This window comes from [Rhizobium] kunmingense (assembly GCF_977018605.1).
In genome coordinates, this window is record NZ_CDRNXG010000001.1 from 3506506 (window position 1) to 3564176 (window position 57671).

The 57671-nt window shown below is 61.7% G+C and carries 48 protein-coding genes and 1 tRNA gene (2 of these 49 only partly in view); 25 read left to right on the forward strand and 24 right to left on the reverse strand.

Translation table 11 applies throughout. The annotated features are described in order from the left end of the window. A protein-coding gene (gene katG, locus AC0JZ4_RS16995; RefSeq protein WP_471887495.1) for a catalase/peroxidase HPI crosses the window boundary here: on the reverse strand, positions 1-1460 show its 5' portion. Its footprint begins 730 nt before the window's first position; only the first 1460 of its 2190 coding nucleotides appear in the window; its start codon is at positions 1458-1460; its stop codon lies beyond the left edge, outside the window. Between the two features lie 296 nt (positions 1461-1756). Here katG and AC0JZ4_RS17000 point away from each other — a divergent pair, with 296 nt between their 5' ends. Next, a complete protein-coding gene (locus tag AC0JZ4_RS17000; RefSeq protein WP_471887496.1) occupies positions 1757-2542 on the forward strand; it encodes a metallophosphoesterase family protein in 786 nt (261 codons plus the stop codon). A 12-nt stretch (positions 2543-2554) separates the two neighbouring features. Here AC0JZ4_RS17000 and AC0JZ4_RS17005 read toward each other — a convergent pair whose 3' ends face one another. The 4 genes from AC0JZ4_RS17005 to AC0JZ4_RS17020 form a co-directional block, all read right to left on the reverse strand. After that, the gene (locus tag AC0JZ4_RS17005) at positions 2555-3340 is read right to left on the reverse strand and encodes an SDR family oxidoreductase (protein ID WP_471887497.1); all 786 of its coding nucleotides are present in this window, start codon (positions 3338-3340) and stop codon (positions 2555-2557) included. 12 nt (positions 3341-3352) lie between these two features. Beyond that, positions 3353-4708: an aminotransferase class I/II-fold pyridoxal phosphate-dependent enzyme gene (locus AC0JZ4_RS17010; protein ID WP_471887924.1), complete on the reverse strand. Its 1356-nt coding sequence runs from the start codon at positions 4706-4708 to the stop codon at positions 3353-3355. Between the two features lie 68 nt (positions 4709-4776). Next, positions 4777-12204: a beta-ketoacyl synthase N-terminal-like domain-containing protein gene (locus AC0JZ4_RS17015; RefSeq protein WP_471887498.1), complete on the reverse strand. Its 7428-nt coding sequence runs from the start codon at positions 12202-12204 to the stop codon at positions 4777-4779. Between the two features lie 175 nt (positions 12205-12379). Then, a complete protein-coding gene (locus AC0JZ4_RS17020; RefSeq protein ID WP_471887499.1) occupies positions 12380-13558 on the reverse strand; it encodes a polysaccharide biosynthesis/export family protein in 1179 nt (392 codons plus the stop codon). Between the two features lie 380 nt (positions 13559-13938). Between AC0JZ4_RS17020 and AC0JZ4_RS17025 the strand changes: the two genes are divergently transcribed. Continuing rightward, positions 13939-14811 (forward strand): DUF6030 family protein, encoded by an 873-nt coding sequence (locus AC0JZ4_RS17025; protein ID WP_471887500.1) that lies wholly within the window; start codon positions 13939-13941, stop codon positions 14809-14811. Here the strand turns inward: AC0JZ4_RS17025 and AC0JZ4_RS17030 are convergent. The 7 genes from AC0JZ4_RS17030 to clpP all read right to left on the reverse strand — a co-directional run bounded on the left by AC0JZ4_RS17030 (position 14788) and on the right by clpP (position 27437). Continuing rightward, the gene (locus AC0JZ4_RS17030; protein WP_471887501.1) at positions 14788-18240 is read right to left on the reverse strand and encodes an AAA family ATPase; all 3453 of its coding nucleotides are present in this window, start codon (positions 18238-18240) and stop codon (positions 14788-14790) included. The genes AC0JZ4_RS17025 and AC0JZ4_RS17030 overlap by 24 nt on opposite strands. A 2-nt stretch (positions 18241-18242) precedes the next feature. Continuing rightward, the gene (locus tag AC0JZ4_RS17035; RefSeq protein WP_471887502.1) at positions 18243-19481 is read right to left on the reverse strand and encodes a metallophosphoesterase family protein; all 1239 of its coding nucleotides are present in this window, start codon (positions 19479-19481) and stop codon (positions 18243-18245) included. Positions 19482-19591: 110 nt separating this feature from the next. Then, positions 19592-21781 (reverse strand): esterase-like activity of phytase family protein, encoded by a 2190-nt coding sequence (locus AC0JZ4_RS17040; RefSeq protein ID WP_471887503.1) that lies wholly within the window; start codon positions 21779-21781, stop codon positions 19592-19594. A gap of 172 nt (positions 21782-21953) precedes the next feature. Then, positions 21954-22232, reverse strand: a complete 279-nt coding sequence (gene hupB / locus AC0JZ4_RS17045; protein ID WP_112457241.1) for a DNA-binding protein HupB — start codon at positions 22230-22232, stop codon at positions 21954-21956. A 191-nt stretch (positions 22233-22423) separates the two neighbouring features. Then, on the reverse strand, positions 22424-24844 hold the full coding sequence (gene lon, locus AC0JZ4_RS17050) for an endopeptidase La (RefSeq protein ID WP_471887504.1): 2421 nt from the start codon (positions 24842-24844) through the stop codon (positions 22424-22426). Between the two features lie 403 nt (positions 24845-25247). Further along, a complete protein-coding gene (clpX, locus tag AC0JZ4_RS17055; RefSeq protein ID WP_471887505.1) occupies positions 25248-26525 on the reverse strand; it encodes an ATP-dependent Clp protease ATP-binding subunit ClpX in 1278 nt (425 codons plus the stop codon). A 279-nt stretch (positions 26526-26804) separates the two neighbouring features. Beyond that, positions 26805-27437 (reverse strand): ATP-dependent Clp endopeptidase proteolytic subunit ClpP, encoded by a 633-nt coding sequence (gene clpP, locus AC0JZ4_RS17060; RefSeq protein WP_471887506.1) that lies wholly within the window; start codon positions 27435-27437, stop codon positions 26805-26807. Positions 27438-27800: 363 nt separating this feature from the next. Between clpP and AC0JZ4_RS17065 the strand changes: the two genes are divergently transcribed. From AC0JZ4_RS17065 to AC0JZ4_RS17085, 5 genes are all read left to right on the forward strand, one after another. Continuing rightward, positions 27801-29054 (forward strand): GGDEF domain-containing protein, encoded by a 1254-nt coding sequence (locus tag AC0JZ4_RS17065; RefSeq protein ID WP_471887507.1) that lies wholly within the window; start codon positions 27801-27803, stop codon positions 29052-29054. A gap of 93 nt (positions 29055-29147) precedes the next feature. After that, positions 29148-30902, forward strand: a complete 1755-nt coding sequence (ggt, locus tag AC0JZ4_RS17070) for a gamma-glutamyltransferase (RefSeq protein WP_471887508.1) — start codon at positions 29148-29150, stop codon at positions 30900-30902. Between the two features lie 55 nt (positions 30903-30957). Continuing rightward, entirely contained in the window at positions 30958-32205 is a 1248-nt protein-coding gene (locus AC0JZ4_RS17075) for a cytochrome P450 (protein ID WP_471887509.1), read from the forward strand. 147 nt (positions 32206-32352) lie between these two features. After that, on the forward strand, positions 32353-32772 hold the full coding sequence (locus AC0JZ4_RS17080) for a CidA/LrgA family protein (protein WP_471887510.1): 420 nt from the start codon (positions 32353-32355) through the stop codon (positions 32770-32772). Continuing rightward, a complete protein-coding gene (locus AC0JZ4_RS17085; protein WP_471887511.1) occupies positions 32759-33457 on the forward strand; it encodes an LrgB family protein in 699 nt (232 codons plus the stop codon). Before AC0JZ4_RS17080 ends, AC0JZ4_RS17085 begins: the two co-directional genes overlap by 14 nt. 38 nt (positions 33458-33495) lie before the next feature. Here AC0JZ4_RS17085 and AC0JZ4_RS17090 read toward each other — a convergent pair whose 3' ends face one another. From AC0JZ4_RS17090 to AC0JZ4_RS17105, 4 genes are all read right to left on the reverse strand, one after another. Further along, entirely contained in the window at positions 33496-33849 is a 354-nt protein-coding gene (locus AC0JZ4_RS17090; protein ID WP_471887512.1) for a cupin domain-containing protein, read from the reverse strand. Positions 33850-33973: 124 nt separating this feature from the next. Then, positions 33974-34384 carry a response regulator gene (locus AC0JZ4_RS17095; protein WP_471887513.1) on the reverse strand — a complete coding sequence of 137 codons (411 nt, stop codon included), beginning with the start codon at positions 34382-34384 and terminating at the stop codon, positions 33974-33976. A gap of 143 nt (positions 34385-34527) precedes the next feature. After that, a complete protein-coding gene (locus tag AC0JZ4_RS17100) occupies positions 34528-35448 on the reverse strand; it encodes a cation diffusion facilitator family transporter (protein WP_471887514.1) in 921 nt (306 codons plus the stop codon). A gap of 160 nt (positions 35449-35608) precedes the next feature. Next, positions 35609-36895, reverse strand: a complete 1287-nt coding sequence (locus tag AC0JZ4_RS17105) for an O-acetylhomoserine aminocarboxypropyltransferase (protein WP_471887515.1) — start codon at positions 36893-36895, stop codon at positions 35609-35611. 116 nt (positions 36896-37011) lie between these two features. Between AC0JZ4_RS17105 and AC0JZ4_RS17110 the strand changes: the two genes are divergently transcribed. Next, entirely contained in the window at positions 37012-37440 is a 429-nt protein-coding gene (locus AC0JZ4_RS17110; protein WP_471887516.1) for a DUF6455 family protein, read from the forward strand. 32 nt (positions 37441-37472) lie between these two features. Here the strand turns inward: AC0JZ4_RS17110 and AC0JZ4_RS17115 are convergent, their stop codons facing one another. Next, a complete protein-coding gene (locus tag AC0JZ4_RS17115) occupies positions 37473-37901 on the reverse strand; it encodes a CoA-binding protein (protein ID WP_471887517.1) in 429 nt (142 codons plus the stop codon). Positions 37902-38511: 610 nt separating this feature from the next. Here AC0JZ4_RS17115 and rplM point away from each other — a divergent pair. From rplM to argC, 5 genes are all read left to right on the forward strand, one after another. Further along, a complete protein-coding gene (gene rplM / locus AC0JZ4_RS17120; protein ID WP_471887518.1) occupies positions 38512-38976 on the forward strand; it encodes a 50S ribosomal protein L13 in 465 nt (154 codons plus the stop codon). Positions 38977-38978: 2 nt separating this feature from the next. Beyond that, positions 38979-39443, forward strand: a complete 465-nt coding sequence (gene rpsI / locus AC0JZ4_RS17125) for a 30S ribosomal protein S9 (RefSeq protein WP_471887519.1) — start codon at positions 38979-38981, stop codon at positions 39441-39443. Positions 39444-39664: 221 nt separating this feature from the next. Then, the gene (locus tag AC0JZ4_RS17130) at positions 39665-40009 is read left to right on the forward strand and encodes an antibiotic biosynthesis monooxygenase family protein (RefSeq protein WP_471887520.1); all 345 of its coding nucleotides are present in this window, start codon (positions 39665-39667) and stop codon (positions 40007-40009) included. A gap of 25 nt (positions 40010-40034) precedes the next feature. Continuing rightward, complete coding sequence (gene speB / locus AC0JZ4_RS17135; protein ID WP_471887521.1) at positions 40035-41012, forward strand: agmatinase; 978 nt, start codon at positions 40035-40037, stop codon at positions 41010-41012. A 73-nt stretch (positions 41013-41085) separates the two neighbouring features. After that, positions 41086-42018, forward strand: a complete 933-nt coding sequence (gene argC / locus AC0JZ4_RS17140) for an N-acetyl-gamma-glutamyl-phosphate reductase (protein ID WP_471887522.1) — start codon at positions 41086-41088, stop codon at positions 42016-42018. 41 nt (positions 42019-42059) lie between these two features. On the opposite strand, the gene AC0JZ4_RS17145 is transcribed toward argC, so the two are convergent. Continuing rightward, positions 42060-43157, reverse strand: coding sequence for a COX15/CtaA family protein (locus tag AC0JZ4_RS17145; protein ID WP_471887523.1), 1098 nt, complete (start codon positions 43155-43157; stop codon positions 42060-42062). Positions 43158-43371: 214 nt separating this feature from the next. Between AC0JZ4_RS17145 and AC0JZ4_RS17150 the strand changes: the two genes are divergently transcribed. After that, positions 43372-43584 (forward strand): DUF2842 domain-containing protein, encoded by a 213-nt coding sequence (locus AC0JZ4_RS17150; protein ID WP_471887524.1) that lies wholly within the window; start codon positions 43372-43374, stop codon positions 43582-43584. A gap of 94 nt (positions 43585-43678) precedes the next feature. Then, positions 43679-44896 (forward strand): GNAT family N-acetyltransferase, encoded by a 1218-nt coding sequence (locus AC0JZ4_RS17155; protein ID WP_471887525.1) that lies wholly within the window; start codon positions 43679-43681, stop codon positions 44894-44896. 10 nt (positions 44897-44906) lie between these two features. On the opposite strand, the gene AC0JZ4_RS17160 is transcribed toward AC0JZ4_RS17155, so the two are convergent. Then, entirely contained in the window at positions 44907-47306 is a 2400-nt protein-coding gene (locus tag AC0JZ4_RS17160) for an exopolysaccharide transport family protein (RefSeq protein ID WP_471887526.1), read from the reverse strand. Between the two features lie 173 nt (positions 47307-47479). On the opposite strand from AC0JZ4_RS17160, the gene AC0JZ4_RS17165 reads away from it, so the two are divergent. From AC0JZ4_RS17165 to AC0JZ4_RS17205, 9 genes are all read left to right on the forward strand, one after another. Then, a complete protein-coding gene (locus tag AC0JZ4_RS17165; protein ID WP_471887527.1) occupies positions 47480-48067 on the forward strand; it encodes a polysaccharide biosynthesis/export family protein in 588 nt (195 codons plus the stop codon). Positions 48068-48085: 18 nt separating this feature from the next. Next, the gene (locus AC0JZ4_RS17170) at positions 48086-49240 is read left to right on the forward strand and encodes a glycosyltransferase family 4 protein (protein WP_471887925.1); all 1155 of its coding nucleotides are present in this window, start codon (positions 48086-48088) and stop codon (positions 49238-49240) included. Between the two features lie 79 nt (positions 49241-49319). After that, a complete protein-coding gene (locus tag AC0JZ4_RS17175) occupies positions 49320-50876 on the forward strand; it encodes an undecaprenyl-phosphate glucose phosphotransferase (protein WP_471887528.1) in 1557 nt (518 codons plus the stop codon). Positions 50877-50926: 50 nt separating this feature from the next. Then, positions 50927-52114, forward strand: a complete 1188-nt coding sequence (locus tag AC0JZ4_RS17180; RefSeq protein ID WP_471887926.1) for an O-antigen ligase family protein — start codon at positions 50927-50929, stop codon at positions 52112-52114. Positions 52115-52205: 91 nt separating this feature from the next. Further along, the gene (locus tag AC0JZ4_RS17185; RefSeq protein ID WP_471887529.1) at positions 52206-52496 is read left to right on the forward strand and encodes a DNA-binding protein; all 291 of its coding nucleotides are present in this window, start codon (positions 52206-52208) and stop codon (positions 52494-52496) included. A gap of 72 nt (positions 52497-52568) precedes the next feature. Next, entirely contained in the window at positions 52569-52718 is a 150-nt protein-coding gene (locus AC0JZ4_RS17190) for a hypothetical protein (RefSeq protein ID WP_471887530.1), read from the forward strand. A gap of 93 nt (positions 52719-52811) precedes the next feature. Then, positions 52812-53000 carry a hypothetical protein gene (locus AC0JZ4_RS17195; protein ID WP_471887531.1) on the forward strand — a complete coding sequence of 63 codons (189 nt, stop codon included), beginning with the start codon at positions 52812-52814 and terminating at the stop codon, positions 52998-53000. Between the two features lie 149 nt (positions 53001-53149). Beyond that, positions 53150-53488 carry a hypothetical protein gene (locus tag AC0JZ4_RS17200; protein WP_471887532.1) on the forward strand — a complete coding sequence of 113 codons (339 nt, stop codon included), beginning with the start codon at positions 53150-53152 and terminating at the stop codon, positions 53486-53488. 151 nt (positions 53489-53639) lie between these two features. Continuing rightward, a tRNA-Pro gene (locus AC0JZ4_RS17205) sits at positions 53640-53716 on the forward strand. A gap of 43 nt (positions 53717-53759) precedes the next feature. Here the strand turns inward: AC0JZ4_RS17205 and AC0JZ4_RS17210 are convergent. Beyond that, positions 53760-54950, reverse strand: coding sequence for an IS481 family transposase (locus AC0JZ4_RS17210; protein WP_471885655.1), 1191 nt, complete (start codon positions 54948-54950; stop codon positions 53760-53762). A gap of 151 nt (positions 54951-55101) precedes the next feature. Here AC0JZ4_RS17210 and AC0JZ4_RS17215 point away from each other — a divergent pair, with 151 nt between their 5' ends. Then, positions 55102-55470, forward strand: a complete 369-nt coding sequence (locus AC0JZ4_RS17215) for a c-type cytochrome (RefSeq protein ID WP_471887927.1) — start codon at positions 55102-55104, stop codon at positions 55468-55470. A gap of 80 nt (positions 55471-55550) precedes the next feature. Here AC0JZ4_RS17215 and AC0JZ4_RS17220 read toward each other — a convergent pair whose 3' ends face one another. The 4 genes from AC0JZ4_RS17220 to AC0JZ4_RS17235 all read right to left on the reverse strand — a co-directional run. Then, the gene (locus AC0JZ4_RS17220; protein WP_471887533.1) at positions 55551-56015 is read right to left on the reverse strand and encodes a BA14K family protein; all 465 of its coding nucleotides are present in this window, start codon (positions 56013-56015) and stop codon (positions 55551-55553) included. 123 nt (positions 56016-56138) lie between these two features. After that, positions 56139-56675, reverse strand: a complete 537-nt coding sequence (locus tag AC0JZ4_RS17225) for a MerR family transcriptional regulator (protein WP_471887534.1) — start codon at positions 56673-56675, stop codon at positions 56139-56141. Positions 56676-56861: 186 nt separating this feature from the next. Then, positions 56862-57200 carry an integration host factor subunit alpha gene (locus tag AC0JZ4_RS17230; protein WP_471887535.1) on the reverse strand — a complete coding sequence of 113 codons (339 nt, stop codon included), beginning with the start codon at positions 57198-57200 and terminating at the stop codon, positions 56862-56864. Between the two features lie 116 nt (positions 57201-57316). Then, positions 57317-57671, reverse strand: partial view of a beta-ketoacyl-ACP synthase III gene (locus AC0JZ4_RS17235; RefSeq protein WP_471887536.1) — the final stretch only. It continues 617 nt past the right edge of the window; 355 of the gene's 972 nt are visible here — the last part of the coding sequence; its start codon lies off the right edge, out of view — the gene reads right to left on this strand; the stop codon is at positions 57317-57319.

Here is a 57671-nt window from a genome sequence, read left to right on the forward strand (position 1 = left end):
CGGATGCGCGCGCCGTTGGCGCCGCCGCGCTTGTCGGAACCGCGGAAGCTGGAGGCCGAGGCCCATGCAGTGGAGACCAGTTCCTGAACCGAAAGCCCCGTTGCGAGCACCTTCTCTTTCAGCGCGGCTATATCCGCGTCATCGACCAGCGGGTGATCGACGGCGGGCACGACATCCTGCCAAATCAGGTCTTCTGCCGGCACTTCCGGGCCGAGATAACGGACCTTCGGTCCCATGTCGCGGTGGGTCAGCTTGAACCAGGCGCGGGCGAAGGCATCGGCGAATTCAGCCGGATTTTCGAGGAAGCGGCGCGAGATCTTTTCGTAGATCGGATCGAAGCGCAGCGCGAGGTCTGAGGTCAGCATGGTCGGGCGGTGCTTCTTTGCACCGTCGAATGCGTCCGGTACCGAGGCGTCGGCATCCTTGGCGACCCACTGGTGGGCGCCGGCGGGGCTCTTGGTCAGCTCCCATTCGAAACCGAAGAGGTTTTCGAAGAAGTAGTTGCTCCACTGAGTCGGCGTCTGCGACCAGGTGACTTCGAGACCGCTGCCGATTGCATCGCGCCCGACGCCGCTGTTGAACTTGCTCGTCCAGCCAAGCCCCTGGGCTTCAAGCTCGCCGCCTTCCGGGTCGATGCCGACGAAGGACGCGTCGCCTGCGCCATGGGTCTTGCCGAAGGTGTGGCCACCGGCGATCAGGGCAACGGTTTCCTCGTCGTTCATCGCCATTCGAGCGAAGGTGTCGCGGATGTCGCGGGCAGAGGCAAGCGGATCCGGCGTGCCGTTCGGTCCTTCCGGGTTGACGTAGATCAGACCCAGCTGAACGGCGCCAAGCGGTTCGGCCAGCTCGCGTTCTCCACTATAGCGCTCGTCGCCCAACCAGGTGCCTTCCGGGCCCCAGTAGAGTTCTTCCGGTTCCCAGACATCGGCGCGGCCGCCGGCAAAGCCGAAGGTCTTGAAGCCCATCGATTCGAGCGCGACATTGCCGGTCAGGATCATCAGGTCGGCCCAGGAGATCTTGTTGCCGTATTTCTGCTTGATCGGCCACAGCAGACGGCGGGCCTTGTCGAGGTTGACGTTGTCCGGCCAGCTGTTGAGCGGCGCGAACCTCTGCTGGCCCATGCCGGCGCCGCCGCGACCGTCGGTGATGCGATAGGTGCCGGCCGAATGCCAGGCCATGCGGATGAACAGGCCGCCGTAATGGCCGAAGTCGGCCGGCCACCAGTCCTGGCTGTCGGTCATAAGTGCGTGAAGATCCTGCTTTACGGCTGCAAGATCGAGCGACTTGAATTCCTCGGCGTAGTCGAAGGCCTCGCCCATCGGGTCCGCCAGGGTCGAATGCGTGTGGAGGATCTGGACGTTGAGCTGGTTCGGCCACCAGTCGCGGTTAGTGCGGCCACGCGGTGTGGCGCCATGGGCGACGGGACACTTGCCGGCATTCTCGCTAGACTTGGCATCCATGACTATCTCCTTCCAATATATCGATTAAATGAGGGTGAAGCCGTGCAAACCAGCGTGGCTCGCCGCGACTTCCGTGCGGGTGCCTCCGCAGCTTAAGCTGGTGCAGTTCCGCCCTCCTGCAATAGCGAAAAGCAGCAATAATCTTAAGTTCGATTTATTGATGATCGTGATACATAAAAATTATCGATAGCAGCGTTCCAAAATGCCTCGCCGAAATCTCGCCTTACACGTTAAACCTTCATTAGGGCCGCCGATCCAAATGTCGGACATTGTAATGTCGGTGATTGGCGGCCCTTATGCGTAGACTTTTCGGCTGGAGAAAACCGCCCGCGATGCAACCGGTACAGCGCCAGGCCCGACGCCGGATCGACCTCGGCAACGAGCCCCCCTCCTATCCGATCTATGCGATCGGCGATGTGCATGGCTGCCTTGACGAGCTGAAGGGCGCCGAGCAGCGGATCGCAGACGATATAGAGCTGTCCGGTCGAAACGGCCTGGTCGTGCTTCTCGGAGACTATATCGATCGTGGACCGTATTCGGCGCAGGTGATCGAGCATCTTTTGACGCCGAGCGAACGTGGGCTGCGGCGACTGGCGCTGTGCGGCAATCACGACGACATTTTCTCGAAATTTCTCGACGATCCCGGCCGCTACGCAGAGTGGCTCGATCTCGGCGGCCGTCAGACGCTACAGTCCTATGGCATCGATCTCGCCCGTCTTCCGCAACGCAATGACGGCAGCCTTGCGGGCATGAAGGATCTGTTTATCGAGGCGGTGCCTGCCAACCACCGCACCTATCTCGCCAATCTGCCCATCCTTTTGAAAATCGGCAATATCGTCTTCGTCCATGCGGGCATCCGGCCGCGCCTGCCGCTTTCGGAGCAGGAGGACGAGGATCTGATGTGGATACGCGAGCCATTCCTTGGCCAGGGGCCGGGGCAACAGCTTCTCGTCGTGCACGGCCACACGCCGAATGCCAGGCCGGATGTCGGTCCCGGCCGGATCGGCATCGACACCGGTGCCTATTACAGCGGCAAGCTGACGGTGCTGAAGATAGATGGAGACCAGAAGACGCTTGTCTGACGCCACACCCCTTCAGCGGCTGATCCGCAGCCTGTACCAGGCTTCGATGACGGGTCTGGCCAGCCGTCCGAACAGAGCCAGAGCTGCAATCGACAGGGTGAAATACACCGTCGTCCTGCGGCGATCGATGCCGGCCACGATCTTTTCCGCGATCTCGGTTGCCGGACGGGGCCGAATGCGGCCCATCAGGATATCCGCCTCACGCGGCCTGACCTTAAGCTCGTTCGCCAATTGCGGCGTATCCGTATCCGGAGGGAAGCAGATACCGATCGAGACGCCGGAGCCAATTGCCTCAAGCCGCAGCGCATCGGCAAAACCGCAAAGTGCCGCCTTGGAGGCGCAATAGGCCGAATAGGCGGGAATGCCGATAAAGGCCGCGGCCGAGGAGACGACCATGATCCGGCCTTCGCCGCGCGTTCTCATACCGGAATAGATGTGGCGCACGGCGTTGACGGTGCCCGATACATTGGTCTGCCACTGGGCATCGAATGCGTCGCTCGACTGTTCGTGGAACAAGCCCGGCTCGACGATGCCGGCGGAGGCAACGAGAATATCACAGGGGCCGCAGGCTGCCTCGCATGCAGCAAGCGCATCCCGGATCTGTTGCGCGTTGGCCGTGTCGGCTGAAGCGACGAAGACACGCGCCCTGCCCGCTGAAGCCGTTTCGATGATCTCCTTTGCCTCTGCCAGTCGCCCGGCATTGCGGGCGATCAGCGAGACGGATGCGCCACGGGCCGCATATATCTTCGCAACCTCAAGACCGATACCGCTCGATCCACCGGTCACGACGACATGCATGGCCGGCTCCGATCAGCTGTTGGGGGTCTGCAGCAGTGGCGACAGCTGCATCATCTTTTCCATGTCGAGCGAGGCGAGACCGAACTTGCGGTCTTCCAGAGCCTTCAGGCGGCGCGCCGTTGCGGCCACCGCGTGACGGATCTGCTCGTCGGTGTGATTGCAGGTGATGAAGAAGCGCAGACGCGCCTGACCTTCCGGCACAGCCGGATGGATGATCGGCAGCGCGTTGACGCCGTCCTCCAGCAATTCGTTGGACAGCTGCACGGCCCGCAGCGAATCGCCGACCAGAACCGGGACGACGGAAAAGCCGACGCTGAGGCCCGTATCGAGACCGGCCTTCTTCGCCTCTTCCAGAAACAGGGAGCCATTGCGGTGCAGCCGCTCGGTACGTTCTGGCTCGGCGCGCAGGATTTCGAGGCCCGTCTTGGCGGCGGTCGCCAGAACCGGCGCCAGACCGACGCTATAGACGAAGCCGCCGGCCTCGGCCTTGAGGATGTCGGCCAACGCCTGGGAGCCGGCGACATAGCCGCCACAGCTCGACGTCGTCTTCGACAACGTACCCATCCAGATATCGATATCTTGCGGATCGATGCCGAAATGTTCGAACGTACCCCTGCCCGTTTGGCCGAGAACGCCGAGCGCATGGGCCTCATCAACCATCAGCCAGAAACCGTAGCGGTTGCGCAGTTCGAGCAGCTTCGGCAGGTCGGCGATATCGCCGTCCATCGAATAGACGCCTTCGACGATGACCAGCACGCGGCGGAAATCGGACGACAGCGTCTTCAGTACCGTCTCGAGGTTGTCGACGTCGTTGTGACGGAACAGGCGGCGTGTCGCGCCCGATTGCTTGATACCGGCCAGCGCGCTGTTGTGAATGAACTCATCGTGGATGACGAGGTCCTGCGGGCCGACAAGGCAGCTGATCGCCGCGACATTGGTCAGGTAACCGCTGACGAAGCAGACGGCCGCCTCGACGCCATAGACTTCGGCAAGCAACGACTCGAGCTCGGTGTGGACTGGACGTTCACCGGCCACGAGACGGCTGGCGGAGGCAGAGATGCCGTAACGGTCGATGGCTTCCTTGGCTCTGGCGGTGACCAGCGGATCGGTGTTTGTCGCGAGATAGTCGTAGGACGCGAAATTGGCGAAAGTCTTGCCATGCATGACGGTCGTCGCACCTGCCGCCATGTCGTGCGAACGATAGAACGGGTTGTCGACGCCAATCATCTCGCCGATCTTCCGCTGCGCCGAGACGCGCTGATATTCCGGCAGTTCACTGAATTTCTGGACGGCACGCACAGGAGCCTGGGGCTGGCGGTTGAGGCGGGCCTCGCGATTGCGGCCGGAAGCCTCGCTCGTCTGGCGCATCTGTTCCAGGAAGCCACGCTTGGCGCCCCCGGTGGGAGGCGTCGTCGTGTCCGGCTTGTCCTTGTTACTCACTGCGCGGCTGCTTTCTGGGGTTGGGTCGAGTGGCTCTTGACCAGACGGTCGAGCATCTCGTCCTGCGGAGCCTCCTCCTCCCCGCCGCTCTTCTTGGATACCCTCTCCCGCAGGCGTGTGACGACGTCGCTGACGGTCGTATCCTCGCCCACTCCGCTCAGCGGAATATCGAAACCGGTCTTCTGCTGGAAGCTCATGCCGAGTTCCATCGCCATCAGGCTGTCGAGGCCGACATCCTTCAGGATCTTTTCCGGCGTGATGCTGTCTTCGGTGACGCGCAGGATGGTGGCGATCTCGGCCGCGACGATCTTGTGCAGAAGCGCCTGAGCCTCATCGACCGACTTGCCGCGGATCAGGTCTTCCAGATCGATCCGGTCGCCATCGGCGGATGACTGCTGGCTGCCGGCCGCGCGCATGGCGGTCTCGAACAGCGAGGCCGTCGAGATCGGCAGCATGCGCACCGCGCTCCAGTCGACCTCAGCGATCATCACGGCAGCCGACCCGATGGAACCGTTGTCGGCCGCGATATAGCGTTCGACCTGCTCCAGCGCATCGCGCGCCTTCATGGCCGTCTTGCCGATACGCTTCGACAGTATCTCGTTGACCTCGGCATTGCGGGCCAGGAAGCCGGTATCGGCAATTGCACCGAAGCCGACCGCAAGGGCGGAACGACCGGCCGCGCGGCGGGCGCGGGCAAGACCTTCGAGGTAACCGTTGGCGATGACATAGTTCGCCTGGCCCGGATTGCCGAGCATGGTCGTGGCGGACGAGAAGAGCAGGAAGAGATCCAGATCGTCTTCGCGCGTCAGCTTGTCCAAGAGTTCGGCGCCGCGGACCTTGACGTCGACAACCGGGCGGTTGCGCTCGTCCGTCAGGTTCGACAGCAGCGCATCGTCCAGCACCATGGCGGCGTGGATGATGCCCTTGATCGGGGCGGAGCCGCGCAGTTCGGTCAGGAGACCGTTCAAGGACTGTTCGTCGGTGATGTCGCAGGCATGGATAGTCGCAACGACGCCGAGGCGGGTCCACTTTTCCAGCGCGCGGATGGTCGCTTCATCGGCAATGCCGCGACGCGAGCAAAGTGCAATACGACGCGCGCCCTTGGCGACAAGCCAATCCGCAGCCACCAGGCCGAACCCGCCAATACCGCCAGCGACGAGGAATGCCCCCTCACCGTCGAACTGGACCGTCTTGTCATTGGCCACCACGACACGGTCGCGACCGTGAACCGGCGGCTGAATGACGATCTTGCCGATCTGGCCGGCATTCTGCATCAGACGGAAGGCGCTGCCGATCTCGTCGAAGCCGAATGCGCGATATGGCAGAGGCGTCAGCTCGCCCTTCTGGAACAGATCGCCTATCTCGGCAAAGATGCGCTTCGTCACCGCCGGCAGGTTGACTAGCAGCTGGTCTGCATCGATGCCGAAATAGCTGATGTTGCGGCGGAACGGACGCAGACCGATCTTGCGGTCGGAATAGTAGTCACGCTTGCCGAGTTCGAGGAAGCGGCCGAACGGCTTGACCAGTTCAAGGCTGCGCTCCATCGCTTCGGAGAAGAGCGAATTGAGGACGAGATCGACGCCCTCACCCTTCGTCACCGAGCGAACCTGCGAGACAAAGTCCAGCGAACGGCTGTCGAAGATATGATCCGCACCGACCGCTTCGAGGAAGCGGCGCTTCTCGACAGTACCGGCAGTGGCAATGACGGTCGCGCCCTTGAGCTTGGCGATCTGCAAAGCCGCCAGGCCGACACCGCCGGCAGCGCCGTGAATGAGGATCGTTTCGCCCGGCTCGATATGGCCGAGCTGCACCATGGCGTAATAGGCGGTCAGGAAGGCGACAGGCACGGTTGCGGCAGCGGCGTAATCCAGGCGATCCGGGAACTTAGTCACGCCATCGCGGCGAACGCGGACATGGGTGGAGAAGGCTGCGGGGCCGATGCCCATGACGCGGTCGCCCGGCACCAGATCGGTGACGGCAGAGCCGACGCGCTCGACGCGGCCAGCCATTTCCATGCCGATTGTGGCTCCGGCAAAGCCGTCTTCCAGTGCTTCTTCCGGCAGAAGGCCCATGGACCACATCACGTCGCGGAAATTCAGGCCCGCGGCTTCGACGGCGATGATGACCTCGTCATCGCCGGGGACCTGCGGCTCGCAGCTTTCCCAAATAATGCTGTCGACGCGGCCGCTGACCGTCTGGCGGATTGTTGCGGCGGCAAAATCGCTGGTCGTCACATCCCTGCCGGCGAATGGGCCGGATGCGGCGCGGATTTCTACGATACCGGTATCTGCGGCCAGCCATTCGCGATTGGCGCTGCGGGTGACGGCAACGCTGTCGACCAGAGAGGCCACCGCTTGGTTCTCGGCATCGACCATATGGATGTCGATTGCGTCGTATTCGTTCTGCAGTACGCGGGCGAAGGTCCAGAGACCACCGTTCGCCTCGTCACTGCCGGTGCCAGCCAATGGCGAGCCGCCGGGTGCAACGATGATGAGACGTGGGCGACCGGCGGAAGCGGCGGCCTTGCGGGTCATGCCCTCGGCCAGCGCCTTGAACTGCGACAGTCGTTCGACGGCAAGCGTCGCGCCATCCTGACCGGCGCCAAGGGCCGCCAGATAGACGACTGTTGCCTGTGTCTCGCCGGCTTCCTGCAGCGTATCCACAGCCTGCTCGGCGTCAGCGGCAGCCAGCACCAATGCATTGGCGAAGGACGCAGCAAGCGTGTCTTTCATAGAAGGTTCGGCAACGACGATGATCCGGCCACGTTCGGCCGAGATTTCCGCCTCAGACTGGGCAGTGGCCTGGGCCAGCGCCACGACGAGCGCGCCTTCGGCCGTCTGAAGATCTTCCACCGATGGCGCGGCAAAGCCGAGATCGGAGAGAAGCGCCTCGATCTGCGTTACCGTACCAAGCTGACCGACAGGGAAATCGGCCGACTGACTTGCGGCAAACCAGCCATCGGAAAGACCGAAGGCAAAATCGTTGAAGGCGGACGGGGCGCGATCGGCGAAGACGAGAGCCGCTCCGCCTGCCGCAGCATTGCGCGCGGCCTGGCGAACATCATCGTCATTGGTAAGCATCGCCTGGCTCGGCAGGCCACCGGCGACGATCAGGTCGATGCCAGAGAGGCCGACAAGCGCCTTGGGTTCGACAACGCTGACATGCACGGACTGCTCGAAGGCAAGCTCCAGCATGCGGCGAGCATTTTCCTGCGGTTCGGCGATCACGAGCGTGGCGCCCATGGTGGCTGCCAGATCGGCAAGCTTGGTGCTCATCGACTGACTGGTCGTGCCGAGTTCGACGATGAAGCGGATCTTGCCCGCGTTCAGGTCGCAGACGCGCTTTGCGAGATCGAAACCGGCCTCAGCGCGGCCGCGGCCGAGCGGCGAATGAACGAGGACGTGGTCCAAAGTCGCTTCGCTGACATTGCGCAGCGCCACGATGTCGCCATCCGCATGCAGGTTGGCGGCGGAGAGCCGCTCCAGCGCATCGCGATAGACATCGTTGACGAGAACCGCCTCGGCGATGCGTGACGAATCCTCGCGGTAGATTTCCTGGATAAGCTCGTCGACCGTCGGGAAGGAGAATTCCTGCGGCACGGTCCAGCCGTTATCGGTTGCGGTGGCGATGCCGGCATCTTCCAGCGTGAAGAGGCACGATGTCAGGAATGAACGCAGTTGCTTGTCTTCCGGCAGGGCCGCCGAGGTGACATTGCCGGACTGGTCTGCAAGCGACAGGGCGATCTCGTGCGACGCACGATAGACGGCCGCATCGATCATCAGTGCCGCATTGTCCTTGCTCTCGGACGCAGCAGAATCGATCAGGGCCGGCAGCTTGCGGCTCGCGGCGGCGCTCGAAGCGATGAGTGTGCTCGGCACGGCCTCGAAATGGAAGGCGACCGTTTCCAGCGTGTGGTGACGGCGCAGCGAGGTGCGGCGGAAACGGCAATCCGACAGAGAGGCGATCTGCTCGCCATCCGCATCGAACAGGCGGAAGTTCACCTTGATGGAGTAGCTGCTGAAACGCTCGATCGAAATCGTCGCACGAGCGACCGCGCGCCCCTTGCCGCTGACGCGCACGGAGCCGAAACGTACCGGAATGTAAGGAGAACCTGCTTCGCTGCCCGAAAGCTTGTCGAACAGCGCGACGAGACCGTGGAAGACGGCATCGACGGAGAAGGGATTGAGGTTATAGCCGATATAGGGGTGCGCCGGGGCGGCAGCCTGTTTCAGCTCGACTTCAACCAGATCGTTGCCGAAGGCGACCGCCTTATCGAGAAGCTGGAAGCGCGGGCCGTAAGACAAGCCGAAGCGTTCGGCGGTCTCGTAGACTTCCGTCGACGACAGGCTCGATACGTCACCGTCACGAGAGTTCTCTGCGAAGCGGTGGCTCTCCTCCTCCACCGGGCGCCGACAACGGCCGACGGCATGGATCGTCCAGTCGTCGCTGCTCAGGCGTTCGCGCGAGCGGATTTCGATGTTGCCGGTCTCGGGTGACAGAAGCGTCGAGACTTCCAGCATGCGATCCGGGCGCAATTCCAGCGGACGGACGATTTCCATGTTGGAAATCTCGATCTCATCGGTTCCGAAGAAGGCCTGCGCCGCGTTGACCGCGATTTCGAGGAAGCCACTTCCCGGCAGGATGGCGCGGCCGTCGACGACGTGTTCGGCAAGATCGGGAAACAGCAGAGCGTCCATATGGTTCTTCCAGTGAGAACCATTGGGATCGTTGCGCCAGCCGAGCAGCGTATAGCGGCTTTTCAGGTCACGACCGAAGACATCGATCTCGTCGGTCGTCGAAGCGACCCTGAGTGACGTCGGCTCGAAAGGAAGCGGCGGAAGGCTGGCCTTTGCATTGCGCTTGCCGCTGTGGCGCGACTGGGCAGGCACGGCGCCGTGGGCAACGGCGCGAGCGAAGGAACGGGCGACCGGATCGCGCCCTTCAACTGCCGATTCACGCTGCAGCGAGCCGATGACCACGGCAGGCTGCGCCTTGCCCTTGGCGATTTCGGACACGTAGTTGGACAGGATCGTGCGCGGCGAGATCTCGATGAAGAGATTGCATCCTAGATCGAGCGCGGTTTCAGCGGCGGCGCGGAACAGCACCGGCTCGCGGACATTGTGCCACCAGTATTCGGCGTCCAGACCGCTGCCGTCGAAAACGTCGCCAGTCACTGTCGAGATGAAGGTGCAGGAGGCACTCTGCGGCTCGATTGCCGGCAGATCGACCAGGAAACCATCGCGGGCGCTGTCGATGATCGGGTGGTGGAACGGGTAGTTGATATCGAGGACGTGGACGACCGTCTGCGCCTTGCGGGCCGCGTCGCGGAAGGCCTGGATTTCGTCTGCCGGGCCGGAAATGGTGACCGAGTTCGCCGTGTTGACCGCGGCGACGCAGATGTTGGTGAGGCCGTGCTTCTGGGCGAACGCGTTTGCCGCATCCTCGCCCATGACGACCGCGGCCATCTTGCCCTGCCCTGCAAACAGATGCTGGGAGCGCGAGCGCTTGGCGACGATGGCAACGGCTTCGGCCGCCGTCAGCGCCTTGGATGCATAGGCGGCGGCAATCTCGCCCACCGAGTGGCCGAACACGACATCCGGGCGCACGCCATAGGCGGCGAGGCAATCGGACAGGGCCGCCTGAACGGCGAACAGAAGCGGCTGGGCGATCGTCGCATCGGCAAGACGCGCACCGACATCGTCGGCGACGATGAGGTCGGTCAGCTTCTCTCCGAGGTGATATTCGAAAAGCGCGCTGAAAGACTGGAAATACTGGCGGAAATGGCGATTCTCGCGATAGGCGTCGACCCCCATGCCGGCCCACTGGGCGCCGTTACCGGAAAAGACGAAGGCGAGCTTGCCGACGGAAGACGGTGCTTCGCCGCGCTCGCCATCGGATGCCTCACCGGCAAGATGCGCCTCGATGGCATGCAGCACGGCGTCATCACCGCGAGCATCCACCGCAAAGCGGTGCTTGAACGCATCGCGGTTGGTGGTCGAGGCGGCCACGATACGGCGCGCCTTTTCCGGCGTCGCGGATGCCAGACGATCGCGATAGCCTTCGAGCAGCGTCTGCAGCGCCGTGGCGCTGTGAGCGCTGGCCAGAAAGAGGATGTTGTCGTTCTTGGACGGAGCGGCAGCCTCGGTCGAAGGCTCCGGATCGCCGATGACGACGTGGGCGTTGGTGCCGCCGAACCCGAAGGAGTTGATACCGACGAGACGGGCCTCCTTGGCCGGAAGCAGCTTCAAGGCCGAGGTGTTGACGCGGACGTTGAGGCCATCGAAATCGATGTCTTCGTTGGTCTGCTCGATATGCAGGGTCGCAGGCAGATAATCGTTTTCCAAGGCCAGCATGGCCTTGATCAGGCCGAACAGGCCGGACACCGGTTCCGTATGGCCGATATTCGACTTGATCGAACCGATCGGCAGAGGTGCACGGCGCTTGCTCGCGATCACGCTGCCGATCGCCCATACTTCCGCCGGATCGCCGACGCGTGTGCCGGTTCCGTGACCTTCGACGAAGGCGACACGGTTCACATCGATATTGTTGCCCTCATAGATAGACCGTAGCAGGTCCGCCTGAGCTTCCTTCGAGGGAAGGCTGATGCCGTTGGTGCGGCCGGACGAATTGACGCCGGTTGCATGAATGCGCGCATAGCTGCGGTCACCGAGTTCACGCGAGCGGTCGGAGCGGCGCAGCACGATCGCGACACCGCCTTCGGCACGGACATAGCCATGGCCGTTGGTGTCGTAAGCGCGGCAGAGGCCTTCCGGCGACAGCATGCGCGCCTGGGCAAAGCCGACGAAGGACAGCGGATGGACGAGCATGTTGACGCCGCCGACGATCGCAGTGTCGATATCGCCGCGTTCCAGCGCGCGCGCTGCCTGGTCGAGCGCGACCAGCGAGGACGAACAGGCCGTATCGATCGTCATGCTCGGACCATTGAGGCCGAAGACATGCGAGATACGGTTGGAAACGATGGAAAGCGTGTTGCCCGTCATGAAGTACGGGCTGCCGGAGGCCGGATCTTCAACGGAAAGGTTGCCGCTGTCGAGGCTGGACGCGCCGATATAGACACCGACCTTTTCGCCGGAAAGGTCGCTGGCCGGCAGGTTGGCGTCTTCAAGCGCCTTGTAGACGAGTGTCAGGAGAATGCGCTGCTGCGGGTCCATCTGCATGGCTTCGCGCTGCGAAAGGCCGAACACGGCCGGGTCGAAGTCGTAGACCGCATCGATGACGCCGGCTGCAAATGTATAAGTCTTGCCGGATGTGCCGGGTGTCGGATGCCAGAAGCGCGCGAGATCCCAACGGTCGGCAGGGATCTCAGTGACGGTGCACTCCCCCCTGCTCAAAACCTGCTGCAACGCTTCGATCGAATTTGCGCCAGGTGCTACACAGGCTCTGCCAATTACTTCTATCGTCATCGTCACTCTGTGTTTTTCACAGCTAGAAATAGCCAATGCCGATCAACGCCGACATAAACCTAACACCATACTTGCCTGCGGTTGTCACGAGAAAAGGAGCATAAACCACTACTTCGTAACATATCCGCGAGCTTAAAGACTAAACTGTAATAAAAGCGCCAGCGTTATTTCGACGTCAATAGCTCAGATTGCGGGATATTGCGGCACCCTGCGATGCAATCCCAACGGGTGCGCCGACGATCTGGAGGAACTTTGTGATATCCACAGCCGGGTGGCGCGAGGCGTAAATGACGTCGCGGCTCTTGACCGGGAAGGTCTGGCCAACGAGCAGGCTGTCCGGCCGGCTCATGTCGAAGCGATAGACGATCGGGTAACGGCCATCCTTGTTCGCCTGCATGCCCTTGTGGACCAGTTCGTCGAAGCGACGCTGACCGAGCAGGCCGAGAGCGACCTCAGGATCTTCGTAGCGGAACAGGAAATAGCCCTTGGCATCGACGGCGCGATCGTTACCGCCACGGCCAAGCGCGACAGCCTCAAGCAGGTTCAGGTCGTTGGCACCGAAGGGGATGCGTGCATTGGAATTTACCGAGCCGAGCAACGTGAACGTGCGCGGATCCTGGGTGACGAAAATCTGGTCGCCCGGCTGGACGTAGATGTTTTCCGACGGGTTCTCGATGATCGACTTCAGCAGCGCCGTGCCGGTGCGCTTGCCACGCACGAGCGTCACATAGGTCTCGTAAGGCTGCGACGACGGACCGCCTGCCTTGGCGATCACGTCGGAAATCTGCTCGCCGCTGAGGTTGAGCGGGATCTGCGAGGAGCGGTTGACGGCGCCGGCAACGGTCACCGAGCGCGACGGGGTTTCGCCGCTTGCAACGATGACATCCGGTTCGACGGCCTTGGCGCGCAGCGATTCGAGGATCGCCTGACGCGATTCCTCCAGCGTGCGGCCGGCAAAGCGGACAGTGCCGACATACGGGATCGCGGCCGTACCATCCGGCTGAACGACGACGTCGAGTGGCGTCTGCTTGCGTTCGCTGGTTGAGAACAGGCCATCGGCGCCCGCTTCGAAAATCGTGATTCGCAATTGATCGCCGACACCGATGACAGCGCGGCCGGGGCCGCCGCCGATACCGAAGCGGCGCTTCAAGGCGGTGGAGACATAGTCGGAGACAAGGCGAGCGGAGCGGCTGTCGACATCAACAACATCGAAAACGGCGGCATTGGTGCGACCGACTTCGGCGGCCGAGCGGCCTGCATCCTCGTTGATCGCGGAGGCGAGAGGTCCCTCACCCGGTACAGCCTGACAGCCGGCCAGGGCAGCACAGACAACGATCGCAGTTACTCGAACCAAATCTCGACACTCCAAGTCAGAACCGGACGCATGCCATTTGAAGCACCGAGCGGCTTAGAATTCGATGCTCTTGAAAGCACACCGGACGGCGAACAACAAGCACCATGACTTTGGCTCCCCGCAAAATAAAATCCGGTGCGGTTTTAAGGCCATAGTGGCAGGCGGACTGCCGATCACGTTCAACCGTAGAAAAGTTGATTTAAATGCTTGCTAACCGACATGGTTAACATCGCAGGCGCCATAGGGTCGCAGGAGTGATTTCTGGTGATTCGAGCAGGATTTCGATCTGCCTGCGTTCCTCGTGCGCGAATCAATCTTGGACATCCGGCAGACAATTATGGCAAAGCTGTCCGATTATAGCGAATGACGGAACGGAGCATATGTCCCTGGCGGACAAGGCGGGCACATTAACCCCGCTGATGCACTTGCAACGACGAAAGCGGGCGGCAAGGATTTTCGGGCTGCTCCTGACCCTCGGGATGATCGGGCTCGCGGGAACGATCCTGTTTGTCAATGACGGGCGCAATTACAAGCGGCTCGCCGAATGGCTCGGGGTCAGCGCCTATGTGATCGAATGGCCCGTCGCCTCGGCTCCTCCAGCACCCACCAGCCGCTACCGGCGGATCGTGCGGACAACGGTGGCGCCACCCAGGCTTACCGAACCGGCGACAACGACGCATGACGCATTTCGCCCGCAGGCAGAACATACGGCCTATGAACGTTGCACGGATCTCGAAGTGGATGGCGCAGAGGCGCCGACATTCCAGGCCTCGGGCAGCGAGTGGGAGTGCCTTTTCTCGGTGGAAATGGGCGCGCAACCGGAGCCATCCGTGCTGTTCGTCCAGATAAGGGGCCAATCGTCCGGCACGTTTCGAACATTCCGGCTGAAACTCAGCCTTTTGTCACCCGGAACAGAGACGATGATGATCAAGAACACGCTCGGCGTCATCGACCGCTTCGGCCTGCCCCTCAGCCCCGAGAGCCGCGCCTATCTCGACGAGCGATTGAAGGCACGGCAGGATTTTTCCTCGATCCTTGAAAACTACCGCGTCAGCTTCGACCGCGAACGGGATGATGCGCGTCGCTTCAACCTCATCATCACGCCGCGTCTCGCCAGTGGCGACTGCACTCCGGCGCTGGAGCGCAGCGACGGCGCGCGAATGCATTCGACGACCGTCCAAACGCACCTGTCGTGCCAGCCGCTTCGCCCAAGCATACCAAGCCAGCCGTCAAACCCGCTCCAGCCGAATTAGGTCGACGCCGTCGCCGAGTTCCCGCTCGGCCGTTTCGACCAGGCTCAACTGGTGGGTGAAGAGGATCGTCTGGAATTTTTCTCCGGCATCACCAAGCGTCCTCAGGCCGGCCGCGGTGCGTTCGTCGTCGAAGGTCTGGAAGATGTCGTCGAGGATAAGCGGTGCCGGTTCGTTGCGACGGCAATAGTCTTCGAGAAACGCCAGCCGCAGCGCAAGATACAGCTGGTCGCCGGTGCCTTCGCTCAGGCCGCTTAAGGGAAGCTGCCCGCCGCCACTGCGCTCGACGGCAAGGCGCAGCTCGTCGCTTTCGTCATAGACCTGAAGCAAGCGCGCGAATCGACCGCTGGTCAACTCGCTGAACACCTCGCTTGCCCGCTGCATCACCGGGTCGGCCTGCTGTTCGCGATAAGCCTCCATCGAATGCCCCAGCAATGCGCCCGCCAGTTTCAGCACGACCCAGCGGCGTGCCAGCTCGCGCGCCTCTTCCTCGGCGGCACGTTTCTGGAAGACCGCGCGCTCAGCGCCGATGCCCTTTTCAAGATCCCGGCGTCGGCGCTCGTTGTCGGTCTCGGCGGCGCGCAGGTCAGCGAGCCGGTTCACCTGCCGTGCGTCCTCGGCATCCAGACGTTCGATCTCGATGCCTGCGGCAATACGATCCAATCCGATCAGCGCCTCGCGGATGTCGGCCTCATTGGCGCCGTCGGCCTGCTGCTCGAAACGCGCCCTCGCCTCCTGTTCGCGCATCGCCACGCGGCGGCGCTCATGCAGCCGCCCGAGAAAAGCTGGCAGTTCCTCCGGCGGCAGGCCGGCGGTCACCGCCAGCGCGAGGCGATTTTCCTCCAGCGATGCAGCGCGGCCGACAAGCCCGTCATGCTTCTGCTCGGCGCGTGCCAAGCCCGTCGCGAGCGCGGACCGGCGATCGAGTGCCGAGCGTGCATTTGTCAGCCGGTCATTCAGCTCGGCCCCCGCCACGGCGGCGGCGACAGAAACGAGATCGGCGGCGACGGCCTTGCAGAGCCTGCCCACCTCATCTTCGAACGTCTCGATATCACGCACCATGCCACGCACGCGTCTGGCGCGGTTTTCCCGCTCCAACAGCGTGTCGGGAAGCGTGCGCCAAACATCCAGTGCGGCCGAAGCCATCGCCACGGTCGCGACTTCGGCAAGTCCGGCATTGGCGGATGCAGCGGCAAAATCCGAACGCCAGCGCTCGGCCTGACGCGAAAGCTCGGTGCGGCGTTCCTCAAGCCGCTCCAGCGCATCACCTGCCGCTTCGCGCATTTTCTCGTTCGAACGCCCATCGCTCCATTGACGCGACAGCTCTTCAAGCCTGCGGCCGATTTCGCGCGCAAGGCTGCGTGTCGGCAATTTTCCAGCGCCCGCGCCGATGGCATCGGCAAGCGACGCCAGCGCCGGCGTCAGCTTTTCCTCCTTCAGCCGCAGCACCTCGAACTCGTCCTCGGCAACCTTTACGGCGTTCGACAGGGCGGAAAGCCCATCAATCTCACGGCGCCATTCGATCATGCGCTCCGGGCTGCCCGGCTTCACGGGAACCGCGTGGAACAGGTCCTCGAATTCCGTCACCGCGTCGGAGGCGGCTATATCGGCCTCGCGCACGGCACGTTCCGCATCCGCCATCGTATCGGCAAGCTTGCGCTGGCGGAGCGTCATCTGGGCGTGGCGGGAGACGCGCTCGGCATCGGCCAAGGCGGCATCGGCGAGCCTGTCGGCGTGATCGACTGCCGATGTGGCGTGGGCAAGCACGTCACCGACCGGCGACGTCGCAAGTGTTGCGAGCAATTCGTCGCGGGCGGTGCGAGCCGTCTCGATCATACCCCTCGATACGACCTGCCCCGTGCTTTCCAGCAGCGACAACTGCTCGGAAATCTCTGCCATCTCCCGGCGCAATTCGGCCAGTTTATGGGATGCCTGCGCAGCATCCTGGCGCGCGGCCTCGATCTGGCGACGATGGTCCGCGAGCATATCGATGGTCGGCAACGAGAAGGCAGACAGTTGGGCAATATCGGCAACCGGCGGGTTCAGACGGGCTGCCGCCGCACCCAGCTCTCCCCTCGCTCGTGCGAGACGAACCGTTGCCGTTTCCAGATTTGTGAGTTCGTCGATCTCCGGCTTCAAGGCAGCAAGCTGCTCGAGCCAAGACCTCGGATCGACGATGCGCGAGGCCGGCAGCTCGGCATCCAGCGCCCGCAGCCGGTCGCTTTCCTCGTCGATACGTTTCGACAATTGCGCGATCTCGCGGTCAAGTTCCGTGCCCGTGTCCAGGATCTGCCGCAAGCCGGCGAGATCCGCATCGCTCGGCTGGGCCTTTTCCAGATCCGCCACTGTTGCCAATCCGAGACGGCGCGCGGCTTGGGCAAGGCGCTGATCGAATTCGTCCACTTCGCCCCGCACGCGAACGATATCTTCCTGCGCCTTGAGATAGACGCCGCTGCGGGCATGGGCGGAGAGAATGTCCGGCGCTGCAGCAAGCAGGGCCTCGTCGACCTCGATTGCGGCAATATCCTCGCGCAAACCTGCGATCTCGGCTTCGGAACGGCGATGGGCTTCGGCGTTCTGGCCATCCGCCTCAAGCTGGTCGGACAGTCTGGTGTCGAACCCTTCCGGCAGCGCCGGCAAATCACTGAACTGCGCCAGAAGCGCGTGTTCCCGGTCCAATTCACGCAGGAGCGGCTCCAGCGCCATGTGCCGGTTCAACCGTTCGAGCTGCCGCTTGGTGTCCTCACGGGTGGAGAGTGCTTCCTGCATGTCGGCGTCGATCGACGCACGTTCCTTCAACAGCGCCTTCCAGTCGCCGGATTTCAGCTCGCTGTCACGCTCCGACCTGCGGGCATCGTCATGGGCTTCGAGCGCCTGATAGAACAGCCGGTCCTTGGCCTTGCGCGGGCCATAGATGCGGTCGGCCTCGTCTTCCAGCGTGCGGCGAAGGCCGGTCAAACCAGTCAGACCGGAGGCGGCCGAAAACAAGAGACTGCCGATCTCGCCGCCCGACTTCAGCATCGTATCGCCGCCGGCACGCAGAAGGCCGGAATTGAGGCCGAAGGCACGTTCGAAAACATCGCGGGACAGTGTGCCGAGGAACGGGGTCAGTGCGTCATCCGCGAGCGCCTCTTCCGCATCCGTTGCAGACAGCAGCGTGTTCTTGCGCCCCTTGCGCCGGCGAAACGCCAATTGCGCACCGTCGTTCGCGGAAAGCACCGCGCCGACGCGCAAGGCATTTCCATCATGTAGAAAGCCGTAGTCCGTCCGCTCGGGAAAGCCGAAGAGCAGATCGGAGATTGCCGAAAGGGCAGAGGATTTTCCCGCCTCGTTCGGCCCATAGACGACATGCAGCCTGGCGCCCTTTCGGAACTTCAGACTGCGATCGGTCAGTGCGCCATAGCGCAGGATATCGAGACGATCGAAACGCATGGTCAGCCGGCCTCCACTGCGCGTGTCATCAAGAGGTCGCGCGCTTCCGCAAGCAGCGTGTCGATATCGCTGCCGAGAGGCAGGTCCTCGGCGCCGATGCCACCCGGCAGGCGTGCGGTGATCTCGGCAAGCCGGGCTTCGGCTTCCGCCAGCAGTTCTGGAGAAAAGGCATCCATGGCGACGATCCCCGCCAGCCCGAGCCCGCCGCCATCGGCCGATTGCACAGCGTCGTCCGGCAGCGTGACGCGCAGGTCGAGCTTTTCCAGCCAGATATCGGCATGGGCTCGGTGGCACGCGGCCTGCACCTCATCGCGGAAATCGGCAGGCCTTGCGATCAGCGCGTTGCGCACCCCGCTTTTGCCGGAAAGACGGATTCGCAGTGCCAAGGGCCTGCCCTCCATCGGTTCGATCAGCGTCTCGACGGCGGCCTCGATGCGGCGAAGCACGCTGGCAATCGTGTCTTCCTCTTCGACAGAGACTGCAAGTTCGGCAAAGCGGGCGCTGTCGGTGATCAGTCGCTCATGGGTTATGTGGCCATCCTCGACGGTGACGAGGACGGCGCCCTTTGCCCCCTGCTCGCGGATCGAACGTCCCTGCAGATTGCCGGGGAAGACGATGAGCGGATCGCGTGCGACGATTTCGAAATCGTGGACATGGCCGAGCGCCCAGTAGTCATAGCCACGCGAGCGCAGGTCCTCGACCGAGCACGGCGCATAGGGCGCATGCGGCTCGCGGCCGGTGAGCGAGGTGTGCAACACGCCGATATTGAACCAGCCGATTTCCGGCCTTGGATAGGTCAGTGCGAGATTTTCGTTCGCCGCACGCTCGGCAAACCCCTGGCCGTGCAGCGCCACTTTCAGATGATCGAGCTTGAAGGTTCCGGGCTTGGTCGTCGGGAATTCGCTGACATTCTTCGGCAGCGTGATCGTCTTGGTGATGACGCTTTCGGCGTCGTGATTGCCCTTGAGCAGGAAGACGGGAATGCCGGCGCGTTCCAGCCGCGCCACCTCACGGTTGAAGAACAGACCGATCTTGTTGTCCTTCCAGTCACCGTCATAGACGTCGCCTGCGACGATGAAGAAATCGACCTTGCGCTCGACAGCTTCATCGACAAGCGTCGTGAACGCCCTGCGGCTCGCCTCAACGAAAAGCTCGGCAAGATCGGCATCCTTCAGCGCCAGCCCCTGAAAAGGACTGCCGAGATGCAGGTCTGCGGCATGGATGAAGCGGAATGAGGTCATCGAGTCGCCCGTATGGAACACATCAGGAACGCCAGACTTAAGGTACGCTTTCCAAATAGAAAAGGCCGGGCATCGAAACACCCGGCCTTTTCCTCTTTATTTCAAACGGATCAGTTGCTGAGGTTGAGCGTGACCGGCAGGAACAGGGTTTCGCCGGACGAGTCATCAACACCGTCATTGTCGGTGACCATGAAGGCCTTGCCGGACTTGTCGAAGGCGAAACCTTCCAGCTTGTCGACGACATAGCCGTTGGTGGCGCTCTTCAGGTCAGGAAGGAAGTCGTGGACTTCTTCCTTGGTGACGACCGGAAGTTCGCCGCCGAGCTTTGCCGGCTTCAGATCGTTGAGCGAGACGCGGTAGAGCTTCTTCAGCTTGGCGGCGTCGCCGATCAGGTTGTCGCGCTCGACGATGTAGAGGTATTCGCCGCTTGCGGTGATTTCCGACAGTCCGACCCAGCCCTTTTCAGCCTTTTCGAGCGGGTAACGGACGGCTGCCCATTCCTTCGACTTCGGCTTGTAGGAGAGAAGCTTCGTCTGGCCCTTCGGATCGTCCTTCCATTCGCGCTGGACGGCCATCCACAGCGTCAGGTCGTCGCCCTCGCCGGTGGTGGTGATGCCTTCAAGACCGAAGCGGGTTTCGCCGGCCAGAAGTTCTGCCGGAAGGCCGATCTCGGTCTTGATCTCGCCCTTGGCGTTGACGTTATAGATGCCGTGGCCGACGAGCTTGGAGCTGTCACCTTCCGAAGCGAGCCAGAAGCCGCCCTTGCCGTCGAGTGCGATACCCTCGATGTCGAGCTTCTGAGCCGGCTGGCCGTTGCGGGTGATACGCAGGACGTTGGTGATTTCGGCCGGCTTCCTGGTGGCGTCGATGGTGAAGATCGACGGCTGCATGGCGTAGACGGAGTCGGAGACGGCGTAGAACATGCCATCCTTTTCAGCATCGCCGACGAGGCCCGAAAGCGCGCCCCAGCCGACGACCTTGCCGTCCACATCCTTGGAGACGAGAGTCGGATAGGCCTTTTCGCCTTCCGCCAGCTCATAGAGCATCACATGCGAGCGGGCGCCGCCATCTTCGCCGAGATCGGCTTCATTGGCGGTGGCAAGCAGGTTGCGGCCAGGAATGGCGACGGCACCTTCGGGCGAGATGCCCGACGGCAGAAGCTGCACGAGTTCAGGCTCGGCGCCGGTATCCTTGTAGACGGCAACCATAGAGCCGCGCTCGGAGAGCACGAAGAAATACTGCTGGCCGTTGAAGACGGCTGCTTCCATGCCTTCCGGCTCGATGCCCTTGTTCTTCGCGCGCTTTTCCGGGAAGTGACCGTGGCGGGCGATTTCGTGTTCGAGCGTCATGCCGGCGTCGAAAAGAACCTTGCCGGAGCGGTCGAAGATGGTGAAGCCGCGCGAACCGCCCTTGTAGTCGCCTTCGTTGGCGATGACGAGACGGTCGGTACCCAGCCACTTTACGGCGTCCGGCTCGCGCGGGACGGCGGTCAGCTTGCCGGAGAAATTCAGCGAACCGTCGGTCTTGGCATCGACGCCGTCGAGATCGACCGTGCCGGCGGTGAAGTGGCCGGTGACCTTGGCGGTCTTGCTATCGATGATGATGACGTGGTTGTTTTCCTGCAGCGTCAGGGCAATCTCGCCGTTGGCGTTGATGTTGACGAATTCCGGCTCCGGATCTTCCGGCGCGACGGTCGCCAGACCGGTGACGTCGACATGGCGGATGCTGTCGCAGGCGGGAACGCCATTGTTCAGTGTGACGATCAGCAGTTCGCCGGCCGGAAGCTGCGGCAGGGCGCCGTCGTTCAGGTCTTCGTCACGCTGGTTTTCGATGGCGATGGCGGCAAAAGTGCCGTCCGGGGCAACGACAACCGAGTCCGGCTGGCCGCCGAGATCGCAGGTGCTTTCAAGCTTCTTCGAGGCGATGTCGATGACGCCGAGCTGGCCCGCCGGCTTGGTCAGGTCTTCGGTCTTGTCGATGGTGATGAGAACCTTCGGGCCTGCGGCGGCAACCGAGTTCGGCTCGCCGTCGATGGCGATCGAGCCGCCGGCCTTCGGCGCCTTGGCGTCGGTGATGTCGATGAAACCGATCGTGCCGCCCGGTGCGTCGGAATAGATCAGCGTGTTGCCATCGGCCGTCGCGGTGATGATTTCCGACGATGTCGCCTTGTCCTCGCCCTTCGGCAGGTTCGAGGCGACCGGGAAGGACGCGATACGGTTGAATACCTGCTCGGCACTTGCCGGAACGGCAACCGAGGCGAGGAGCGCTGCCGTCAGGGCGGCGCGGAAAGAGAATGTCATGGGAACCCCTCCAAGGATGACAAGAGACAGCCGCTTTTGAGCCGGTTACGTGACAGGCCGATGACAGGAGGCTGTGGAGGGATGCGGTTGCCTGGGGCAAACAGGAAACAAAAAAGGCCCGGCTTGCGCCGGGCCTTCCATATCATGACGGACCAGCCGCCAGATAAAGCTCTTACTTGCCGTTCACGGCGTCCTTCAGGCCCTTGCCGGCCGAGAACTTCGGAACGTTGCGAGCCGGGATATCGACTTCTGCGCCGGTCGACGGGTTACGGCCCTTGGAGGCTTCGCGACGCGATACGGAGAAGCTGCCGAAGCCAGCGAGACGAATGTCGCCGCCGTTCTTCAGTTCGCCCTGGACGGTTTCAAATACTGCGTCCACTGCGGATGCTGCGTCAGCCTTGGAGAGGCCAGCTTTTTCGGCAACTGCGGATACCAGCTCGTTCTTGTTCATGTTTCCATCCCTTTCTACGGTTTTGGAACGACTCGATTAGTCGGCGCCGACAATAGTTTTGCGTCGGTGCTTGGCAACCCAAAAGCTCTTAGATCGCCTGAAAAACAAGGGCTTTCGTGCATTTTTCACAAAAAAAGCCGGCTTTCGCCGGCTTTCTCCACAATTCAAACTCGCTTTACATGAGCGTCTGCTCAATGGGCGATGGTCGTTGCACCATCTTCGGAACCTTCGACGGTTGCGATGACCGGCGTCTCCACCGTGCCGTCCCATTCGATCGGCTCGGGACGACGCACCAGCGCATGCTTGATCACCTCGCCCATGCGGGACACGGGGATGATCTCCATGTTGTTCTTCACGTTGTCCGGAATTTCCGCCAGATCCTTGGCGTTTTCCTCCGGTATCAGCACCTTCTTGATGCCTCCGCGAAGCGCTGCAAGCAGCTTTTCTTTCAGACCGCCGATCGGCAGGACGCGACCACGCAGCGTGATCTCACCGGTCATCGCGACATCCTTGGAAACCGGGATGCCGGTCATGATCGAGACGATCGCGGTTGCCATGGCGACACCGGCAGACGGGCCGTCCTTCGGGGTCGCACCTTCCGGCACGTGGACGTGGATGTCCGACTTGTCGAAACGCGGCGGCTCGATGCCGAAATCGACGGCGCGCGAACGGACATAGGATGCCGCCGCCGAGATCGATTCCTTCATCACGTCCTTCAGGTTGCCGGTCACGGTCATGCGACCCTTGCCCGGCATCATGACGCCTTCGATGGTCAGCAGCTCGCCGCCGACTTCCGTCCAGGCGAGACCCGTGACGACACCGACCTGATCCTCACCCTCGGCTTCACCATGGCGGTAACGCGGAACACCGAGGTAATCCGAGATGTTGGCGGCCGAAACGGCAACCGACTTCGTCTTGCCCTTGATGATCTCGGTCACGGCCTTGCGGGCGAGCTTCATCAGCTCACGCTCGAAGGAACGAACGCCGGCTTCACGGGTGTACTGCTGGCTGATGGCCATCAGGGCGTCGTCCGAAACCGAGAATTCGTTCGGCTGCAGGGCGTGTTCCTTGATCGCCTTCGGCAGAAGGTGACGCTTGGCGATCTCGCGCTTCTCATCTTCCGTGTAACCGGCGATGCGGATGATCTCCATGCGGTCCATCAGCGGACCCGGAATGTTGAGCGTGTTCGCCGTGGTGATGAACATCACGTCGGACAGGTCGTATTCGACTTCCAGGTAGTGGTCCATGAAGGTCGAGTTCTGCGCCGGATCGAGCACTTCGAGCAGGGCCGAAGACGGATCGCCACGGAAATCCGAGCCCATCTTGTCGATCTCGTCGAGCAGGAAGAGCGGGTTGGACTTCTTGGCCTTCTTCATCGACTGGATGATCTTGCCGGGCATCGAGCCGATATAGGTACGGCGGTGACCGCGGATCTCGGCTTCGTCACGAACGCCACCCAGAGCCATGCGCACGTATTCGCGGCCTGTCGCCTTGGCGATCGACTGGGCGAGCGAGGTCTTGCCGACGCCCGGAGGGCCGACGAGGCACAGGATCGGACCCTTGATCTTGGTGGCACGCGCCTGAACGGCCAGATATTCGACGATCCGTTCCTTGACCTTGTCGAGGCCGAAGTGATCCAGTTCGAGGATCTTTTCGGCGTTGTTGAGGTCGGTCTTGATCTTCGACTTCTTGGACCACGGAATACCCAGCAACCAGTCGAGGTAGTTGCGCACGACGGTGGCTTCCGCCGACATCGGGCTCATCTGGCGCAGCTTCTTCAGTTCCGCGTCGGCCTTTTCCTTGGCTTCCTTGGAAAGCTTGGTCTTGGAGATGCGCTCCTCCAGTTCGGCCATCTCGTCGCGGCCTTCCTCGCCGTCGCCGAGCTCCTTCTGGATCGCCTTCATCTGTTCGTTGAGGTAGTACTCGCGCTGGGTCTTCTCCATCTGGCGCTTTACACGCGAGCGGATGCGCTTTTCCACCTGCAGGACCGAGATTTCGCCTTCCATGAAGCCAAGCGCCTTTTCGAGGCGCAGCTTGACGGAAACCGTTTCCAGCATTTCCTGCTTTTCGGTGATCTTGATCGACAGATGCGAGGCAACCGTGTCAGCCAGCTTCGAGTAATCCTCGATCTGGCTGGCGGCGCCGACGACTTCCGGCGAGATCTTCTTGTTCAGCTTGACGTAGTTTTCGAATTCCGAGACGACCGAGCGAGACAGGGCCTCGACTTCGACGGCGTCTTCCTCCGGCTCGTCGAGCACATTGGCGCTCGCTTCGTAGAATTCTTCGCGGTCCGTGTAGGTGTCGATCTTGGCGCGCGCGCGGCCTTCGACGAGCACCTTGACGGTGCCGTCGGGCAGCTTCAGAAGCTGAAGCACGTTGGCGACGGTGCCGACCTTGTAGATCGCTTCCGGCTCCGGATCGTCATCGCTGGCATTGATCTGGGTGACGAGCATGATCTGCTTGTCGGAACCCATGACTTCCTCAAGCGCACGGATGGATTTCTCACGTCCGACAAACAAGGGAACGATCATGTGCGGGAAGACCACAATGTCGCGCAGCGGCAGGACCGGATAGGTCTCGGCGCCTTGTGCAGCAGACTTTGTATCTGTCATCGTATTTCCTTTCCATCGTCCCGTTTCCGGGATGGCCTGAGCAAATACCCAGGCACTTCACTCCCGCTCAAAGTGGAGTTTTCCTGCGCCGTTTTCAAGCCTTGCAGGAGCCCCCGCCCACAGCCGTGTAACAGGGATGTTACAAAGCGCTCACGCAAACACAACACACCACCCGGAGCCGAGTACAATTGCCCACCTTCAAAGATGAAGACAGGCCCCATGCGAAGCAGCCAATTCTGCAATGATCTTTGTGGTTCGTGTCTAAAGCAAGCGGAATATCGCGCAACCGCCTGTCGCGGAAAATTCGCGCAAACAGCGGGTTGAACCACAGTTACCAACGAAAAAAGGCCCCAATGTGGGGCCTTTTCCAATTCACTGCAGTGTGATCGCGATACCGTCTCGTTCAGGCCGAAACATTCGCCTTCTCTTCCTGGCGATCCGCATAGATGTAGAGCGGGCGGGCATTGCCCTTCACGACGTCGTCCGAGATGACGACTTCGCGTACGCCTTCCATCTCCGGAAGTTCGAACATCGTGTCGAGCAGGATCTTTTCCATGATCGAGCGGAGGCCGCGGGCGCCGGTCTTGCGCACGATCGCCTTGCGGGCGATTTCGCGAAGAGCGTCCTCGTGGAAGGTCAGTTCCACATCTTCCATCTCGAACAGGCGCTGATACTGCTTGATCAGTGCGTTCTTCGGCTCCGACAGGATCTGGATCAGGGCGTCCTCATCGAGATCCTCGAGCGTTGCCAATACCGGCAGACGACCGATAAATTCCGGGATCAGGCCGAACTTGACCAGGTCTTCCGGCTCCAGTTCGCGCAGCACTTCGCCGACGCGGCGATCGTCCGGAGACGAGACGCTGGCACCGAAGCCGATCGAGGTCTTTTCGCCACGGGCCGAAATGATCTTGTCGAGGCCGGCAAAAGCGCCGCCGCAGATGAACAGGATGTTCGTCGTGTCGACCTGCAGGAATTCCTGCTGCGGATGCTTGCGGCCGCCCTGCGGCGGAACCGAGGCAACCGTGCCTTCCATGATCTTCAACAGCGCCTGCTGCACGCCTTCGCCCGATACGTCACGGGTGATCGACGGGTTGTCGGACTTGCGCGAGATCTTGTCGACTTCGTCGATATAGACGATGCCGCGCTGGGCGCGCTCAACGTTGTAGTCGGCCGACTGCAGGAGCTTGAGGATGATGTTCTCGACGTCCTCGCCGACGTAACCGGCTTCGGTCAGCGTCGTGGCGTCTGCCATGGTGAACGGCACGTCGATGATGCGGGCGAGCGTCTGGGCAAGATAGGTCTTGCCGCAACCGGTCGGGCCGACGAGCATGATGTTCGACTTGGCAAGCTCGACATCACCGCCCTTGGACGCGTGCGCGAGACGCTTGTAATGGTTGTGAACAGCCACCGACAGAATGCGCTTGGCCTGCTTCTGGCCGATGACGTATTCGTCGAGAACCTTGATGATGTCCTGGGGCGTGGGAACGCCGTCGCGGGACTTGACCATAGAGGTCTTGTTCTCTTCGCGGATGATGTCCATGCACAGTTCGACGCATTCATCGCAGATGAATACGGTCGGCCCGGCAATCAATTTGCGGACCTCGTGCTGGCTCTTTCCGCAGAAGGAGCAGTACAGGGTATTCTTGGAGTCGCCGCCGTTGCCGCTGCTGACTTTGCTCATATCACTTTCCTTCCAGCACTCTGCGCTCACGTGAGATACGGGCGCAGTCCACTCAACCGCCGCCGGCACGTGACACCGACGGGCTTCACGTGCCTGCCCTGCCTCTAGGGTACTCTACCGGACCAGATATTGATCCGGCTGCAACGAAACCCTCAGAGGCGAATGCTATGTCATAAAAGTTCAACACAGCATTAATAGTTACTAATAGCGCTTTCGCGGCGACTTGAAACCCCTTTTTCCTCACATAGGGGTGACAGTCACCAGAAGCCTTTTGCCGCCTTAAGCCGCCGAACCGCCTTCGAGCTCCTCACGCGAGGTGAGGATCTTGTCGATGACGCCCCATTCCTGAGCCTCGTCGGAGGTCATGAAGTGGTCGCGATCGAGCGTCTTTTCGACTTCTTCCAGCGTGCGGCCAGTGTGCTTGACATAGACCTCGTTCAGGCGGCGCTTCATCTTGAGAATGTCGCGGGCGTGACGTTCGATGTCGGATGCCTGGCCCTGGAAGCCGCCGGACGGCTGGTGAACCATGATACGGGCGTTCGGCGTTGCGAACCGCATGCCCTTTTCGCCGGCGCACAACAGCAGGGAACCCATCGATGCAGCCTGACCGACGCAGAGCGTCGAGACGGCCGGCTTGATGAACTGCATCGTGTCATAGATCGCCATGCCGGCGGTGACGACGCCACCCGGCGAATTGATGTAGAGGGCGATTTCCTTCTTCGGGTTTTCCGCTTCGAGGAACAGAAGCTGGGCGCAGACGAGCGACGCCATGTGGTCTTCGACCGGACCCGTCAGAAAGATGATGCGTTCTTTCAAGAGACGCGAATAGATATCGTAGGAGCGTTCACCGCGGTTGGTCTGTTCGACGACCATCGGCACCAGGGCCATTGCGGTATCAACTGGATTTTTCATGTCCGTCCTTTGTCAAATGCCTTGCCGAAGGCAGCTCGCGCCCCGGAATCATTGGAATGGGTCCACCCCTACATAGAGTGTCAATGCCCGGTACTTCAAGACGGAGAGCCCGATATCCTTAACTCGATCGGGATGCATGGCTGACCGCATCCGCGCTTTCGCCAATAAGGGCGCCGATCTCAATCGCACCGGCAGCATAGCCCCAGCCATTTTCGCAGATAGGGTAAAGCGCAAGTAAATCGACATCGCGAATGCCGTGCGAAAGGCAAACACAATGACTAAACAGCGCGTTCACATGAATACGACGTCTTAAACTTTGCCCTTTATATGGCACGTATGCCGAATATGGCGGGGAGTATTGCGTTGGATATTATAACCGGTTTTCTGATCTGGGCTGTGGAAGCCAGCACGCTCGGCGTCCTGTTGTGGTCCCGCTGGTTCTACGAGCGCCGCGCATTCTATCTCAGCTGGGGTGCCGGCTTCATCCTGCACGGCCTCGGCGTCGCGCTGGTCGCCTATCGCGGCAGCATTCCCGATTTCATTTCGATCGAAATCGCCAATGTCATGGCGCTCAGCGGCATCGGCTTCTGGATCGCCGGGATGATGCAGTTCGACAACCGCAAGGTCGAGCCCTTCATCGCCATCCCCGCGCTGATCTTTGTCGCCGGCATGTTCCTCAATCCCGTTCGCGAGACATTCGCCTATCGTGTCGCGCTGTTCCACGGCGCCGCATCTGTCGGCTACCTGATCCTGATCGGTGCGACGCTGTGGGGCGAGAACGGCAAGTCGCAGACGCGCCGTCTTTTCGCCGCAGCGGTCAGCGTGCAGATCCTGTCGGGCGTGCTGGTTGCGACATCGGCGCTGATCAACGGGCCGCAATCCTTCAGTTCCGGCAGCAATGTAACGTCCATGTGGCTGCTGCTCGTCGCAGCGCTCTGCTTCGTCGCCGCCATCATGAGCGGTGCGCGGCTGATTACCGAGCGCTCCGAAAGCCGGTTGAGGCTGCTGGCCGTCACCGACCCGTTGACCGACGTGCTGAATCGCCGCGGACTGATCGACGAATTCCACAAGCTGAAGCGCAACCACGCCAATGACAGCGGGCTTTTGGCGATCATCCATCTCGACCTCGACGGCTTCAAGCAGATCAACGACATCTACGGCCATCAGGCGGGTGACGAGGTTCTCGTCGCCTTTGCCAGGATCGGCGTCGCCGCCCAGCGCGGACGCGGCTCGTTCGGCCGGATGGGCGGTGAGGAATTCGCCTCGATCATGCATGTCGCCAACATGATCGAGGCGGCAAGCGTCGCCGAAGCGATCAGGACGACGCTGAAGCGCCAACCGATCATCGTTGCCGAGCATCGTATTGCGGTCACGGTCAGCATCGGCATCGCGCTTGCCGACACAAGCTCGGCAGACCTCGATACCCTGCTCAGCACCGCCGACCGGGCGCTTTATGTCGCCAAGACGACCGGACGCGACCGCACCGCGATCGGCAGCGAAAACGATGTGTCCATCGTGCCTGCCGTCGATCATGCGGACGCCAGCGAACCGGTGCTCCAGGCCAGCATGACGCAGCAGGTGGCGGCGCTGAAGCGGATCGTGGCGATCGGCAAGTAACGCGCTTTTCAGCCGTTGGCGAAAGATCCGCACTTGCCTTGCAGGCATTCCTCTCCCAAATCTTCCGACAACCGGAACGAGGAGGAACGCCACATGACCAAGCCCATCTACGGAGCCATCGTTCTCGGCCTCCTCTCTTTCTCAACAGCCACGGCACAGCAGGCCTCCGATACGGTCGCACCGGAACGGGCGACCGGCACCACCAGCGCCAAGCGCGTCGAAGCCAAGGACTACATGGTCGCCGCCGCCAATCCGCTCGCCGCTCAGGCCGGCCGGGACGTTTTGGCCCGCGGCGGCAGCGCGATCGATGCGATGGTGGCGGTGCAGGCGGTTCTCGGTCTGGTCGAGCCACAGAGCTCCGGGCTGGGTGGCGGCGCCTTCCTCGTCTATTACGACACGTCCTCCGGCCGCCTCACCACATTCGACGGACGCGAAACCGCGCCGATGGAGGCAACGCCCAAGCTGTTTCTCGACGATCAGGGCCAGCCACTGAAATTCATGGATGCCGTGGTCGGCGGACGCTCCGTCGGCACGCCCGGCACGGTGCGGCTGATGGAGGATGTGCACAAGCGCTACGGCAAGGAAAGCTGGCCGTCGCTGCTAAAGCCCGCGATGGGGCTGGCCCGTGATGGCTTTGCCGTCTCGCCCAGGCTGGCATCGCTGATCGCTACCGAAGGCGACAAGCTGAAAACCTACGAGGGAACCCGCAACTATTTCTTCGACGCGGCCGGCGCACCGCTCGCCGCAGGCCATATCCTGAAAAATCCGGCTTACGCGGAAACGCTGGAAACCATTGCAAGCGGCGGCGCCGACGCCTTCTATCGCGGACCGATCGCCGACGATATCGTGAAAACGGTGCGCGGCGCACGCGGCAATCCCGGTGTCCTTTCGCCGACCGACCTTGCGACCTATCATATCAAGCAGCGCGATCCGGTCTGCTTCACCTACCGGGCGCTCGATGTCTGCGGCATGGGTCCCCCCTCTTCCGGCGCTATCGCCGTGAGCCAGATCCTCGGCATTGCTGAAAACTTCGACCTCAAGGGCTTCGGTCCCGACAATGTCGAGAGCTGGCGGGTCATCGGCGATGCCCAGCGGCTCGCATTCGCCGACCGTGAACGGTATGTCGCCGACAAGGATTTCCTGCCGCTGCCGATCAAGGGCATTCTCGACAAGGCCTATCTCGGCGAGCGCGCAAAGCTTCTCGACGGCGGCAAGGCGCTTTCCAGGGATGCGGTGAAAGCGGGCGAGCCGGAATGGGACCACGCGCTGCTGTTCGGCCGCGATGCCGCCATCGAACTTCCGTCGACCAGCCATTTCGTCATCGTCGATGCTCAGGGCAACGTCGTCTCGATGACGACGACGATCGAGAACGGTTTCGGCTCGCGGCTGATGACCAACGGCTTTCTGCTCAACAACGAACTGACCGACTTCTCCTTCAAGACCCATGACAATGGCGTGCCGGTGGCAAACCGGGTGGAACCCGGCAAGCGGCCGCGCTCCTCGATGGCGCCGACGATCGTGATGAAGGACGGCAAGCCGCTGCTTGCGATCGGCTCCCCCGGCGGCAGCCAGATCATCGGCTATGTGGCGCAGGCACTGATCGCCTATATCGACTGGGGCATGCCGGTGGAGCAGATCGTCGCCCAGCCGCATCTGATCAACCGCTTCGGCATTTATGACATAGAGGCAGGAACGAGCGCCGAGCGTTTTTCCGAACCGCTCAAGGCGCTCGGCTATGAGGTGAAGGCGGGCGAAATGAATTCCGGCCTGCACGCGATCGAGATCACCGGGAGCGGCCTGGTCGGCAGTGCCGATCCGCGACGCGAGGGTATTGCAATCGGCGAGTGAGGCGAAGGCGCAAACACGATTGCGAAGTGCTTCCCGGTTGCGCTACGCATCGGATATGACAACGCTTCCCGATTTCCTCCGCATCGACAAGGCCAACCGCCGCGTCTCCCTTGATGGTCGCAACCCGGCTTTCTACAGCGATCCGAACCGTGTCTATGCAGTGCTCCACCTGCACTGTCCGACGTTCTTCTGGGAGGAGCAGAAACAGTGGTTCTTTACCGGGTACGATCACGTCAACGCGCTTTTGCGCGACCGGCGCTTCGGCCGGCAGATCCTGCATGTCGCAAGCCGTGAGGAACTGGGCCTGCCGGAGCCGGAGGCGCATCTGGCCAATTTCGACCTCGCGGAACGCCATTCCCTGCTCGAAATCGAGCCGCCGGAACACACGCGGCTTCGAACGCTGGTCAACCGCGCCTTCGTATCGCGCCATATCGAGCGGCTGCGGCCTGAAATCACCGAGCTTGCGGAAGGGCTTATCGACGGTTTCGAACTGGACGGGAAGACGGAACTTCTCTCCGCCTTCGCCGACATCATTCCGGTTACGATGATCGCCCGCATGATCGGCATTCCCGACGAAATGGGACCGAAGCTTCTGAAATGGAGCCATGCCTATGTCGGCATGTACATGTTCAAGCGGACGCGCGAGGACGAGCATGCGGCCGACAAGGCGGCCAGGGAATTCGCCGACTATGTGAAGACACTGATCGACGAGCGCCGCGCGGAACCACGCGACGACCTGCTCAGCCACATGATCCATACGGAACACAAGGGCCAGCACCTGACCGACGACGAGCTGGTGTCCACAACGATCGTGCTGCTCAATGCCGGACACGAGGCGACCGTGCACCAGATCGGCAATTCGGTTCGGGTGATCCTCGAAAGCGGACTTGCACCCGCGGATCTCTTTTCTGACGAGGTGGCGACCGAGCGGACCGTCGAAGAAACACTGCGCATCTGCGCGCCGGTCCACATTTTTCAGCGCTGGGCGCTGGAGGACGTCGAGATAGACGGCGTCGCCCTGAAGCGCGGCGACAAGGTTAGCCTCATTCTTGCGGCGGCCAATCTCGATCCGGCGAAATTCTCCGATCCACTTGTGTTCAAGCCGGAGCGGAAGGAAGCAGCGAACCTCTCCTTCGGTGCCGGTATCCACTTCTGCATCGGTGCGCCGCTTGCCCGGCTGGAACTCAACATCGTCCTGCCGATCCTGTTCCGGCGCCTACCGGAGCTGCGGCTTGCCGCATCGCCTGCGGTGAAGGATGTCTATCACTTCCATGGTTTGGAGCGGCTGGACCTCGAGTGGTGAGCGCCCGCGACCTTTTCGCTCGATCCCTGCCATTTGCCGCGTTCCGCCGAAAACACATGGCTCGCATGCAGCAAGATCAATTGCTTGCGCGAAACAGTACCGTATAGTTCGCCTCAGGGAGGATCGTTGAATTTAGGGGGTCCATCCGTGACCAGGCGCAAGGCCTCCATTCTGCTGCACAAGAGCCTGCATCGCAGCCGCCTCGCCCAGGTGGGGCTGATCGTCGTGCTGTGGCTCGCCGGCGAAGCGATCTCGCGCAGCACCGGCCTGCCTATACCCGGAAGCGTCCTCGGGCTATTCGGCCTTCTCTGTCTGCTGGCCACCGGCACGATCCGGCTGCAGGCCATGCGTCGCGGCGCCTATGTGTTGCTCGCCGACATGCTGCTCTTCTTCGTCCCCGCCGTGCTTGCTGTTCTCGACCATGGCGAGTTTTTCGGGGTGACGGGCCTCAAGGTGCTTGCCGTCATCCTTGGAGGAACCCTGATGGTGATGTGCATGACGGCACTCGCCGTCGATTTCGGCTACCGGATGATGGTCCGGCTGGAGAACCGTCGTGCCGTCGCTTGAGACGGTTTTCGTCACCGTCTTCTGGTCAGCGGCGACGATTGCGATCTATTTTCTCTCCAAACGCCTCTACAGACGCTGGCCGTCGCTTTGGACGTCGACGCTGGTCATGACGCCGGTGCTTCTGGCCGTGATCGCGCTTTCGCTGCATACGAGCTACAGTGAGTATATCGGTGCCACCCGCTGGCTGATGGCTGTGCTCGGACCGGTCACGGTGGCGTTCGCCATTCCAATCTACGAGCAGCGCGCGATGATCATACGCTACTGGCCGGTGCTGATCTTCGGCATTGTCGTCGGCAGCGGCACCGCGATCCTGACCGCATGGGCGCTCGCCAGCCTTCTGTCGATCGACGGCGCGCTTCGCCTCAGCCTCCTGCCCCGTTCGGTCAGCTCGCCCTTTGCCATGGCAATCTCGCAAAGTATCGGCGGCGTGCCGGACCTGACCGCCCTGTTCGTCGTCGTCACCGGAGTGCTCGGCGCGGTGATCGGAGAGAACCTGTTGCGCTTCCTGCCGCTCAAGTCGTCGCTGGCGCGTGGCGCCTTGTTCGGCATGGGCGCGCATGGCGCGGGCGTGGCCAAAGCCAACCAGATCGGTAGCGAGGAAGGTTCGGTCGCCGGCCTCGTCATGGTGCTGGTCGGCCTCGTCAACGTGCTCACCGCCCCGCTTCTCGCCTATCTGCTGCGTTAGCCGACGCTTGACTTCGGTCAGGCCGCATGAAGCGCGGATCACAGCCGGATGACGTAGTCTTTGCGAGTCGTTTCAACGACTTCCCATATTCCCTTAAAGCCGGGCCTGACGATCAGCCGGTCGCCGGCGCGCAGTTGGATCGGGTCTTTCCCCTCTTCCGTCAAAACGGAGTGGCCGGCGAGAATGTGGAAATACTCCCACTCGTCATAGACGACCCGCCACGTGCCGGGTGTCGCTTCCCAGACACCGGCATAGACGCCACCTTCCGCCTCCTCGACGTTCCAGGTGCGAAATTTCGGCTCGCCTGCGATGACGCGCTCGGGCGCCGGCGCGCCCTCCTCCGGCTCGATGGATGCGAGATCGAAGGACTGGTGGAAAGCGGCTGTCGTCATGGTAGACCCTCTTGCGGCGCATGCTTGGCGCATTGGCAGTGAAGGTGCAGGCTAGCCGGACCCGCTACGCAACCGCAAGCCGGCAGGTCACCGCCGGGCACAGATAGCAATAGAGGTCGGCATCTCAGGCGCGGCGGCGAAGCGGTTCACCGTCCTTGCGCTCGATGCCTTTCAGGACATTGCCGACGGTCGTCAGAAGATTGGCCGCGGAGCATGGTTTGGACAGCCGGTGCGCCACATCCGGCAGGCCGGCAAGATCGCGGGTGCTGCGAGCGGACGACACGATGATACGGATGCGCGGCGCGCATTCGGCCACCATCCTGGCGAGATCGATGCCGTTCAATCCGCCGGGCATGTCGACATCGGTCAACAGCATATCGATTTCTTCATGCTGGCCGAGCTTGCCGATCGCCTCGAGGACCGTTGCGGCTTCCAGAACCGCGTAGCCTGCATCCTCCAATGCGTCGGCCATGGCGAAACGGATCAGCGCCTCGTCCTCCACGATCAGGATCGTCTTCTGCCGAAATGTGTTCATCGCCTCTATCCCTGTTCCATCCATGCGCCATCAACGCACGGCGAATGGAAAGGATTGAGGCAGAGCCTGTGTCAATTCGAAACATGTTTAATAAAATACGAATAAAATTGCCGCCGTCGTTTGCGTGCGGCGGCAATTGTCCGTCAGTCCGCCCATTCCGGGTCGCTGGTGAAGACGATCGTCAGCCAGCGGTCCGGCCCCTCACCGCCGATCGCATCGCCGATCTCGTCGCGGATCGCGTCCCATTCGGATAGATGCCGCGGCGGCAGGTCCGTCGGTGCGATGAAGAACAGCTCGATCTGGCGACCACGGCCGACGCGGGCGACATAGGCGCGGTAGGAAAGAAAGCCGTGACGCTCGACGATGTCTTCCGCGACCTTGTCGACATGGTTCTTCAGTTCCGCCGGCGTCACCAGCAGGATATCGGCCACGGCCTGGCGAACATTGGCGAGCGGCACCGGCGCAATGATCAGGCAGATGAGGGCCAAGGCACCCGGATCGATATAGGGGCTCAGCCATTCAAGCTCGGTTCCCTCGATCGAATGGCCGATGACGAAGGCGATCAGCAGTGCGGAGGTAAGCGCCGCCGTCATCGCCCAGGCCTGGCAGTCGAGCGCGACGAAGCCGGACTTTAGTTCCCTGTTGGCGCGGCGGCAGAACAGCCACATCGCCAGCGACACGATAACCGTGACGATGGTGAAGATGACGGCCGGGCCGAAATCGATCGGACGGCCACCGGCAATCAGGCTGCCGACCGCGCTGATGAAGGCATAGACCGCCGCGCCCATGAGAAGCGTGCCGTTCAAGCCCAGCACCATCGGCTCCAGATGCCAGAAACCGACGCTGAAGCGGTCGATCAGCTTGCCCCTGGCGGTTGGCTCCGCGGCAGTGACGATGAGTTTCGACACCCAGAGCGCCAGCAGCGTCATGAACGCGTCGGTCAGGGAATAGAAGCCATCGAAGACGATGGCGAAGGAGCCGGACAGAAGTCCGACGGTTATGCCGAATGCCGCAAGCGCGGCCGTGACGGCGATGGACAGCCGGAGAAGTGACTGCTCGCTCACGATGATACTCCACCGGAGCGCGGGCCTTCGCCCCCACTCCTTTTCTGATTTTCTTCTCTTGTTGTTATCGCCAAGAGGCGGCGTGCCGATGACAGCGCCGCAGCCGGCCTTAGCGGCCGACCGTGTCGAAAAAATTACATGAGCGTTCCCTATAGAAGGATCAGCTCACCTTTGCCAAGGCCTGTTCGAGGTCGGCAATTATATCCGCCACATCCTCGATGCCGACCGACAGGCGCACGACGTCCGGTCCGGCACCGGCGGCGACCTGCTGGTCCTCGGTCAGCTGCCTGTGGGTGGTCGAGGCCGGGTGGATGACCAGCGAGCGGGTGTCGCCGATATTGGCGAGATGGGAGAAAAGCTGCAGCCCCTCGACAAAGCTCTTGCCCGCCTCATAGCCGCCCTTGATGCCGAAGGTGAAGACGGCGCCTGCACCCTTCGGTGAATAGTGCTGTTGCAGCAAGTGATTGGGGTCGTCCTTCAACCCGGCGTAATTGACCCAGGCGATCTTGGGGTGCCGTTTCAGCCACTCCGCCACGGCCAGCGCATTGTCGCAATGTCTCTGCATGCGCAGCGGCAGGGTTTCTATGCCGGTCAGGATCATGAAGGCATTGAAGGGCGATATTGCCGGGCCGAGGTCGCGCAGGCCCAGAACGCGGGCGGCGATGGCGAAGGCGATATTGCCGAAGGTCTGATGCAGCACGAGGCCGGCATATTCGGGCCGCGGCTCCGACATCATCGGATATTTACCCGATTTCGACCAGTCGAACGTGCCGCCATCAACCAGAATGCCGCCCATCGAATTGCCATGGCCGCCCAGGAATTTGGTCAGCGAGTGGACGACGATGTCGGCACCGTGTTCGAGCGGTCGCAACAGATAGGGGCTTGCCATCGTGTTGTCGACGATGAGCGGCAGACCATGGCGACGGGCGATATCGGCGATGGCCGAAATATCCACGAAAGTGCCGCCGGGATTGGCGAGGCTTTCGATGAAGATAGCGCGGGTCTCGTCGTCGATTGCCGCCTCGAAGCTTGCCGGGTCATCCGTGTCGGCCCAGCGGACATGCCAGTCGAAATTCTTGAAGGCATGGCCGAACTGGTTGATCGACCCGCCATAGAGGCGCTTGGCGGCAACGAAATTGGCGCCCGGCTGCATGATGGTGTGGAAAATCAGCATCTGCGCCGCGTGACCGGACGCGACAGCGAGCGCCGCAGTGCCGCCTTCGAGCGCTGCCACCCGTTCCTCAAGCACCGCCTGGGTCGGGTTCATGATGCGGGTGTAGATATTGCCGAACTGCTGGAGCCCGAACAGGGCCGCGGCATGGTCCGTATCTTCGAAAACGAAGCTTGTCGTCTGGTAGATCGGCGTCGCCCGCGCTCCTGTCGTCGGGTCAGGTGCGGCGCCGGCGTGTACGGCAAGCGTGGAAAAACCGGGATTGAACGGCGTCATGGCATCCTCCCAAAATGAGCTGTTGTAGACTTTTCCCTAGCAAAGCGCGGACGTTGACGCGGATCAAGGAATATCATTCCAGCCGGCGCATCTTTCGGGAAACGGAGGAGGTTTGCATGGGAGGCATGGCATTTACCGACAATTCGACGATCCCGCGGCGGTTTCTGATGTGGTGCGCGAGGGCATGGTCGGCGGCAGCGGAAGCGGAGGAGATCGCCATGCTGGACGACGAGGTCATCCGGCAGATTTCCAAGGACTGCGCGATCGCGCCGGACGATCTTCTGCAACTGGCCAAGGCGGGGCCGCATGCCGCCGACGAAATGATCGAGATGATGCAGGTGCTCGACATCGATCCCGGCGACGTGGCAGCGCTGCACCCTGCACTTTACCGAGAGATGCAGATTACCTGCGCGAAATGCCGCGCCAAGCCGCGCTGTCGGCGTGACCTCGGCTCAGGCGCGGCGGATGCGCATTTCATCCGCTATTGCGGCAACGCATGGACACTCAACGAAATGCGTGCCAGCCCGGATCTTCTGCACCGGTGACCTGTTCGCCTGCCAATGTCAGCCAATGAGGCTCAGCCGACGAGCCGCGGGTACTCGATGGCTGGGCAACGATCCATGACGACCCGTATTCCGGCGGCTTGCGCGCGCTTTGCCGCTTCGTCGTCACGCACGCCGAGCTGCGCCCATACGACAAGCGGTGGCTGCGGCAGGGCGATTGCCTCGTCGACAACAGCGCCGAGATATTCGGGGGCTCGAAAAACATCGACCATGTCGACGGGCTCCGGCACGTCTGCAAGCGTCGCGTAGGTCTGCCGACCCAGTATTTCCTTACCCGCCTGCCCCGGATTGACCGGATACACCACGTATCCGCGCGCAAGCAGAAAACGCATGACGCCGTAGCTCGGCCTGTCGGGTTTCGGAGAGGCACCGACGAGCGCGATCGTGCGCGTCTCCTTCAGGATGCCGGCAATATAATCGTCCGGATAATGGTCGTGGTTCACAGCGCTCTCCCTGCGACCTGTCGGCCGCTTCCTGTTTGTTCGTGCCTACCTACGTCGTGATCCATCTGGCTGACAGTGTACGCACCGACGCAGGCTTAAGGTGTTACGAATATGGTCACATCCTCACGCTCGGCCAATTCCAAAGCCAGCCATACATTGCAGAAATTGTGACTGCTTATTTGTTTCTGGAACATTCCATCTTTGTTCGCGCGAACATTCCGTAAATCTAATATGTTGAATATATTTTCCTGTGCTGCGCCAACAAGTCGGAGGTGGACTGCAAATCACCCGATCCCTATGGCTTGCCGCGCGGACTGGGGGCGCTCGCGGCGCGATCAGGCACCGGCCGCCCCAGATGGAGGCCGGTGGAAAGAAGACTTTGTGTGGTATCCATAAACCACATAGTTAAGACGTTGTTTTTAAACGAGTATTTTTTAAGGTCGCTTATTTCGTCAACTTGACGGTAAAACGGGGCATCTGTATAAGCCACGCAGATTGCGGACCTTCGCTGGGCCGCTTTCTTTTTTTGGCGGTTTCGGCCTCCAATTCAAGCAACAAGAAACGCCCGAGTGCCGGTTTCGGTGGCTCGGGACCAACGAAAGAGAAAACCATGTCTACCTTCGTTCAGAAGCCTGCAGAGGTGGAGAAGAAGTGGGTGATCATCGACGCCGAAGGGCTCGTTGTCGGCCGCCTCGCCACCCTCGTTGCAAATCGCCTGCGCGGCAAGCACAAGGCCACCTACACCCCGCACGTCGACGACGGTGACAATGTCATCATCATCAACGCGGAAAAGTGCGTCTTCACCGGCAAGAAGTACACCGACAAGAAGTACTACTGGCACACCGGTTATCCGGGTGGCATCAAGGAGCGCACCGCACGCGCCATCATCGAAGGCCGCTTCCCGGAGCGCGTTCTCGAGAAGGCCATCGAGCGCATGGTTCCGCGCGGCCCGCTCGGCCGTCGCCAGATGAAGAACCTGCGCGTATACGCCGGCTCCAACCATCCCCATGAAGCACAGCAGCCGGTCGCTCTCGACGTGGCTTCGCTGAACAGCAAGAACGTAAGGAGCGCCTGATAATGGCCGATCTCTCCTCTTTGAAGGACCTCGCGCCGGCTGAAGGCCAGGCACCGGTTCACGTCCGCAAGGTCGATGCGCAGGGTCGCTCCTATGCAACCGGCAAGCGCAAGAACGCCGTCGCCCGCGTATGGGTCAAGGCTGGCTCGGGCAAGATCATCATCAACGGTCGCGACTTCACGGCCTACTTCGCCCGCCCGGTTCTGCAGATGATCCTGCAGCAGCCGCTGGTCGCCGCTGCCCGTTCGGGTCAGTTCGACATCATCGCCACCGTTGCCGGTGGTGGTCTGTCCGGTCAGGCCGGTGCTGTTCGTCACGGCGTTTCCAAGGCTCTCACCTACTTCGAACCGGGCCTGCGCGCCGTTCTGAAGAAGGGTGGCTTCCTGACCCGCGACAGCCGCGTTGTCGAGCGTAAGAAGTACGGTAAGGCCAAGGCTCGCCGTTCGTTCCAGTTCTCCAAGCGCTAATCGCTTACAGAACTTTTTGCATGCGGAAAGGCGGGGCTTTGGCTCCGCCTTTCTTCGTTTTGCGCTATCCGTAGGTTCCGCTGGATTGCGCGCACACAGCCCCGTAGAGCCCCGTGCCGATTTCCTTGTGATCCTCTGATAATTACGATCAAAATTTGTGGTTTGTCCTTCGTTCGAGCTTCGCGGATATGCGCTCTTTTGAAGCCGGAGAATTAGAACCCATGTCTTTACCGACCACGTCCCCTTTCGCCTCCCTGCCCGCGCCGCCCTATTACATCGTCGCCTTCTCCTCCTGTCGCACCGAGGGAGACCATGGCTACGGCAACATGGCCGATGCGATGGTCGAACTCGCCAGCCAGCAACCGGGATTTCTCGGCGTAGAGAGCGCGCGCGGCATTGACGGCTTCGGCATTACCAATTCCTATTGGGCCGATGAGGACAGTATTCGCGCCTGGAAGGCGGTCGTTTCCCACGAGGCGGCGCAGCGACTGGGGCGCGAGCGCTGGTACGAGGACTACCAGGTGCGGATCGCCAAGGTGGAACGCGCCTACGGGTTTAACCGATAGGCGATATCGACGGACAGGATTGAAGATGGCGAGCAAATCGATCGACAACGCGTTTACCGCCAAGGCGTCACGCGGCGCGGCAACCGACCCGACCTATGCGGGCGCGCTTTCCTTCATGCGTCGCCGCTACGGCAAGGATGTCGACGGGGCGGATGCGGTGGTGCTGGGCATTCCCTTCGATGCCGCCGTCTCCAACCGGCCCGGCGCCCGTTTCGGGCCGCAGGCAATCCGCCGCGCCTCGGCGATCTTCGACAACGATCCGCAATATCCGTTTTCCCGCGACCTGTTCGAACAGATGGCGGTGGTGGATTACGGCGATGTTCTGCTCGACTACGGCAACCACCGGAAGACGCCGGGGCTGATCGAGGCGGAAGCCGCCGATATCATCGCGTCCGGCGCGTTCCTGTTGTCGCTCGGCGGCGATCATTTCGTCACCTGGCCGCTTCTGAAGGCCCATGCCGCCAAGCACGGACCGCTGGCGCTCGTCCATTTCGACGCACACCAGGATACATGGGACGACAGCAATGGGGATGATGGCGGCGAACGCATCGACCACGGCTCCTTCGTTGCGCGGGCGGTGCGCGAAGGTGTCATCGATGCGGCGCATTCAGTCCAGATCGGTATCCGCACCCATGCGCCCGACGATTTCGGAATCCGGATCCTGCACGGCTACGAGGTGGAGGATATGAACGCGCAAACGATCGCCGATCTGATCCTCGCCCATGTCGGCGACCGGCCGGCCTATCTTACCTTCGATATCGACTGCCTCGACCCGGCCTATGCGCCGGGCACCGGTACGCCGGTTGCGGGCGGGCCTTCGAGCGCGAAAATCCTGTCGGTGCTGCGCAAGCTCGGTGCGCTGGATATCCGTGGCGCCGATGTCGTCGAGGTGGCGCCGGCCTATGATCATGCCGATATCACCGCCATTGCCGGGGCAACCGTTGCAATGTATATGCTCGGGCTGAAAGCCGAGCGGCTGGCAGCCAGCCGCGACGCTCGTTAAAAAACTGATTCAACACGCTGCTAGAATGATTCACGCGACCGATCCAAGGCGCTGAAAAAACAGGATAAAGGCAATGACAGCAAAGATCTTCATCGACGGCGAACACGGAACCACGGGCCTGCAGATCCGCACCCGCATGGCCGGCCGCCGCGACGTGGACCTGCTGTCGATCCCGGAAGCCGAGCGCCGCAATGCCGCGATGCGTGAGGACCTGCTCAACAGCGCCGACATCGCCATTCTCTGCCTGCCGGACGACGCTTCCAGGGAAGCCGTCTCGATGCTTTCGGGCAATAACAAGGTGCGCGTCATCGACACGTCGACCGCCTACCGGATCGCGCCCGACTGGGCTTACGGCTTTGCCGAGATGGACAAGACGCAGGCGGACAAGATCCGCTCTGCGCGCCATGTCGCCAATCCGGGCTGCTATCCGACCGGCGCGATTGGCCTCATTCGCCCGCTCAGAGCCGCCGGCATCCTGCCCGCCGGCTACCCGGTCTCGGTCAACGCGGTCTCCGGCTATACCGGCGGCGGCAAGCAGATGATCGCGCAGATGGAAGACGCATCGCGGGACGACGCGATTTCCGCCAACAACTTCCTCTACGGCCTCAACCTGAAGCACAAGCATGTGCCGGAAATGCAGGAACACGGCCTGCTCGACCGTGCGCCGCTGTTTTCGCCGTCCGTCGGCCGCTTCGCTCAAGGCATGATCGTTCAGGTGCCGCTCTTCCTTGAAGACCTGAAAGATGGCGCGAGTGTCGAGAACATCCATGCAGCGCTCGTTGCCCACTATGCCGGACAGGACATCGTCACGGTCGTTTCACTGGAGGAGAGCGCCAAGCTTGGCCGCATCGATGCCGAGGAACTGGCCAATACCGACCGCATGAAGCTCTTCGTCTTCGGCACGCCGGGTGGCGCGCATGTCAATCTCGTGGCGCTGCTCGACAATCTCGGCAAGGGCGCTTCGGGTGCTGCTGTCCAGAACATGGACCTGATGCTGTCGGCCTGAGCCTCCAGCCTATTCGGTGATGGAATTATCCGGCGGTGCGCTCAGCGCGCCGCCGTTTCCGTTTCGCGCGGATACTCGCCGAAGAAGGCGCGGAAATGCGCCACCGCAAAGCCGAGCACGATAAGCGCCATGCCCTGATGCGCCAGCGCCATGTCGAGCGGCACCTGCATGACCAAAGTCGTGACGCCGATCACCGCCTGGATGCAGACGAGATTGAAGAGCAGCACGGCGCGGCGGGCGTGGCCGCTGCCCGGCGCCTTCGCCAGCGTGACGATCATGTGCAGCAGCACGGCCGCCAGCAGCAGGTAGGCGCCGCAGCGATGAACGAACTGCACCGTCTTCGGGTTTTCGAACAGATTGATCCACCAGGGGTTCTGGACGAACAGATCACCGGGGATGAGCGCGCCATCCATCATCGGCCATGTCGTGTAGCTGAGGCCCGCGTCGAGACCGGCCACCAGCGCGCCGAGATAGATCTGGAAGAGGACGAGGAAGGCGATCGCGCCGGCAGCCCATTTCGACTTGTCCGTCGGCGCACGGTCCTTCGCATGCGGTGTCAGCCCGCGCATGATCCAGACGCAGGCGGCGAAGATCAGACAGGCGATGACGAGATGCGTCGCCAGACGATATTGCGAGACGCTGACGAGTTTGGTGAGGCCGGAGGAGACCATCCACCAGCCGATGAAGCCCTGAAACCCACCAAGCGCCAGCGTGCCGAGAAGCGGCATGCGGATGCGCTTTTCGATACGGCCTGTCAGCCAGAAAAAGGCAAGCGGCAGGGCGAAGATCAGGCCGATCGAGCGGGCAAGGAAACGATGAGCCCATTCCCACCAGAAGATCTGCTTGAACTCGTCGACCGTCATGCCCTTATTCAAGAGCTGATATTGCGGGATGCGCTGGTAAAGCTCGAATTCCTCCTGCCATTCGGCGGCATTGAGCGGCGGAATGACGCCGTGGATCGGCTTCCATTCGGTGATCGACAGGCCGCTGTCGGTCAGCCGCGTGGCACCGCCGACAAGCACGAGACAGAAGAGCGTGAGAAGCACGAGGCCGAGCCAGATGCGCACGGCCTTGCGGTCACGCCTCAGCTTCTGCGTATCCTGGGTGACATTGAGGACGACTGTGTCTGTTGCCGACATCGCGACTGCTCCTGCCATTCATGGCGGTTGGGCATGGCTGCCGGGCCAGGCCGCATTCGGGGTGTCAGCGGCCCGCCCTTATCTGGGACAACGCGACGCAGCGGCGCATCGTCTCTGGTTTACGCGTTGCTTTGCCTCAAGGTCCCGTGCAAAACAAGCCCCGAGGCTTTGCGGCATGGGGTCGCGGTTGTGTTCATGATCCGGGGGAGGAAACGTGGTTCCGCGTCTGAGAAGCTTTATCGGTACGATCCTGATCATCATTCTGGTGATCACTTATGCGTTGGCGGCCACGACGATCGCAACGCTGACGCTCGCCACCTCTCCCTGGTGGGTGCATTTCCTCTACTTCCTGCTGACCGGCGTCCTGTGGATCCTGCCGGCGATGCTGATCATCAAGTGGATGGCCGGACCGCGCCTGCGCAAATAGTCGTGAGCCACTAATCCCGCCTCCATTTCCACAAGGCCATAAACGCATTGTTTGCGCGCAGCCGTTATTCTGCCGCGCAAACCAAAGGTGAGACATGGCTGCCCCGGCCGATCAGAACATTCGCGACATGCCCGAACCGTCACCGACGCCAGCGACCGGATCGATCGCGCTGGCCGATCTCGACTTTCGGCTGGTTCGCGACATCGCACAGGTCGAAAATGCGTGGCGGCGGCTTGCAGCGCGTGAATGGGCTTCGCTCAACCAGAGCCTCGACTGGTGCCGCGCATGGGTGGATGCGAATGACAACCAACTCGTGGCTCTCACCGGTTCACGAGATGACGAGATCCTCTTCCTGCTGCCGCTCGAGATCGTCGGCGAAGGCTCGGGCCGTGTCGCACGCATGCCGGGCGGGCGGTTCAACAATTTCAATACCGGCCTCTTCGATGCGAGTGTCGCGCCCCTATCGGCCGACGACGCCGACCGTTTCAGGCAGGTGGTGAGCGCCGCGCTCAAGAACACGGTGGACCTTCTCAGCATAGATCAGGTTCCACTCGTCTGGAATGACATTCCGCATCCGCTGGCACCCCTCGTTTCGGTCGAGAACCAGAACCACTCCTTCCAGCTTCCCCTGCTCGGCTCCATGGACGCAACGCTGTCGCAGGTGAATGCCAAGGCGCGGCGCAAGAAGTTCCGCGTGCAGGTGCGCCGGCTTGAGGCCATCGGCGGGTTCGAGCATGTCGTCGCCGAAACGTCGGAGCAGCAGCACGCGCTGCTCGACGCCTTTTTCCGGCAGAAAGGCGAACGGCTGAACGCATCCGGCCTGCCGGATGTGTTTGCGTCCAGTACGACGCGGGAATTCCTGCATCGGCTGCTCGATGTGCCGACCGAAGGCGGCGACCGTTCGCTTGCCATGCACGCGATACGGCTCAAAGGTCCGCATGAGGGCCATCTCGCCGCGATCACCGGCCTGTCGCGCAAGGGCGGGCATGTGCTCTGCCAGTTCGGCTCGATCGACGACAGTATCGGGGCGGATGCCAGCCCCGGCGAATTGCTGTTCTGGCTGGTGATCGAACACTCGATCGCGGCAGGTGCTACAATCTTCGACTTCGGTATCGGCGACCAGCCCTACAAGCGCAGCTGGTGTAACCGAGAAACCGTGCTGCACGACATTCTTGTGGCCGTCAGCCTGCGCGGCCGCCTGCTCGGGCTGAAATACAGGGCGCTGACGAAGGCGAAGACGGCGGTGAAGCGCAATCCGCGCCTCTACGATCTTGTCCAGCGCTGGCGCGCCCGGCACGGAGCGCCGGTTTAAGCCGAACGCCTCAGGCGGCGCTGCGGCGGCGCGTTGGCGGTGACTGGCGGTCTTGCGGCTGCGCCATCACCAGAAGATGCCGGAAGCCGGCCTCGTCGAAGGAAACAACCAGTTCAGCAATATCCTCATCGGCATAGCCGGGAACGGAGAGGATGATTTCGGCCGTATCGCCGCGCACGAGGCGTTTCAAGCTGGCGACATCGGCAGGGCCGCATTCGATCAGGACCAAGTCATAGGCATCCGACAGCGCATCGATGATCATCGTCAGGCGATCGGCGGCGCGCATGGCGCGGGCGGGATCCGACACACCCTGCGGAACGATATGAGCGGTGGACAAGCGGTCGGTATGGATGGCCTCGCCAAAGGCGCTTTCGCCGCAGAGAAGGTCGGTAATACCGGCAAGCCGGTCATGCTCGGCCATCAGCCGCGTCGGGCAGGCCGTGCCTGTCAGGTCGACGAGAATGACGGTGCGACCGGCCTCGGCGACGGCGCGGGCAAGCATGACGGTGGCGGTCGATCCGTCATCGCCGGCCGGAGAAACGGAAACGGCAACCGGCACGGCATTGCGCTGCAGATAGTGCGCGACGGAAGCGATGGAGAAGCTGGTGTCGATCGGCTTCGACGGCTCGACGGGGGCGCTCGCCGCCACGGGCCGGTCCTCGGCCTGTGCAACCGCTGGCGGAGGCGGCATGGAATCATCCGCTTCGGTCAGATTTTGCTGTCGTTGCATCGGCACCGAGCGTTCGACGATCTGCGGTTCAGGCGATGTCTCGGCCGGTGCCGGTACCGGTTCGGAGACCGCCGCAGGTGATATCGCCGACGCGGCCGGTGTCGTGACGGGCGCATGGTTCGGTGCCGGCAAAAGTTCTGCAGGCAAAGATTCTGCAGGCTGGGCTTGTGCAGATGGGGTCTCAGCGAGCGATGCCTCGGCAGGCAAAGGCCCGCTGGATGGCGGCGCAACCACGCCCCTGTCCTCAGATGTGGCCTCCGGCTCGACCTCATCCCGTCTGCCGACCGGGCGGAGCGCGCGGCCGCTGAACAGTTCGGCGACCATGACGATCAGGCAGCTGATGATCAGCGTTGCCAGCGTCACGACGATGACGATCGGAATGACTTTCGGGAAATAGGGTTCGGACGGCTCCACCGCCTGCGAAACGATACGGGCATCGGCAGGCGTCGCATTGATGTCGAGCCTCGACGTCGCCTCGCGGTAACGGGCGAGATAGGTTTCGAGCAACTGGCGCTGGGCCGCGGCCTCACGTTCCAGCGCGCGCAGGCCGACCTCTTCCTCGCCGGCACGGGCGGAATCGGCCTTCAGCGTGTTGAGCTGCGCGACAAGCTGCTGCTCGCGCAGACGCGAGACTTCCGCCTCGCTGTCGAGGCTGCCGAGGATCTTGCGCGTTTCGTTGTCGATCTGCTGGCGGATGCCGGCAAGCTGGGCGCGCAGGCCGCGGATACGCGGGTGCCCTTCCATGAGCGAAATGGACTGGTCGGAAATCTGCGCCTGAATATTGGCCTCTGCTTCCTTCAGCCGCTGGATCACCTGCGAGCTGACGACATCGGCAATCGTATCGGATTCACGGCCGGACTGGAGCGCGGTGCGAACATTCTGCGCCCTCGCCTCCGCATTGGCGCGTTCGGCGCGCACACGCGTCAGTTCGGCGGAAATGTCGTTCAGCTGACGGGTGGAAAAGCTGTTGTTATCGGCCGTCTGGAACAGTCCGTTTTCGGCGCGGTATTCGGCAACCTTGCGCTCGGCATCCCGGACGCGCTCGGTCAGCGAGGCGATTTCCGGCTCCAGCCACTTGGCAGTCTCGGAATGATTTTCGAGCTTGGCGCCGCTCTGCAGCTGCAGATAGACCTCAGCCATCTTGTTCGGTACGGCGGCTGCCAGGACCGGATCGTGGGACGAGAACTCGACCGCGATCACGCGGGAATTCTCAACCGCGTAGACTTCCAGCTTCTCGCGGAATTTGCCAATCACCCGGTCTTCCGGATCGAGCGCCATCGGATCGGGTTTCAGGCCGGTCATGACCAGGAGATCGGGAATGAGCGATGGACGGGACGGATCGAATTCCCTGTGCTGCGTCAGGTTGAGGTCCTGAACGACACGCTTGATCAGGTCCGTCGACTGCAGAAGCTGTGCCTGGCTGGTAATGTTGAGGGCATCGAGCACCGGATCGTTGGCGGCCCCTGCCCCGTCGCCGGGCGTCAGGTTCTGCGAGCGGCTTTCGATCAGCAGCCGTGTCTCGGCGCGGTAGCTCGGCGTCATCAGGCTAGTGGATACCAGAGCGGCAGCGGCCACGAGCGCGGTCACGCCGATGATGCGGGCCTTGCGTGCCCATACCGCTGCGATCACCCGACCGAGATCGATGTCGACATCCTGATTGTTGCCGTTTGCGCCAGACATAACTCAACTCCGCTCTCGCAATCGTGCGGGATGGTAAAGGACTGCGGTAACCTTGCAGTTAATGGCTGTGTATTTTCGGGAATACTGAATTTCCCTTCGGCTTTTACCAGCCATTAACCCTAACACATCCATAACATCGTGACTGACGTGAATAAGCCGGAGCCTCGCGGGACATGGTCCTCGACCGAATTGACAAAGTGCTGGCCAGAAAGACGCTTGCGACCGCCCTCGTGGCAGCTGTCGCGGCCTTGAGCGGCTGCGCTTCGCCTGCGCCGACGAAGGGGTTCGAATCAACCGCGATGCAGGCCTACCGGCTCGACAGCGGCGACCGCCTGCGCGTCACCGTTTTCGAACAGCCCGGCCTCAGCAATACCTACACGGTCGATCAGGCCGGCTATATCGCCTTTCCGCTCGTCGGACAGGTTGCCGCACGCGGCCAGACCCTGCCGGCGCTCGAAGGTTCCATCGCCAGTCGCCTGAAGCAGGGCTATCTGCGCGACCCTGACGTCAGCATCGAGATCGACCGCTACCGCCCGGTCTTCGTCATGGGCGAAGTCGGCCGGCCCGGCCAGTATTCCTATGTCCCCGGCATGACGGCGCAGCATGCCGTGGCAATTGCCGGCGGCTTTACCTCGCGCGGCTACCAGAAGGATGTCGACGTCACCCGCAAGATCAACGACCAGACCGCGACCGGCCGCACCGTCATCACCGCACCGATTCTCGCCGGCGACACGATCTATGTGCGCGAACGGCTGTTCTGATCGGTATGTCGCTTGATCATGCAGCCCGGCCCTCCCCTGCGCATCCTGCACTGCTTCCGCAACCCGATCGGCGGCATCTTCCGCCATGTGCGGGATCTGGTGGAAGAACACAGCGCGGCCGGCCATCAGGTCGGCATCCTCTGCGACAGTTCCACGGGCGGCAGCTACGAGGACGCCCTGTTCGAGGCCTTGAAGCCGCGACTGGCGCTCGGCCTGACGCGCCTGCCGATGCAGCGATCGATTTCGCCGTCGGACATGATCGCTCTTGCCAAGAGCTATCGTCATATCAAAAGTTTGCAGCCGGACATTCTGCACGGACATGGCGCCAAGGGTGGCGCAGTGGCCCGCATGATCGGCTCAGTGTTGCGGGTTGGTAAGTCTCGCGTCGCCCGCGTCTATTCCCCCCATGGGGGCAGTCTCCACTTCGACCAGACCTCGCCCTCGGGCAAGGTCGTGCTGAAGCTGGAGCGTTTCCAGGAAAATTTCAGCGACGCCATCGTCTTCGTCTGCGATTACGAGCGGCGCACCTATGAGGCCAAGGTCGGGCGTCCCCGTCCGCATTGGCAGGTCGTCTATAACGGCATCCGCGAGGCGGAGTTTTCGCGCGTGGAGACGCTGGCCGACGCAGCGGATTTCCTTTTCATCGGCATGATGCGCGACATGAAGGGGCCGGATGTCTTCATCGACGCCTTTGCCCGCACAGAGCGCCGCCTCGGCCGACCGCTTTCCGCCCTCCTGATCGGCGACGGCCCCGACGAGGACAAATATCGGGCCCTTCTGTCCGAACTCGGACTATCACGCCGTATTCGCATGATGCCGGCCATGCCTGCACGGCAGGCCTTTGCGCTGGCGAAGACGGTCGTCGTACCGTCTCGCGCGGAAGCCATGCCCTATATCGTGCTCGAAGCGCTGGCCGCCGGGAAGCCCGTCATAGCATCGCGTGTCGGCGGCATTCCCGAAGTGCTGGGAGAGGCAAGCGCTGCACTGGCTGCCCCCGGCAATGCCGAGGATCTTTCACGCATCATGGTGGCGGCAGCGACGGAAGAAAACTGGCGTGAACGCACCATGCCGAAGCCGGCCGCTTTCAAATCCGTGTTCTCGACATCGGTCATGGCAGGTGACATGCTGGGCCTCTACCGGGAGCTTCAGACCGCGGCCAACGCAGCCCGCTAAAGGCTTCCTTAGCAACTTGACCCTATGATGTTCCATCGATGACCTCCCTGTCGGCGCGCGGGGGAACAGGGGCCGATCAATGAACGATTTTGACGATCCGGACGACCTTGACCTGGACGCACTGCGTCGCAAGGCAGCCGAGATGGCGTCCACCAAAAGCGGACCGGGAGACGCATCCGCCAAGACGGAACTCAATCCTTTCGCCCGCCAGATCGCCGAACAGTTTCGCGACAGCAATTATTCGCCGACGATGCTGATCGGCCAGTTCCGGCTGTTCGAGCTCGCCTCGATCATGCTGATCGGCACCGTCGTCAGCTATTTCATGGCGCCGCCGCCGGAAGGCAACGCGCTCGGCCGCTTCGTCGTTCTGGCCGTCGGTGCAACGCTGACCGTGCTTCTGTTGCAGCTGGTCGATACTTACCTGATCCCGGCAATCCGCGCGGCGCGGCGCACTGCCAAGCGTGTGGCGATCGCCTGGATCGTCGGCTTCTTCAGCACCTATGCGGCGATCTCGATTGCCGAGGGTGCGTTCTTCCCGATCCATGCTGCCATCGTCTGGCTGCTGGTCGGCCTCGGCTTTCTGCTCGGCGAGCGGCTTGCGACCGCCTTTGCGATCCGCAACTGGGCGCGCAACGGCATCATGGAACGCCGCGCCGTCATCGTCGGCGGTGGCGAGCCTGCCAAGCACCTGATCCGCCAGCTCGAACAGCAGCCCGACAACGACATCCGCATCTGTGGCATCTTCGACGATCGCGGCCGCGACCGTTCGCCGACCGTTGTTGCCGGCTATCCCAAGCTCGGCACATTCACCGAACTCGTCGAATTCGCCAGGCTTGCCCATATCGACATGCTGATCATCGCGCTGCCGGCCAGCGCCGAGGCGCGCATCCTGCAGCTGCTGCGCAAGCTGTGGGTCCTGCCGGTCGATATCCGTCTGGCAGCGCACGCCAACCGGCTGCGCTTCCGGCCACGCTCCTATTCGCATGTCGGCGCGGTGCCGATGTTCGATCTTTTCGACAAGCCGATCCGCGACTGGGATTCGGTTGCCAAGCGCGTCTTCGACGTCGTCTTCTCGGTCATCGGTATCGTTACGCTATGGCCGGTGATGCTGGCGGCGGCAATTGCGGTGAAAACGACGTCGCAGGGGCCGGCGCTGTTTCGCCAGAAGCGCCATGGCTTCAACAACGAAATCATCGACGTGCTGAAATTCCGCTCGATGTACACCAACATGAGCGACCTGACGGCGGTCAAGGCCGTCACCAAGGGCGATCCGCGCGTCACGCCGGTCGGCCGCTTCCTGCGCAAATCCTCGATCGACGAGCTGCCCCAGCTTTTCAACGTGTTGAAGGGCGAGCTTTCACTGATCGGACCGCGCCCGCATGCGGTGCAGGCCCAGACCGGCGACCGCAAATATGTCGATGTCGTCGAAAGCTATTTCGCCCGCCACCGCGTCAAGCCCGGCGTAACCGGCTGGGCGCAGATCAACGGCCTGCGCGGTGAACTTGATTCGGATGAAAAAATCCGCGCACGGACGCAATACGACCTCGACTATATCGAGAACTGGTCGCTGCTTTTCGATCTCAAGATCCTGCTGCTGACGCCGATCAGGCTGCTGAATACGGATAACGCGTATTGAAGACGGCGGCGCTTGAACAACGGGCGGAGCGCCCCTCGACATCGCAGGTCATGCGGCTCTTCGGCTCATGGCTCATCGCCTTCGGTGTCTTCCTGTCCGGCTTCGTCATGTCGGAGCCTGCACCCTACGAGCTGATCATGGTGGTGCAGATCGCCATCTGGTTCCTGCTCGGGCTGAAGATCTCGCGCACCGCCTGCGCCTTGCTGGTCCTGCTGATGGTTTTCAATATCGGTGGACTGTTCTCGATGCTGGTGATGAAGGACTTGAGCGGCGCGCCGATCTATTTCGCCGTATCGATCTTCCTCGGCCTCAGCTCCGTCTTCTACGTATCGATCGTCGAGGACGATCCGTCGCGTCTGGAGCTGATCTTCAAGGCCTGGATCCTGGCGGCGATCGCCACCGCCATGCTCGGCATACTTGGCTATTTCAACGCCTTTCCGGGCTCGCATGTGTTTACCCGCTACGACCGCGCCATGGGCGCCTTCCAGGACCCCAACGTCTTCGGGCCCTTCCTCGTCGCGCCGATCCTCTACATGGTCTACAGGTTGCTGACCGGCAGGATCATGGCCGCGCCGCTGTTGATCGCCGGTATCGTCGTGCTCGTCTTCGGCGTTTTCCTGTCCTTCTCGCGCGCGGCATGGGGCCTGCTTCTGTTTGCCGGCGTGGCTCTGATCGTGATCATGCTGCTGAAGGAACGGACCACGGCGTTTCGCCTGAAGATACTGACGATCTCGCTCGTCGCCCTTGTCGTTCTCGTCATCGCGCTCGTCATCGCACTGCAAATTCCGCAGGTCTCCGACCTCTTTACCAACCGCGCCCGGTTGGTGCAGGAATATGACGGCGCGCGGCTCGGCCGTTTCGAGCGTCACAAGATCGGCTTCCTGATGGCAATGGAACGGCCGCTCGGCATGGGACCGATGGCATTCGGCAAGATCTATGGCGAAGACGAGCACAATATCTGGCTGAAGTCGCTCACCACCTATGGCTGGCTCGGCGCCGTCACCTATCAGATCATGATCTGGTCGACGCTGTGGCTCGGCTTCCGGTATCTGCTGCGGGAGCGGCCGTGGCAGCCCTTCCTGATGATTACCTGGATCATGGTGCTCGGGCATACGCTGATCGGCAACGTCATCGATACCGACCACTGGCGGCACTTCTACCTGCTGCTCGGCCTGCTATGGGGCTGCATCGCACTGGAGCACCGACATATGCGCCGTCTGCGCGCTTCCGGCGGGTAGCGACCGTCCTGCCTGCCTTCGCTCCGCCTGGCCGTGTCCCGCTTGACGTCGCCTGCTTGACTTTGCAATCCGGCACTCCACTTCAATTTCCATGCTGACTTCATCGCAACTGCGCGCGGCGCGCGCCCTGATCAACATGACGATCGACGACGTGTCCGCCGCGTCCGGGCTGACCGTAGACGTCATCCGTGCGGCGGAAGCATCATCCGGATATCCTGCTGCGGAACCGGGCGAGCGGCTGCGCCGGCTCTTCGAATCGAAGGGTGTCATTTTCGTCGGCTCGGGCCAGCAGGATGCGTCGGGGCCGGGTGTCAGGCTGCGTCAGGTTCTGGCCGAAGAGGGCCTGCGGCCGCAGAATTTAAATTCTGCGAACGACGGCTAAAAACTTTAAAATCCCCGGAACCATTTGAGCGGCAACGCGTTTCCATGCCGCAATTCAAAATCGGGGATACGCATGGCACGCAGCAACAACCTCTATCTTATCATTGGCGCTCTCGTGGTGGTCGTCGCGGGACTGAGCTTCTACGTGTATCGCGAAGAGACGAAGCCTGAGGGCGTATCCATCAGCATCGGCGAAAACGGCGTCCAGGTTCAGGAAGAATAATCCTGGGCTTTGCGCATACAACTTTAACCATAAATCGCGCAGGCTGACACTAAAGACATTCATGCAGATCTTTTGAACGCAGAGGGGTTCAGAATGACATCGCATCTCAACAGTATCGACATCGAGGAAAAGGGCCTGAAGAAGGTCTGCAGCGTTGCGGATTTCGCCCGCCGCTATCGTCTCGATACCTATGAAGAAACACGTTTGATCAAGCTTCTCGGTCCTTTCGCGACCCAGCAGGAGCTGTTGATGAATGCGAGCCGTACGCCGCGGTTTCGCTAGACGCGTCTTCAATCGCTTTTCAACGCCACCGATCGGGATAGTGCCTGCGCTCTGATCCGGGCACGGAACCTTTACGATCGCCTTACAGTTAGTTCATCGTCAAACAAGACCTGGCATAGGCCGAAAACGGCTGCGCCGAAGGAGGAGATATGCTTCGAATTACCGCCAGAACCGGGCTTGCCGCCATTCTCATGGCAGCATCATCGGTGATTTCGGTCGCGCCGGCTGCGGCACAGGGTGTCGAGTTGCGCATCGGCCCGGACGGAATACGTCCGGTCATCCGCGAGGATGACCGCTATCGGGACCGGGGACGTGACCGTGATCGCGGCTGCAGCCCGGGCGAAGCGCGCGCTGCAGCGCGTGGCGAAGGCCTTCGCCGCCCTGAAGTGGTGCGGGTGACAAGGCGCAGCGTGACGGTCGAAGGCATGACGCGCCGTGGTCCAGATCGCATCACCTTCGCCAATCGTCGCGGCTGCCCGATCATCTGATCGGCATCATTCCAATCGCCGAGAGCCCCGTTGCCATGACACGCGACGGGGCTTTTGTGCGACTATCGGTGCAAGTCCATTGCCGACCACGATTTTTCGCTTGCGCCACGCATGGCATGCCAGTATGGAAGTCGTGCTTCACGAAGCGGGTCGGAATGTAGCGCAGCCCGGTAGCGCACTTGACTGGGGGTCAAGGGGTCGTGGGTTCGAATCCCGCCATTCCGACCATTTATCCCCTGTCCAACCCGGACACATAGGTAACAATCTGTTCCTAAGACATAGGTAACAACCTCGTGCCGAACGGGTTGTCGATTGTTTGCAATGTCCTCTGTTCCAAGTCGATGTATCCGAGATCATAGCTCAAGAAGCTGACGAGCCAAATACCATCGTCGACTTCCTTGAGCCCGAGCCTCTGTCCTGCCAGCACCGTCGAGATATTGATCTTCTTGCGATGGATGCAAAGCCGCCCGCAGTTAGTGACGATGGCGTCGCGATCGTGGAAGGGGTAGTCGATGTCCGGTAGGCCCTGATAAGGTCTTGGCGATGTGGTGTAGAGCTCGGCCGGGACCTTCATGGACAGCGCCTCATGCGGCCGTTCTTCATTGAATTCACTGACGAAAGCGTCGAAACGCATCTGCTGCTGCAAGATATTGCGGCCCGGCGGCCTCGTCGCTTCCTTCTTGAGCGTTAGATGCATGCGCTCGTGACGGCCGTTCTCCTGCGGGTGACCGGGACGGATGCGCTCGATAGCGATGCCGAGCCTGAGCCACCAGACCGATAGCTTTGACAGATTGTAGAGCCCGTTGGGACTGGCGAAAGGCAGGCCGTTGTCGGAGCGGATCGCGGCCGGCAGGCCCCGCTCGGCAAAAACCCGCCGGAAGGCCTCGAAGACACCCTGTTCGCGCGTCGATTCGAAGGCCTCGCAACACAGAAGATAGCGCGAGAGCTGGTCGGTGATCGTCAGTGGGTAACAGTATTGGCCGTTGCCCAGCTTGAACTCCCCCTTGAAGTCGGCGCACCAGAGATCGTTGGGACCAGGTACTGCCGAAAGCGGCGTGCCGACGGCCTTGTTCGCAGGGTTCCTCTTGCGGGCCTGGCTTACAAGGCCGTAGCGGTCCAGCACGGCATGCACCGTACTTTTGGCCGGAATACGCACGTCGCCAGCCAGCCGCCGCACAAGCAGCTCGCGAATCTTGCGTGCGCCCCAGTGCGGCTTTTCCTTCTTGAACCGCACGATCATCGCCTCCACCGGCTCAGGCAACTGATTGGCATAGCGCACTGGCCGTCGAGACCGATCCGTAAGCGCCTCGAGCCCTTCATCCTTGTAGCGATTGAAGATCTTGTAGCCAGTCTTGCGCGAAATGCCGAACGAACGGCACACATCGCTCATGCTGTCGCCTTCCAGCAAGCGGGCGACAAATCGAAGACGCTCATCCATGACCGAAGTCTCTCTCCACGGCATCGACACCTCCCGATAAAGTCGAAAAGTGTAACCCATGTCTCCGGTACGATTTGTCACCTATCTCTCAGGTCGGGCACCCCTCGTATAATCCAAACATTTTCTTTTGAGACATTGTCAGTTGGCGGAAGGCATCAGCCCCATGTCGATCAATTTGCGTATTTACCTGTCTCTGGCTTTCAGCCTTGTATCAGCCGCCTCCGCGGGAGCCGCAGACATAGAGGCTGGCGCGCGTACCTACCGCACCTGCCTTCCCTGCCATGCGATCGACAGCGACACCAACAAGCTCGGTCCTCACCTGAAGGGCGTGTTCGGCCGTCAGGTCGGCAGCGTTGCCGAGTTCCGCTATTCGCAGGCCATGTCCGATGCGGGTAAAGACGGGCTCGTGTGGGATGAGGCCGCGCTTTCGGAGTTTCTCTCCAGCCCCGGCTCGAAAATTCCCGGCAACAGGATGCGCTTCTACGGCCTCTGGTTTCAATCGGAGATCGACAATGTCATCGCCTATCTGAAGGCAAATCCGTAACACCCTTGTCCTCGCTGCCTTGCCGCCATGAAAAAACCGCCCCGGCGAACCGGAGCGGTCTGATCATCATCCCATACGGATCAACGATACGGCGAATAGCACTGCTGGCGCGGACCGTTATAGGGCTGGAACGTGTTGTCGTAGGAGCGGTACGAACGGTAACGATTGTAGCACCAGCTCACATGGCTGTTGCCACCTCCGACATAGCGGCGCGGCGGCGGTGCGTAGCGCGGCTGTGCCAATGCACCGCCGATGATCGCACCCGCTGCAAGGCCGCCGATGATTGCGCCGGCATTCGAGCGATCGCGGTGGCGATAGCGTCCATAGTCACGACGGTCGTAGTAACGGTCACGACGCCAGTCCCGATCACGGCGCCAGTCGCGGCGATGGCGCCGTTCCCATCTGCGGTCACGGTCCCATTGGACGTTCTCGACCTGCTGCACTGTCTGAACCTTCGGCACGCCGACAGTCGGAAAAGCATTGGCCGGGGCGATACCCGTCAACGCGGTCACTGCCGTTACCAGGATGATTGCAAGTTTTCTCATCTTTATCTCCTCGGAATGTCTCCCTTGATAAAGATGTTCTCATTTCCGCTCTGAACCAGAGGTGAACGGTAAAATACCGGTGACATCGCAAGAAAAAGCGATGTTTTTATTCGCCGGCGGCGTTCAGCGGACCTGATCGAGCAGACGTTTGCATTCCAGAAGATCGAAAAGCGCCTCCTGGAGAAGCGCACGGTCTTCCTTGCCGACGCTCGACTTGCCCAGCGAAATCTCCGAGCCGTCATCATCCGCGGAACCGCCGAAGCCGAAGAAACGACCGCTCGGCTTCACCTTTGGCCGGCCGAGGACCTGGTCCTCGTCGCCGCCCGCCACCTTCGGCTCCGCCTGTCTTTCATTCGAGGACGCGATGATCGCATCCATCGTGGCGACATCGCCCGAGGCGATGGCGGCGACAAACTTGTTGCCGTTCATCTTCAGGAGCTTCTGGACGCCCTTGATCGTGTAGCCGTGATCATAGAGAAGGTGGCGGATACCCTTGAGGAGTTCGACGTCCTCGGGCCGATAGTATCTGCGGCCACCGCCTCGCTTCATCGGCTTGATCTGCGTGAAACGCGTCTCCCAGAACCGCAGGACGTGCTGCGGCAGATCGAGATCATCCGCCACCTCGCTGATGGTGCGGAACGCGTCCGGGCTCTTTTCCAAGATCAAACCTCCAGGCCGCTTGCAGCGCCGAATCCGGGAGATATCCCGACGCGACCGCAAGTTCCTTAAAATAAGCGACGAATCGCACCGATCTCAACGGGTTGAGCCGGTGAATTCAACTATCTTCACAGGATTGAGGCGGAGTGAGGTCCCGAAACCGGCCAACGGTCCTATCAGACGCCAATATCAAGCGACAGGCGTAGTCGTCTTTGCCTTGGCCTTGCGGCTCGTATGCGCCTTGAGTATCCGCTGCTTCAGGACATTGGACGCCTTGAAGGTCATCACACGGCGGGGAGAGATCGGAACCTCCTCGCCGGTCTTCGGATTACGGCCGATGCGCTCATTCTTGGAGCGCACCTGGAACGTGGCGAAGGACGACAGCTTGACGACCTCGCCACGCACGATCGCATGGCAGATTTCATCGATCACGGTCTCGACCAGTTCGGCGGATTCGGTTCTGGAGAGTCCCACTTTGCGAAATACCGATTCCGCCAAGTCTGCACGTGTCACTGTCTTTCCGGCCATGATCCCCGCCCAGTTTCCCAATTTGATCTCTCAAAAGCCAATTAAGACTATTTTGCTTGGCGACTAGGGTCAAGCACCTGTCGAAAATCTACTTTTGATCCGGGCGGTTAAGGCCGTTACCAGCGAACCAGTACCGAACCCCAGGTAAAGCCGCCGCCCATGGCTTCCAGCATCACGAGGTCACCCTTCTTGATGCGGCCGTCAGCACAGGCAACCGACAGCGCCAGCGGAATGGACGCCGCAGACGTATTGCCATGCAGATCGACGGTGACGACGACCTTTTCAATCGGAATACCGAGTTTCCTTGCGGAACCATCGATGATGCGGCGATTGGCCTGGTGCGGCACCAGCCAGTCGAGATCCTCGGCGGTCGTTCCGGTCGCCTCGAAGGCGGCGTCGATGACGTCGGTGATCATACCTACTGCATGCTTGAAGACTTCACGGCCTTCCATGCGCAGGTGACCGACCGTG

Excerpts from the sequence above, each read along its gene's own strand:
- AC0JZ4_RS17000 (WP_471887496.1), top strand. The coding sequence starts at position 1,757 with ATGCGTAGACTTTTCGGCTGGAGAAAACCGCCCGCGATGCAACCGGTA.
- AC0JZ4_RS17005 (WP_471887497.1), bottom strand. The coding sequence starts at position 3,340 with ATGCATGTCGTCGTGACCGGTGGATCGAGCGGTATCGGTCTTGAGGTT.
- AC0JZ4_RS17010 (WP_471887924.1), bottom strand. The coding sequence starts at position 4,708 with ATGCGCCAGACGAGCGAGGCTTCCGGCCGCAATCGCGAGGCCCGCCTC.
- AC0JZ4_RS17015 (WP_471887498.1), bottom strand. The coding sequence starts at position 12,204 with ATGACGATAGAAGTAATTGGCAGAGCCTGTGTAGCACCTGGCGCAAAT.
- AC0JZ4_RS17025 (WP_471887500.1), top strand. The coding sequence starts at position 13,939 with ATGTCCCTGGCGGACAAGGCGGGCACATTAACCCCGCTGATGCACTTG.
- AC0JZ4_RS17030 (WP_471887501.1), bottom strand. The coding sequence starts at position 18,240 with ATGCGTTTCGATCGTCTCGATATCCTGCGCTATGGCGCACTGACCGAT.
- AC0JZ4_RS17035 (WP_471887502.1), bottom strand. The coding sequence starts at position 19,481 with ATGACCTCATTCCGCTTCATCCATGCCGCAGACCTGCATCTCGGCAGT.
- AC0JZ4_RS17040 (WP_471887503.1), bottom strand. The coding sequence starts at position 21,781 with ATGACATTCTCTTTCCGCGCCGCCCTGACGGCAGCGCTCCTCGCCTCG.
- hupB (WP_112457241.1), bottom strand. The coding sequence starts at position 22,232 with ATGAACAAGAACGAGCTGGTATCCGCAGTTGCCGAAAAAGCTGGCCTC.
- lon (WP_471887504.1), bottom strand. The coding sequence starts at position 24,844 with ATGACAGATACAAAGTCTGCTGCACAAGGCGCCGAGACCTATCCGGTC.
- clpX (WP_471887505.1), bottom strand. The coding sequence starts at position 26,525 with ATGAGCAAAGTCAGCAGCGGCAACGGCGGCGACTCCAAGAATACCCTG.
- clpP (WP_471887506.1), bottom strand. The coding sequence starts at position 27,437 with ATGAAAAATCCAGTTGATACCGCAATGGCCCTGGTGCCGATGGTCGTC.
- ggt (WP_471887508.1), top strand. The coding sequence starts at position 29,148 with ATGACCAAGCCCATCTACGGAGCCATCGTTCTCGGCCTCCTCTCTTTC.
- AC0JZ4_RS17075 (WP_471887509.1), top strand. The coding sequence starts at position 30,958 with ATGACAACGCTTCCCGATTTCCTCCGCATCGACAAGGCCAACCGCCGC.
- AC0JZ4_RS17090 (WP_471887512.1), bottom strand. The coding sequence starts at position 33,849 with ATGACGACAGCCGCTTTCCACCAGTCCTTCGATCTCGCATCCATCGAG.
- AC0JZ4_RS17095 (WP_471887513.1), bottom strand. The coding sequence starts at position 34,384 with ATGAACACATTTCGGCAGAAGACGATCCTGATCGTGGAGGACGAGGCG.
- AC0JZ4_RS17105 (WP_471887515.1), bottom strand. The coding sequence starts at position 36,895 with ATGACGCCGTTCAATCCCGGTTTTTCCACGCTTGCCGTACACGCCGGC.
- AC0JZ4_RS17110 (WP_471887516.1), top strand. The coding sequence starts at position 37,012 with ATGGGAGGCATGGCATTTACCGACAATTCGACGATCCCGCGGCGGTTT.
- rplM (WP_471887518.1), top strand. The coding sequence starts at position 38,512 with ATGTCTACCTTCGTTCAGAAGCCTGCAGAGGTGGAGAAGAAGTGGGTG.
- rpsI (WP_471887519.1), top strand. The coding sequence starts at position 38,979 with ATGGCCGATCTCTCCTCTTTGAAGGACCTCGCGCCGGCTGAAGGCCAG.
- AC0JZ4_RS17130 (WP_471887520.1), top strand. The coding sequence starts at position 39,665 with ATGTCTTTACCGACCACGTCCCCTTTCGCCTCCCTGCCCGCGCCGCCC.
- speB (WP_471887521.1), top strand. The coding sequence starts at position 40,035 with ATGGCGAGCAAATCGATCGACAACGCGTTTACCGCCAAGGCGTCACGC.
- argC (WP_471887522.1), top strand. The coding sequence starts at position 41,086 with ATGACAGCAAAGATCTTCATCGACGGCGAACACGGAACCACGGGCCTG.
- AC0JZ4_RS17145 (WP_471887523.1), bottom strand. The coding sequence starts at position 43,157 with ATGTCGGCAACAGACACAGTCGTCCTCAATGTCACCCAGGATACGCAG.
- AC0JZ4_RS17155 (WP_471887525.1), top strand. The coding sequence starts at position 43,679 with ATGGCTGCCCCGGCCGATCAGAACATTCGCGACATGCCCGAACCGTCA.
- AC0JZ4_RS17160 (WP_471887526.1), bottom strand. The coding sequence starts at position 47,306 with ATGTCTGGCGCAAACGGCAACAATCAGGATGTCGACATCGATCTCGGT.
- AC0JZ4_RS17165 (WP_471887527.1), top strand. The coding sequence starts at position 47,480 with ATGGTCCTCGACCGAATTGACAAAGTGCTGGCCAGAAAGACGCTTGCG.
- AC0JZ4_RS17170 (WP_471887925.1), top strand. The coding sequence starts at position 48,086 with ATGCAGCCCGGCCCTCCCCTGCGCATCCTGCACTGCTTCCGCAACCCG.
- AC0JZ4_RS17175 (WP_471887528.1), top strand. The coding sequence starts at position 49,320 with ATGAACGATTTTGACGATCCGGACGACCTTGACCTGGACGCACTGCGT.
- AC0JZ4_RS17180 (WP_471887926.1), top strand. The coding sequence starts at position 50,927 with ATGCGGCTCTTCGGCTCATGGCTCATCGCCTTCGGTGTCTTCCTGTCC.
- AC0JZ4_RS17185 (WP_471887529.1), top strand. The coding sequence starts at position 52,206 with ATGCTGACTTCATCGCAACTGCGCGCGGCGCGCGCCCTGATCAACATG.
- AC0JZ4_RS17190 (WP_471887530.1), top strand. The coding sequence starts at position 52,569 with ATGGCACGCAGCAACAACCTCTATCTTATCATTGGCGCTCTCGTGGTG.
- AC0JZ4_RS17195 (WP_471887531.1), top strand. The coding sequence starts at position 52,812 with ATGACATCGCATCTCAACAGTATCGACATCGAGGAAAAGGGCCTGAAG.
- AC0JZ4_RS17200 (WP_471887532.1), top strand. The coding sequence starts at position 53,150 with ATGCTTCGAATTACCGCCAGAACCGGGCTTGCCGCCATTCTCATGGCA.
- AC0JZ4_RS17210 (WP_471885655.1), bottom strand. The coding sequence starts at position 54,950 with ATGCCGTGGAGAGAGACTTCGGTCATGGATGAGCGTCTTCGATTTGTC.
- AC0JZ4_RS17220 (WP_471887533.1), bottom strand. The coding sequence starts at position 56,015 with ATGAGAAAACTTGCAATCATCCTGGTAACGGCAGTGACCGCGTTGACG.
- AC0JZ4_RS17230 (WP_471887535.1), bottom strand. The coding sequence starts at position 57,200 with ATGGCCGGAAAGACAGTGACACGTGCAGACTTGGCGGAATCGGTATTT.